This is a genomic window from Mesobacillus jeotgali (assembly GCF_900166585.1).
GTDB classification, from domain to species: domain Bacteria; phylum Bacillota; class Bacilli; order Bacillales; family Cytobacillaceae; genus Mesobacillus; species Mesobacillus jeotgali_A.
Genome location: NZ_FVZC01000009.1, coordinates 1,435,653 through 1,493,323, shown reverse-complemented (window position 1 = coordinate 1,493,323; position 57,671 = coordinate 1,435,653). Strand labels below are relative to the sequence as shown.

General features: G+C 39.3%; 53 protein-coding genes and 1 tRNA gene (1 of these 54 only partly in view). 39 read left to right on the top strand and 15 right to left on the bottom strand.

Features of this window, described 5'->3' with window-relative positions; genetic code table 11:
- Together corA and B5X77_RS17535 are read right to left on the bottom strand one after the other, a co-directional pair.
- Positions 1-674, bottom strand: partial view of a magnesium/cobalt transporter CorA gene (gene corA / locus B5X77_RS17540; protein WP_079509227.1) — the 5' portion only. The gene continues 277 nt to the left of window position 1, outside the view; 674 of the gene's 951 nt are visible here — the first part of the coding sequence; its start codon is at positions 672-674; its stop codon lies beyond the left edge, outside the window.
- Between the two features lie 106 nt (positions 675-780).
- On the bottom strand, positions 781-1,293 hold the full coding sequence (locus B5X77_RS17535; protein WP_079509226.1) for a CBO0543 family protein: 513 nt from the start codon (positions 1,291-1,293) through the stop codon (positions 781-783).
- A gap of 89 nt (positions 1,294-1,382) precedes the next feature.
- Here B5X77_RS17535 and B5X77_RS17530 point away from each other — a divergent pair, with 89 nt between their 5' ends.
- The 8 genes from B5X77_RS17530 to B5X77_RS17495 all read left to right on the top strand — a co-directional run bounded on the left by B5X77_RS17530 (position 1,383) and on the right by B5X77_RS17495 (position 7,500).
- Positions 1,383-1,769 (top strand): VOC family protein, encoded by a 387-nt coding sequence (locus tag B5X77_RS17530; protein ID WP_079509225.1) that lies wholly within the window; start codon positions 1,383-1,385, stop codon positions 1,767-1,769.
- 88 nt (positions 1,770-1,857) lie between these two features.
- On the top strand, positions 1,858-2,589 hold the full coding sequence (locus B5X77_RS17525) for a ZIP family metal transporter (RefSeq protein ID WP_079510285.1): 732 nt from the start codon (positions 1,858-1,860) through the stop codon (positions 2,587-2,589).
- 135 nt (positions 2,590-2,724) lie between these two features.
- A complete protein-coding gene (locus tag B5X77_RS17520) occupies positions 2,725-2,958 on the top strand; it encodes a group-specific protein (RefSeq protein ID WP_079509224.1) in 234 nt (77 codons plus the stop codon).
- Positions 2,959-3,092: 134 nt separating this feature from the next.
- Positions 3,093-4,382, top strand: coding sequence for an MFS transporter (locus B5X77_RS17515; protein ID WP_139378384.1), 1,290 nt, complete (start codon positions 3,093-3,095; stop codon positions 4,380-4,382).
- Positions 4,383-4,680: 298 nt separating this feature from the next.
- Positions 4,681-5,241 carry a glycerol-3-phosphate acyltransferase gene (locus B5X77_RS17510; RefSeq protein WP_079509223.1) on the top strand — a complete coding sequence of 187 codons (561 nt, stop codon included), beginning with the start codon at positions 4,681-4,683 and terminating at the stop codon, positions 5,239-5,241.
- A 152-nt stretch (positions 5,242-5,393) separates the two neighbouring features.
- Positions 5,394-5,579 (top strand): hypothetical protein, encoded by a 186-nt coding sequence (locus B5X77_RS17505; protein ID WP_079509222.1) that lies wholly within the window; start codon positions 5,394-5,396, stop codon positions 5,577-5,579.
- Positions 5,580-5,694: 115 nt separating this feature from the next.
- Entirely contained in the window at positions 5,695-6,693 is a 999-nt protein-coding gene (locus B5X77_RS17500) for an NAD(P)H-dependent flavin oxidoreductase (protein ID WP_079509221.1), read from the top strand.
- A gap of 243 nt (positions 6,694-6,936) precedes the next feature.
- The gene (locus B5X77_RS17495) at positions 6,937-7,500 is read left to right on the top strand and encodes an MEDS domain-containing protein (protein WP_079509220.1); all 564 of its coding nucleotides are present in this window, start codon (positions 6,937-6,939) and stop codon (positions 7,498-7,500) included.
- 81 nt (positions 7,501-7,581) lie between these two features.
- Here the strand turns inward: B5X77_RS17495 and B5X77_RS17490 are convergent, their stop codons facing one another.
- Complete coding sequence (locus B5X77_RS17490) at positions 7,582-8,556, bottom strand: LacI family DNA-binding transcriptional regulator (protein WP_079509219.1); 975 nt, start codon at positions 8,554-8,556, stop codon at positions 7,582-7,584.
- Positions 8,557-8,644: 88 nt separating this feature from the next.
- On the opposite strand from B5X77_RS17490, the gene B5X77_RS23825 reads away from it, so the two are divergent.
- The 6 genes from B5X77_RS23825 to B5X77_RS17465 all read left to right on the top strand — a co-directional run bounded on the left by B5X77_RS23825 (position 8,645) and on the right by B5X77_RS17465 (position 12,129).
- Positions 8,645-8,770 carry a hypothetical protein gene (locus B5X77_RS23825; protein ID WP_257391844.1) on the top strand — a complete coding sequence of 42 codons (126 nt, stop codon included), beginning with the start codon at positions 8,645-8,647 and terminating at the stop codon, positions 8,768-8,770.
- Positions 8,771-9,154: 384 nt separating this feature from the next.
- A complete protein-coding gene (locus B5X77_RS17485) occupies positions 9,155-9,598 on the top strand; it encodes a hypothetical protein (RefSeq protein WP_079509218.1) in 444 nt (147 codons plus the stop codon).
- A 15-nt stretch (positions 9,599-9,613) separates the two neighbouring features.
- A complete protein-coding gene (locus tag B5X77_RS17480; RefSeq protein ID WP_079509217.1) occupies positions 9,614-10,012 on the top strand; it encodes a DUF350 domain-containing protein in 399 nt (132 codons plus the stop codon).
- 15 nt (positions 10,013-10,027) lie between these two features.
- Complete coding sequence (locus B5X77_RS17475) at positions 10,028-10,492, top strand: RNA helicase (protein WP_079509216.1); 465 nt, start codon at positions 10,028-10,030, stop codon at positions 10,490-10,492.
- A gap of 10 nt (positions 10,493-10,502) precedes the next feature.
- On the top strand, positions 10,503-11,738 hold the full coding sequence (locus tag B5X77_RS17470) for a glutathionylspermidine synthase family protein (RefSeq protein WP_079509215.1): 1,236 nt from the start codon (positions 10,503-10,505) through the stop codon (positions 11,736-11,738).
- 190 nt (positions 11,739-11,928) lie between these two features.
- Positions 11,929-12,129: a cold-shock protein gene (locus B5X77_RS17465; RefSeq protein WP_079509214.1), complete on the top strand. Its 201-nt coding sequence runs from the start codon at positions 11,929-11,931 to the stop codon at positions 12,127-12,129.
- An 82-nt stretch (positions 12,130-12,211) separates the two neighbouring features.
- Here B5X77_RS17465 and B5X77_RS17460 read toward each other — a convergent pair whose 3' ends face one another.
- A complete protein-coding gene (locus B5X77_RS17460) occupies positions 12,212-12,733 on the bottom strand; it encodes a MerR family transcriptional regulator (RefSeq protein WP_079509213.1) in 522 nt (173 codons plus the stop codon).
- A 251-nt stretch (positions 12,734-12,984) separates the two neighbouring features.
- On the opposite strand from B5X77_RS17460, the gene B5X77_RS17450 reads away from it, so the two are divergent.
- The 3 genes from B5X77_RS17450 to B5X77_RS17435 all read left to right on the top strand — a co-directional run bounded on the left by B5X77_RS17450 (position 12,985) and on the right by B5X77_RS17435 (position 15,631).
- Positions 12,985-13,569, top strand: coding sequence for a YdcF family protein (locus B5X77_RS17450; RefSeq protein WP_079509211.1), 585 nt, complete (start codon positions 12,985-12,987; stop codon positions 13,567-13,569).
- A 573-nt stretch (positions 13,570-14,142) separates the two neighbouring features.
- Entirely contained in the window at positions 14,143-15,063 is a 921-nt protein-coding gene (locus B5X77_RS17440) for a DUF1002 domain-containing protein (protein WP_079509209.1), read from the top strand.
- A gap of 70 nt (positions 15,064-15,133) precedes the next feature.
- Positions 15,134-15,631 carry a GNAT family N-acetyltransferase gene (locus tag B5X77_RS17435; RefSeq protein WP_079509208.1) on the top strand — a complete coding sequence of 166 codons (498 nt, stop codon included), beginning with the start codon at positions 15,134-15,136 and terminating at the stop codon, positions 15,629-15,631.
- Positions 15,632-15,816: 185 nt separating this feature from the next.
- Here B5X77_RS17435 and B5X77_RS17430 read toward each other — a convergent pair whose 3' ends face one another.
- Positions 15,817-16,377, bottom strand: coding sequence for a GNAT family N-acetyltransferase (locus B5X77_RS17430; protein ID WP_079509207.1), 561 nt, complete (start codon positions 16,375-16,377; stop codon positions 15,817-15,819).
- A 445-nt stretch (positions 16,378-16,822) separates the two neighbouring features.
- Here B5X77_RS17430 and B5X77_RS17425 point away from each other — a divergent pair, with 445 nt between their 5' ends.
- Positions 16,823-17,296: a GNAT family N-acetyltransferase gene (locus B5X77_RS17425; RefSeq protein ID WP_257391843.1), complete on the top strand. Its 474-nt coding sequence runs from the start codon at positions 16,823-16,825 to the stop codon at positions 17,294-17,296.
- A 158-nt stretch (positions 17,297-17,454) separates the two neighbouring features.
- The gene (locus B5X77_RS17420) at positions 17,455-17,955 is read left to right on the top strand and encodes a hypothetical protein (RefSeq protein WP_079509206.1); all 501 of its coding nucleotides are present in this window, start codon (positions 17,455-17,457) and stop codon (positions 17,953-17,955) included.
- A gap of 41 nt (positions 17,956-17,996) precedes the next feature.
- Here the strand turns inward: B5X77_RS17420 and B5X77_RS17415 are convergent, their stop codons facing one another.
- Entirely contained in the window at positions 17,997-20,087 is a 2,091-nt protein-coding gene (locus tag B5X77_RS17415) for a peptidoglycan D,D-transpeptidase FtsI family protein (protein ID WP_079509205.1), read from the bottom strand.
- A 233-nt stretch (positions 20,088-20,320) separates the two neighbouring features.
- Positions 20,321-21,229: a VanW family protein gene (locus B5X77_RS17410; RefSeq protein WP_079509204.1), complete on the bottom strand. Its 909-nt coding sequence runs from the start codon at positions 21,227-21,229 to the stop codon at positions 20,321-20,323.
- Positions 21,230-21,750: 521 nt separating this feature from the next.
- On the opposite strand from B5X77_RS17410, the gene B5X77_RS24030 reads away from it, so the two are divergent.
- The 10 genes from B5X77_RS24030 to B5X77_RS17355 all read left to right on the top strand — a co-directional run bounded on the left by B5X77_RS24030 (position 21,751) and on the right by B5X77_RS17355 (position 30,860).
- On the top strand, positions 21,751-22,086 hold the full coding sequence (locus tag B5X77_RS24030; RefSeq protein WP_079509202.1) for a GNAT family N-acetyltransferase: 336 nt from the start codon (positions 21,751-21,753) through the stop codon (positions 22,084-22,086).
- Between the two features lie 262 nt (positions 22,087-22,348).
- Positions 22,349-22,765, top strand: a complete 417-nt coding sequence (locus B5X77_RS17395; RefSeq protein ID WP_079509201.1) for a GntR family transcriptional regulator — start codon at positions 22,349-22,351, stop codon at positions 22,763-22,765.
- Positions 22,731-23,630, top strand: a complete 900-nt coding sequence (locus tag B5X77_RS17390) for an ABC transporter ATP-binding protein (RefSeq protein WP_079509200.1) — start codon at positions 22,731-22,733, stop codon at positions 23,628-23,630. The genes B5X77_RS17395 and B5X77_RS17390 overlap by 35 nt, the downstream gene beginning before the upstream one ends.
- Positions 23,605-25,566, top strand: a complete 1,962-nt coding sequence (locus tag B5X77_RS17385) for a DUF6449 domain-containing protein (RefSeq protein ID WP_079509199.1) — start codon at positions 23,605-23,607, stop codon at positions 25,564-25,566. Before B5X77_RS17390 ends, B5X77_RS17385 begins: the two co-directional genes overlap by 26 nt.
- 59 nt (positions 25,567-25,625) lie before the next feature.
- Positions 25,626-26,147, top strand: a complete 522-nt coding sequence (locus tag B5X77_RS17380; RefSeq protein ID WP_079509198.1) for an RNA polymerase sigma factor — start codon at positions 25,626-25,628, stop codon at positions 26,145-26,147.
- A gap of 97 nt (positions 26,148-26,244) precedes the next feature.
- Positions 26,245-26,943: an ABC transporter ATP-binding protein gene (locus B5X77_RS17375; protein ID WP_079509197.1), complete on the top strand. Its 699-nt coding sequence runs from the start codon at positions 26,245-26,247 to the stop codon at positions 26,941-26,943.
- Positions 26,933-28,279: an ABC transporter permease gene (locus tag B5X77_RS17370; protein WP_079509196.1), complete on the top strand. Its 1,347-nt coding sequence runs from the start codon at positions 26,933-26,935 to the stop codon at positions 28,277-28,279. The genes B5X77_RS17375 and B5X77_RS17370 overlap by 11 nt, the downstream gene beginning before the upstream one ends.
- Positions 28,280-28,548: 269 nt before the next feature.
- Complete coding sequence (locus B5X77_RS17365) at positions 28,549-28,896, top strand: hypothetical protein (protein WP_079509195.1); 348 nt, start codon at positions 28,549-28,551, stop codon at positions 28,894-28,896.
- 116 nt (positions 28,897-29,012) lie between these two features.
- Positions 29,013-30,368 carry an amino acid permease gene (locus B5X77_RS17360; RefSeq protein ID WP_079509194.1) on the top strand — a complete coding sequence of 452 codons (1,356 nt, stop codon included), beginning with the start codon at positions 29,013-29,015 and terminating at the stop codon, positions 30,366-30,368.
- Positions 30,369-30,407: 39 nt separating this feature from the next.
- Positions 30,408-30,860 (top strand): YndM family protein, encoded by a 453-nt coding sequence (locus B5X77_RS17355; protein WP_079509193.1) that lies wholly within the window; start codon positions 30,408-30,410, stop codon positions 30,858-30,860.
- Positions 30,861-31,026: 166 nt separating this feature from the next.
- On the opposite strand, the gene B5X77_RS17350 is transcribed toward B5X77_RS17355, so the two are convergent.
- The 3 genes from B5X77_RS17350 to B5X77_RS17340 all read right to left on the bottom strand — a co-directional run bounded on the left by B5X77_RS17350 (position 31,027) and on the right by B5X77_RS17340 (position 33,254).
- Positions 31,027-31,671, bottom strand: coding sequence for a phosphatase PAP2 family protein (locus B5X77_RS17350; protein ID WP_079509192.1), 645 nt, complete (start codon positions 31,669-31,671; stop codon positions 31,027-31,029).
- 474 nt (positions 31,672-32,145) lie between these two features.
- A tRNA-Arg gene (locus B5X77_RS17345) sits at positions 32,146-32,219 on the bottom strand.
- A gap of 222 nt (positions 32,220-32,441) precedes the next feature.
- Positions 32,442-33,254, bottom strand: a complete 813-nt coding sequence (locus B5X77_RS17340; RefSeq protein WP_257391842.1) for a YitT family protein — start codon at positions 33,252-33,254, stop codon at positions 32,442-32,444.
- Positions 33,255-33,466: 212 nt separating this feature from the next.
- Between B5X77_RS17340 and B5X77_RS17335 the strand changes: the two genes are divergently transcribed.
- Complete coding sequence (locus tag B5X77_RS17335) at positions 33,467-33,724, top strand: DUF1292 domain-containing protein (protein WP_079509191.1); 258 nt, start codon at positions 33,467-33,469, stop codon at positions 33,722-33,724.
- Between the two features lie 77 nt (positions 33,725-33,801).
- Here the strand turns inward: B5X77_RS17335 and B5X77_RS17330 are convergent, their stop codons facing one another.
- Together B5X77_RS17330 and B5X77_RS17325 are read right to left on the bottom strand one after the other, a co-directional pair.
- Positions 33,802-34,695 carry a YitT family protein gene (locus tag B5X77_RS17330; protein WP_079509190.1) on the bottom strand — a complete coding sequence of 298 codons (894 nt, stop codon included), beginning with the start codon at positions 34,693-34,695 and terminating at the stop codon, positions 33,802-33,804.
- Between the two features lie 395 nt (positions 34,696-35,090).
- Positions 35,091-36,230: an IS110 family RNA-guided transposase gene (locus B5X77_RS17325; protein ID WP_079508792.1), complete on the bottom strand. Its 1,140-nt coding sequence runs from the start codon at positions 36,228-36,230 to the stop codon at positions 35,091-35,093.
- A 263-nt stretch (positions 36,231-36,493) separates the two neighbouring features.
- On the opposite strand from B5X77_RS17325, the gene B5X77_RS17320 reads away from it, so the two are divergent.
- A complete protein-coding gene (locus B5X77_RS17320; protein ID WP_257391894.1) occupies positions 36,494-37,603 on the top strand; it encodes a cation:proton antiporter in 1,110 nt (369 codons plus the stop codon).
- A gap of 64 nt (positions 37,604-37,667) precedes the next feature.
- On the opposite strand, the gene B5X77_RS17315 is transcribed toward B5X77_RS17320, so the two are convergent.
- Positions 37,668-37,874 (bottom strand): YwbE family protein, encoded by a 207-nt coding sequence (locus tag B5X77_RS17315; protein WP_079509189.1) that lies wholly within the window; start codon positions 37,872-37,874, stop codon positions 37,668-37,670.
- Between the two features lie 108 nt (positions 37,875-37,982).
- Here B5X77_RS17315 and B5X77_RS17310 point away from each other — a divergent pair, with 108 nt between their 5' ends.
- The 3 genes from B5X77_RS17310 (at position 37,983) to B5X77_RS17300 (ending at position 40,474) form a co-directional block, all read left to right on the top strand.
- Positions 37,983-38,699 (top strand): hypothetical protein, encoded by a 717-nt coding sequence (locus tag B5X77_RS17310; RefSeq protein ID WP_079509188.1) that lies wholly within the window; start codon positions 37,983-37,985, stop codon positions 38,697-38,699.
- A gap of 181 nt (positions 38,700-38,880) precedes the next feature.
- Positions 38,881-39,705, top strand: a complete 825-nt coding sequence (locus B5X77_RS17305) for an STAS domain-containing protein (RefSeq protein WP_257391841.1) — start codon at positions 38,881-38,883, stop codon at positions 39,703-39,705.
- 16 nt (positions 39,706-39,721) lie between these two features.
- Entirely contained in the window at positions 39,722-40,474 is a 753-nt protein-coding gene (locus tag B5X77_RS17300) for a Cof-type HAD-IIB family hydrolase (protein WP_079509187.1), read from the top strand.
- Between the two features lie 52 nt (positions 40,475-40,526).
- Here the strand turns inward: B5X77_RS17300 and B5X77_RS17295 are convergent, their stop codons facing one another.
- Entirely contained in the window at positions 40,527-42,206 is a 1,680-nt protein-coding gene (locus B5X77_RS17295; RefSeq protein WP_079509186.1) for a glycosyl hydrolase family 28-related protein, read from the bottom strand.
- Positions 42,207-42,387: 181 nt separating this feature from the next.
- Here B5X77_RS17295 and B5X77_RS17290 point away from each other — a divergent pair, with 181 nt between their 5' ends.
- From B5X77_RS17290 to B5X77_RS17275, 4 genes are all read left to right on the top strand, one after another.
- Positions 42,388-43,416 carry an FUSC family protein gene (locus B5X77_RS17290; RefSeq protein ID WP_257391840.1) on the top strand — a complete coding sequence of 343 codons (1,029 nt, stop codon included), beginning with the start codon at positions 42,388-42,390 and terminating at the stop codon, positions 43,414-43,416.
- A gap of 427 nt (positions 43,417-43,843) precedes the next feature.
- The gene (locus B5X77_RS17285; protein WP_373887816.1) at positions 43,844-44,266 is read left to right on the top strand and encodes an RDD family protein; all 423 of its coding nucleotides are present in this window, start codon (positions 43,844-43,846) and stop codon (positions 44,264-44,266) included.
- Between the two features lie 117 nt (positions 44,267-44,383).
- Entirely contained in the window at positions 44,384-45,349 is a 966-nt protein-coding gene (locus tag B5X77_RS17280; protein WP_079509184.1) for a DMT family transporter, read from the top strand.
- A 145-nt stretch (positions 45,350-45,494) separates the two neighbouring features.
- Complete coding sequence (locus B5X77_RS17275; RefSeq protein ID WP_139378382.1) at positions 45,495-46,274, top strand: GNAT family N-acetyltransferase; 780 nt, start codon at positions 45,495-45,497, stop codon at positions 46,272-46,274.
- A 117-nt stretch (positions 46,275-46,391) separates the two neighbouring features.
- Here B5X77_RS17275 and B5X77_RS17270 read toward each other — a convergent pair whose 3' ends face one another.
- Positions 46,392-47,759, bottom strand: coding sequence for a metallophosphoesterase family protein (locus B5X77_RS17270; RefSeq protein ID WP_079509182.1), 1,368 nt, complete (start codon positions 47,757-47,759; stop codon positions 46,392-46,394).
- 321 nt (positions 47,760-48,080) lie between these two features.
- Here B5X77_RS17270 and B5X77_RS17265 point away from each other — a divergent pair, with 321 nt between their 5' ends.
- Positions 48,081-57,185, top strand: a complete 9,105-nt coding sequence (locus tag B5X77_RS17265; protein ID WP_079509181.1) for a carboxypeptidase regulatory-like domain-containing protein — start codon at positions 48,081-48,083, stop codon at positions 57,183-57,185.
- The last annotated feature ends 486 nt before the right edge of the window (positions 57,186-57,671 follow it).

Genomic DNA, 57,671 nt, shown 5'->3' with positions numbered 1-57,671 from the left:
AATCTCAATAAATGGTCATGGATATCTGCAAAATATTCTTTTTGCTCAAGAATTATAGAGAGACGATGGGAGTTAATCATTCTGTATACCAAATCCCTCATTGGTGTAATGGTATGCCTCAGCGAGAGAAGCTCATGCCTTGTATCAAATAGATCCTCGAGCAGTACTTCCATTGAGCGGTCGGCTGAATTCTCATCTATTTCGTTCAATAAATCCTCAATACGATATACATGCGGGAAATAATTATCTACAATTTTATCCAGTACATGATAGAGAACAATTGAAGGATTCCACTGACTAGGTGTTTTGGAAAGCACTAATCTCTTCCAGACTTCTTCAATTTCAGGTGTTTTTTCACTGTGGAAAGTGACTATATAATTGGCTCCCAGAAATAAATCAACTTCTTCCTTCTCCATTGAATCAGAATTCAATGCCTGAAAAACAAAAAAATGAAAGTCATCATAATAATCCAGTTTTGGTCTCTGCAATGTGTGAATACAATCTTCAATCGATAATGGGTGAAAGTTCAGCGGATCTCTCAAAACGTCGATTTCTTCCGCAGTTGGATCACTGAAATCAATCCAATACCAATGATTGTTATCTGAAATTAATGATTGAATCGTTTGGCCAGTTTGAATCTGACCTGATTGGTTAACAGAAATTGTACGTATCATAAAATCTCCCTGAATATATCTTTCATAATACTCACCTAATATTATTATATTAACAAAGACGAACAGGAAGCAAAGCTGAAGGATGAGAACATATAGATTTTCAAAACTATTTCATATCTTGAAATGCTGGGTGGTGGAAATAAAGCAGGATAGCAATTATAGGGATTGCCAGCAGGATGCCGGCTAAAGGGCGCTTGAAGTGAATCCCCAGTACGGTGATCATAATGATATTAAAGATAGCTGAACTCATGATTTCCCATCCATTATCATAAATAAATAAGCCTGTTTTCTGAAAAAGGTATTCAATCACAGTAAAAAGTATGATCCAGCCTGTTCCATAAAGTATTTTTAATTTAAAAGATGCGGGAATATGGTCAAGATATATCATGATAACAATAGGAATGATGATAAAACTGAAAACCAGGTCGATATAAGTATGATTCAACCAGGAAGTTCTTGGGCTATAAGCCCACAATGTATGGTTGAAGAATATAATGTTATACATTAAATTGCAAATAATATAAAATTGGATCGTTGGATAAAAGTCCTTCCACTTTTCCCAATCGATGCAAAAATAACCGATAGTAATAAACGCAGCCGCGGAAATAACCAGATACATAACATGACTTCCTTTATTATTTTATGATATTGTTACCAAATATAAGTTTATCGATACGGAAGAAGGCATAGAAAGAGGGAATTCAGCTCATGCTTCATCATGTTGAAATCAATGTGACTGACATTAATAAAACAATAGAGTTTTGGGATTGGTTTTTGAGCGAACTCAATTATGAAATTTTTCAGAAGTGGAATAAAGGTATGAGCTGGAGATACCAGTCAACCTATCTTGTCTTTGTACAGGCAGATGAACAGTTTGTGAAAGACGGTTACCATCGTTCTAAGGTTGGTCTTAATCATCTTGCTTTCCATGCTAATTCCCGAAACCAAGTTGATGGGATAACTGAAAAACTGATAGAAAAGAACATACCGATTCTATATCATGATAGGCACCCATATGCAGGGGGCAGAAGTCACTATGCAGTATTTTTCGAAGATCCAGATCGTATAAAAGTAGAATTAGTTGCTCCCTCATAGCAAAGGATAAATTTTTTCCAAGTGTAATTTCCCTGTTTTAGGGAAATAGTATTTTACTTTTGTAAAATAGGAGGCAATGGAAAAAATTATGACAGGAGCATTTTTGGGCATTGTCATCTCTGCGATGGCAACAGGTTTGGGAGCAATCCCAGTCTTATTTTTAAATAATGTGTCATCCAGGCTGAAGTCACTGCTTCTTGGTTATGCATCAGGAATCATGATGGCGGCTACAACTTTTAGCCTGATACCGGAATCATTAAAATCATCAAATATCTGGGTGTTAAGTTTTGGAATGTTATTAGGTACGTTTGTCCTCAATATCATCAATTCAAAAACTGAAAATCTGGATACCAGTGACTTTAAATTCTTATCAGGTGTTGATCGAAAAACATTAGTGATTGTTACAGCGATAACGCTTCATAACTTGCCGGAAGGTCTGTCAGTCGGCGTCAGTTACGGGACCGGTGAGGATAATCTTGGGGCAATCATCGCTTTTGCTATCGGTCTGCAAAATGCACCTGAAGGCTTCCTTGTTGCTATTTATTTAATACACCAGAAATTGTCCAAGATGAAATCTCTTTTGATAGCATCATTCACAGGGGCAGTGGAAATAGTGACTGCGGCAATTGGTTACTTCCTTGCATCAGAAGTGGAAGGCTTAGTACCGTTTGGATTAAGTTTTGCAGCAGGAGCCATGCTGTTCGTTATTTACAAAGAACTTATACCAGAAAGCCAGGAAGACAATCATGTCAAGTTTCCCACTTATTCTTTCATTCTGGGCTTGCTTTCCATGCTTTATCTAACAATACAGTTTGGATAGATCTAAAGTGCAACGGACAATGGGTTGTATCCTATTATTTTATCGTCAAAAATATAAATAAAAATGAAATAAAGAAAAGGGTAAAGCTTTTGTGAGTCTGGTATGCTAAAAGTATACAAAGTAAGGAGGGATATTATGGGAGAATGCAATATCAATCACAGCAAGGAAGATGTCAAAAAGAAGTACGAGGCACAAAGGGAATACCTGCCTGAGGATATACAAAGTTTATTCAGCAGTTTTTTTATGGAAGAACATACCCAGGATATTTTGAATGAAGTTTTTCATTTGCTTAAGAAATATGACCTTGCTGCTGAAGAAGAAAGAAATGAACGGGACAACAGGTTGAAATTGGTTTTGTATAATGTTTAATTCAAAAGGAGCCTTGTGCTCCTTTTTTTGTGCCTGAGGATAAAAAATTTACAGAATAATCTTTGTTTATTCATACAAAAAATACTTGTTGCCAGTAAAAAACAGAAGGAGTAAAATTAGGTGGATATTTCGATATGCAAAATAATTTGAATCGTTTGAAAGAAGAGGAATGTATGCAAAATCCTTCTGAAATAACAATGAGGAATGAAAAGAATAGCATTATCAATGGTATAGCTTCGACGATTGTAATGAGCATGAGCAATAATTATTTTGCCCTGTTTGCGATTGGCGTCCTTGGAGCTACGAATTATCAAGTGGGGTTAATAAGTTCTCTTCCGCAAATAGTTGGCATGTTCGCAATGATTCTTGGAACAGCAATCATGAGCAGGCTCCAGGAGAAGAAAAGATTCACAGGAATGTCAATCATGTTTACTCGCTTCTTTTTGATTGGGATGTTTCTTGTCATTTACCTGCCTCAGGAGTACAGGGCCTGGACATTTGTTTTATTGATTGGATTAATGAATCTTCCTGGATCCTTCGCCATGCTTAGCTGGCAGTCATTTATAGGAGACCTTGTGTCTGACAGCAGAAGAAGCAGCTTTTTCAGTGAAAGGAACAGAATACTGACCATTGCAGGTATGTTCACCACATTAATTATTGGTATTGGTCTTCAATGGTTCGATAAAACTGATCCACTACCATATCAGATACTTTTTATTCTGGCATTCATCTTCGGAATTGCAGAAGTTTTTTACTTGAATAGGCATATCGAGCCAAAAAAAGAAGTGAAAAAAGAACAGAAACGTTTCAATTTCGGCTGGGACGCGTATAAACATAAACCATTCATTTATTTTTTGATTTGCGGCTTATTTTTTAACTTTGCATGGCAGCTGGCTTGGCCGCTGTTCAATATTTATAACATAAAAATTGCTCATATGACAGGCTTTTGGATCAGCATTATAACAGTGGCGAACCAGGTAGGACAAATCATCAGCTTTAAATGGTGGGGGAGAATGGCAGATAAGCACAGCAATGCAAAAATGCTGGCAATTACAGCAACAGGGATGGCGACAGCTCCATTTTTAACAATTCTTTCAACCAATATGTACTATTTGACATTCGTTAACTTCACTTCAGGACTATTTGTCTCAGGAACTGTCCTCTTATTATTCAATCAGCTGCTGGAAGTTACTTTGGAGGACAATCGAGGAAGCTTTATTGCTCAATATAATATTATTTTAGCTATTATTGGCTTTGTCGCACCGCAAGTTGGTGTTATTTTGCTGCAGATGAGTTCAATAAATACTGCTATGAATCTCGCCAGTGGTCTGCGCTTAGTCAGCGGTGTTGTATTTTTAGTATTCTATTATTATATGAGAAAACAATATTTCAGAAATCCTAAAGTTTCTGTCCAAAGAACATAGAAAGGAGCCGGTCGCTGGCTCCTTTTCTAATGGAGAAACATTTGAAGGAATCTAGGGCTTTTTAACAGAATAAACTTTAATAATAAAGGCTGTTTTCATAAAGATTGTTGTAAAAACCTAAAGCCGTTTATTTCGTGACAAAAGCGATTTTGTATTATCGGTACTAAGTTTGCAAGCTCTTTTCTCATCATAATGGTGGATTTTTTGTACAAACTTAGGTAATCCATCTTATTTAGTAGTGGTTAGCAACAAAGTTTGAGAAAAACGCCTTAATAAATAAAGACAGGTTGTGTCTAACATGGCTATTATCGGTTATTACCTATTTTCATATTTACTGGGAAGCTTGATGGCCGGCTTCCTCGTAGTGAAGCTGCTGGGAAATAAAGATATAAGGGTTGAAGGCAGCGGAAATGTAGGGGCACGCAATGCCGGCCGGGTTAATGGGAAGGTATCTTTCATCCTTACGTTTATTGGTGATGCCCTTAAAGGGGCAGTTGTCATTATGGCTGGAAAGTACTTCGGTTTTTCAGAAGAAATTATTCTGGGTGGTTTGGGACTGGCCATTTTAGGTCATGTCAAGCCAGTCACCCTGAAATTCAAAGGCGGAATGGGAATCTCTACATTTATAGGCGGGATGCTCGCTTTTGAACCGATTACTGCCCTGGTCATCATTTCAGGCTTTCTTATACTCTATCCGTTTCTGAAAAGTTTTACATTCGCTGGACTTGGTTCTTTCCTTTTGATTCCGGTTAGTTTTTATTTTCTCGGTGCAGAGCCCAAAGTAACCATCATTACAGGTTTTCTGGTGCTTGTAATCATTTTTATTCACCGCGAAGATATCATGGATAGAATGAAATGAGGAATAAAGCTTTTTAAGGGTCAAACTTGTGAGAACTATAATTGCAAATCCTTTTGCCGAATAATGACTAAAATCGTAAATGTTTAGCTATCGCTCATGATGAGGTAAAGAGTTGAATAGGATAATATATCTGTTCGAAAGGAGCCTGAGACATGTGGGACTGGATATGGTATTTCCTTTTGCCAATCATTTTGCTGGTTATTATTGAAGAGGTAAGCCAATTCATCTGGCGAAGTTATTTGAAGGATTCGCAGGAAGAGGAGGATTCGATTATTGTTAGAATGAAGAACACCATGAATGACATTCTCAGAAAATACCGGAGGAATCCTTCACATTAATCTGTGGGATTCTTTTTTAATATAATTTAACCTTCGTCTTTGTTGAATTATTCAGTGAATTAAACTAAGATAAAGATATTCAGAAAATTTTGACATGTGGAGAAAGGATGATAATATGAGTAATGCAGTCCCTGAAAGCTGGTGGAGCCAATTAACAGTACCTGCAATAGCAGCTCCTATGTTCCTTGTTTCAGGTCCGGATCTAGTAAGTGCATGCTGTAAGAATGGTGTAATAGGATCATTTCCGGCTCCGAATGCAAGGCCGATTGAGGTACTTGATGAATGGATGGGAAGACTGAACGATGAGTTGGCACAAGCGAGAGTTGAAGAGCCGGAACGAAAAACAGCACCATGGGCCATGAATATGGTGGTGCACAGTACATACAGCCGTCTAGATGAAGAACTTGCGCTAATAAAAAAGCATAAGCCGCAGTTGGTCATTACCTCTCTTGGAAGCCCAAGGAAAGTGGTGGAAATTGTACATGAATATGGGGGACTGGTGTTTTCTGATGTAAGTGATGTGAAATTTGCCAGGAAAGCCGCTGACACTGGAGTAGACGGTCTTATTCTGGTTGCAAATGGAGCCGGAGGGCATGCTGGAGAATTGAATGGCTTTGCTTTCGTTGATTCTGTCCGTACCTTCTGGGATGGTATCATTGTGCTGGCAGGTTCAATCACTACTGGAAAATCGATTCTTGCCGCTCAGTCGGCAGGAGCTGACCTTGCCTATATGGGAACACGTTTCATTGTCGCTGAAGAGAGCTTGGCAAATGAGGACTATAAGCAGATGGTGGTTGAAGCTTCACAAGATGACCTGATTCTCACCGATGCTTTTTCAGGAGTAAAGGCTAATATGCTTAAGCCAAGCATTGTACGGGCCGGCCTGGACCCTGAAGCCCTTAAGAAAAAAGAAACGGTCAATTTTGATACTATGCAGAGGGAGACAAATGCTAAAGCCTGGAAAGACATCTGGTCAGCTGGCCAGGGAGTCGGGGCTATCAATAAAGTTCAGTCTGTATCTGATATTATCGGTCAATTAGAAACGGAGTATAAGGAGGCATTATCCGCTTTAAATGAGAAAGCAGGGAAACTAAATACGTATACTTTAAAATGATCTAATCCTCACCGGGCGCTCTTTTGTTCGGTGATTTTTTAAAAAAGGCAGAAGAATCATCACAAATTTTAGGCTGAACAAATTGTTCAAAGCAGATCAATTCACCATGGGAAATGCTTTGTCATTAAAGTGAAAAACAAGTTTAATATTTTAACGTCACAAATTATGTTAATATTAAGGTTAGATTTTTAATATGAGAATTCATTGTTTGTTTTCCTTGGATTCCGGAGGAGACTGATAACAATGCACAGCAAAATTCAAAACCTGATTTCGACTGTAAAAGAATCTGGTGCGCACATCTTCTATGATTTCGATGATGAACAAAAGTATATTGATAATCTTATCATGTATATAACTGCCGCTATCGGACTTGGCAACCATGTCATGATCATTGAAAATGATCGTATAATGCCAGAAATCCAGAATAGGATTAAAACTCTGTTTAATGAGAAAGAGCAAGAAATGATCCATACGATTAACAATTACGACTTCTATTGCTATCGCGGGAATTTCCATAAAGAAACGATTTTAAGTTATTTACAAAATATGATTTCTCCTTTTTTACAGAATAATATCCCCATCCAGACCTGGGCCCATGTAGAATGGAGAGAACAGGAAGAAATCTTCCAGAGTCTTGGGGAATATGAGATGGAAGCAGACTTGATCATTCAGGCTTCAAATCTGATCACGATTTGCGGATACGATTCAAACAGGGTGCCTGATTCCTTGAAAAAAATCTTGATGGATTGCCATGATTATCACATGACCGATGATAACATCAGGATAATAGAACGCAAAACAGTTTAACTGCAAATTACCTGCCTTGAAATTAGGCGGGTTTTTTTACTGTCAGTAATTTTTGATTATCCGAATGGTGATAGTTGGTTGTTATACCGTGTCCCTTTCAATTAATTTATATGGAAGAATAAATTTTTGTGCATATCCTTTTTCTTCTGTGCGCTTAAGCAACGCTTTAAAGGCCGAGATGCCTAAGTGCTTCGTAGGTATGTCTATTGTCGTAATCCTTAGTATTTCTGAAATAGGATGGTTATCAAAGCTGAGTAACGCTAAATCACCAGGGATATCAAGTCCATAGTTTTTTGCCTCTGTAACCATCCCCGCAGTGACCTGGTCGTTCCCTACAATAAAGGCAGTCGGCTTTTCTTCCATCTTCATAAATTGATCAATGACTTGCTTGCCATCTTGTATCATTAAACATTGACCAATTATCCACTCTGATCGCAGCTTCATTTGAATGCTTTTCATTTTGTTCTCGTAGGCATCTTTTCGTTTCTGGCTATTTGTTCCTTCAAGTCTTCCCAGGCATATTCCAATTTTTTCATGGCCTTTCGAAATTAAATAATCCAGGCCGATATTGAATGCTTCGACGTGTTTTATAGATATTGAAGGAAATTCTTCTTGGTCAGAGTCTTCACATAATACAATGGGTCCATCATCGGAATAGTTTAATAGTGAATCAAATGCCATTGCCCGTGATGCGAAGATGACCCCATCAATGAGTTGCCCTCTCAACTGCTGTAACGCTTCAAATTCTTTTTCTTCATGGTACCCAGTTTGAAAAAGCACCAGCTGGATATTATGCTTCATTGCCTCTTCAGCAATGCCTTCCAAAAGTTCTGAAAAATATGGATGATTGATCGTAGGCAATACGACTCCAATCATATTTGTCCTGCCGCGTGATAAATGGACAGCATTAATATTAGGCCTGTAATCCAGCCTTTCCATAGTTTTCAAAACTGTATCCCTCTTATCGGACCTTACATATGGGTGGTTATTCAATACTCGAGAGACAGTTGAAACCGATACACCTGCCAGTCGGGCAATTTCTCGTATATTAGCCATTTAAATAACCTCGCAAAAAATATTCTTGACCTGAAACGCGTTCCATAAATTATTGTATAGGCAAACAGAATTTAAAGGAGATGTCATAATGATGACAGGAATTACTTTGTTAGCTGGATTATGCCTATTTGAAATTATTTTAGCAAAAATAGCATTGGGAAACACAGAATTAAAAGAATTTAATTTTGAGGATTTTTTTTATGGGGAATATTGACCGATAAGGAAAAGGGCAGCAATTTTTCACGAATTGATAAGATATACTTTTGAGGAATGAAGGCTTATTTATAAGGGTATAAAGGAGGAACAATGTTTCCCTTAAAAAGAGGGAGGGAAGCCATAAGGGAATTAAGCGGCCATACTACATCCTTTTGGCTTAGGTACAACATTGGGAATTTATCTGGACTGAATGTTTTTCCTGGTTATAATGGTACTCTTTTGTTGAATAATCTCTGTGGAAAGGCTTAATTATACAAAGAAGCATTATAAAGAAGTTAAGTGTTAGAATAAAAGGAAGAGCTTTTAAGAGGATGACTCAATTTTTGAAACTTTTCAATGAGTCTTCCGTAAATAAACATGGTAATAAAAAGGGGTGAGAAACATGAAAAAAACAAAGAAGGTTATGGCTGGAATTTCAGCAACAGCTCTTATGATGGGGTTTACGGCATGCAGCAGTAATTCACAGGCCATTCCAGACAGGAATTGGAATGACGATGCCTCTGGAGGTGAAGGAGAGGAATGGGGTTCCGCTGAGGATCAGGATATTCCTCCTGTACCTGAAGGTACAGATTGTTCAGACTGGGAATGGGATGCTGAGGATGGTGTCTGGTCATGTGACGATCGCCGTTCTTCATATTTTGGCCATTACTTTTTCGCGGGAATGTTCTTTGCAAACCGGTCATTGCTTTATAAAAGCAATGATTATACGAAATATAGAAACAGCTCATCATTTAAGGGAGCCAGACTGGACAGCAACTATAAAAACACTTCGCCTAAGGGAAGCTCGGGATTCGGCAGTGGATCGAGAAGCACGACTGGCGGTTAAGGGAGAGAATTAATAATGAATTTATACTTAAATTTTGCCGCTTATTTAGGACTGGGAATCCTTCTGCTAACCGCCGGGATTGGCTTGTTCGTGCTGGCAACTCCTAAAATTAAGGAGTTTGAACTGATAGGCAGGAGGAACATGGCAGCTGCTCTTTCTCTTGGCGGGAAAATGCTTGGCCTAGCCATTGTACTAGGTGCTGCTGCTGAATATTCGGTTTCTTTGCTTGATATGGCAATTTGGGGATCTATCGGAATTCTTACTCAAATCGTTGTATTTTTTATCGCTGAGGTTGTAACAGTAAGATACAGCCTCCAAAAAGCAATCGAAGAAGATAATCGTTCTGTTGGAGTCATTCTCTTCTCACTTTCACTCGCTGTCGGCTGGATTGTTGCAAAGAGTCTTTCGTATTAAGGGAGAAAAGAATATATGAAAAAACTGACATATTTTATTCATGATGGCAAAGGCGGATATGATCCCTTATTTGAATATTCCGCAGGCGATGTAGGCTTAGATGAATTCTATGCCCGCCAGTTATGTACCTACTTCGTAATCAAAGGAAGCCAGTATGAGTTAGTTTCCAATGAAATGGATGGGGAAGAAGAAATCCTCGTCCTCGAGAACAGGGGAAGGAACAATTCAGTTCTAGACGAGAAAAGCTATAGGGGATCAGGAATCCACGTTGAATTCCGCAGGTATCTTGAAAGTGAGAACTACAGGTTGATTTCCACTGTCCCTTGCCGGACTCATCTAGATGTTATCCGCTATCTCTTAAAAGATATTACAGATGTCCCCAATATTGGTCAAATGGCTGTAACCTCAACAGAAATTGATGAAGATCGCGGAGTATATGTTTTGTATGTAAAAGACCTGCACGAAAGCCATATCGAATAGGGGGCTTTCCATGGAATGCCACAAATTAAGGCGTAAAAATTTTTTTAAAGAAATCAGCAGTTTTTGGCCAGATTTATATGGAGAAGAGTACGCTTTATATGATATAGCTGAGATTGAGCAGCAAGAAGTTGATAAAATCCGGCTCTGTACCTTCAGGATTGGCAAAGTGCTGTTTAAAGTGTGTGAACTGTTGAGAGAACTGGACGAAGTGATATTAAAGGATTTAGGGTTTCCAAGTGAAACCATCAAATTTATACGACTTAATACCTTATTACCTGAAAGTGTGATTGCAAGGCTGGACCTTGTTGCGATTAATAATACATATAAATGTCTTGAAATTAATTCCGATACGCCAACTTTCATTAAAGAGTTATTTCACGTGAACGGGCTTGTCGCGAAAGAGTTCGGGCTTGCAAATCCAAATGGCTCAAATGAAGAACAGCTTGCTGTAGCAGTAAGGAAGGCAATCCAGGCATCAGCCAAATGGCTGAATCAAGTGGATCCATATGTTGTTTTCACCTCTCATGACGACAATATTGAGGACAAGAATACCGTTTTATATTTAAAAGAATTGTACGGTTTGCCCTCAAAGTTCATTCCTTTAAATAAACTAATAATACTGCCTGGAGAAGGACTGTTTGATGAACGTGGGCGCAAAATCGACATACTATACAGGCAAACCTTCCCGATAGAAAGCCTGATCCAGGATGAAGATACTCTGGGTAATAAAATTGGTTTGTGGATGCTAAACCTTATCGAAACAAAGAAATTGGCTGTAGTGAACCCGCCATCTGCTTTCTTATTGCAAAACAAAGCAGTACTGGCGGTTATATGGGGTTTACATGAAAATGACAATTCTTTCTTCAACAAAGAAGAGCACCAGTGGATTGAGGAATATTTTCTGCCAACCTATTTTGAAGCTGATTACTTCCTGGATAAAGGAATCCCTTATGTAAAAAAGCCTGTTTTTGGGAGGGAAGGAGACTCAGTTCGTGTATTTGATGGCAATGGTGATTTGGTATTAGAAGAAAAACATCAAAGTTATGATAGTGTACCCTCAATTTATCAGCAGTTCGTCAAGCTCCCATCTGCAAATTTTGTATCCGAAAAAGGGATACAAAACGGTCATGTATTGACCGGGAGTTTTATAGTGAATGGAGAACCCTCTGCTTTGGGTTACAGGATAGGAAGCGAAATTACTAATAACCTTTCCTGCTTTTTTCCTGTTGGTATTTCTATGACCTGATATTTGAATTACAAATCAATGATAATAGACGTTCTGAACGGAAATTTCCAGCCTATTTCTATTATGAATTACAGCTTCCAAAGAGTGTTATCAAAAATTATCCTTTTTGAGTTTAAAATACAGCTGGATGGTTATAATAAACACGCAAGGTTAAATTGCAATTTTCTTAAATCGCTAGGAGGCAACAATCGTGGAACGTGGCAAGGTAAAATGGTTTAACAGTGAAAAAGGCTTTGGATTTATTGAGCGTGAAGGCGGCGAGGATGTATTCGTACATTTTTCGGCAATCCAGGGTGAAGGTTACAAATCTTTAGATGAAGGACAAGAAGTATCGTTTGATGTTGAACAAGGTCAGCGTGGCCCACAGGCAACAAACGTACAGAAGCTCTAACTAAGGATATCCACAAAACAGACTCAATAACTTTGGGTCTGTTTTTTTATGCAAAAAAAGAACACATCATTGATGTGCATACTTAAAATCCAAAAAAGGAACTTATAAAGTTTTTCTTTTTGAATTTTCTCAGAGAAGAAACTGGCGATAATAAGGCTGGATTATCCTCGACCGATTCTTTTTCTTTCTGAGCGGCGGTCTCAAGCATACTGGTGATTAAAATTTTTAAATTTGCTACCTCATTTTGCAGCTCATCTATTTCCCTTCTATGCTGAAGAATCTGATAGGCAACCACTTCATCTGCTTTGCTGCCCAGCTTGTTTTCAAACCCATCCATCCGCTTTACCAGCTGTTCAAGTGCTAAATTACTATTAACACTTTTTATTGTTGCTTTTCTCTGCTGCCTGCCGTTAACTTTCAAATCCTGAAGAAGCACGCCATTATTGAGCTGCTCCTTAATGCTTTTCAAGACTTCAATACTTTCATCGGAAAATTGGTAATGTCCAAGTTCGGTACGTTCCATTTGAAGGTTAGCCTGCTTCACCCAACGTTGTATTGTGCTCGGAGACACTCCGAGCAATTTCGCGACTGCACTAGTGTTCATCCTTATCCCCCCTTATGGAGAGAATTTCGCTGTCCCAATTAGTTATTCCTTTGTCTTTGACAAAACTAGTTGCTTTTCGGCAAAGGTAGTGGAGAAGCTACAAGGAATTACAGGAGGAACAAAATTCATACAATTTCCCCGACTATTTTCGAGGCTCGCGGGTTTTTTTATGAATTATTTTCCAAAAACCAAACTATTACAAATCAAGGATGGTAATATGGAAGTAATCAATAGAAAGTCAGGTAAATAAAATGAAGAGTAAAATGGTTTTAAAAAAATGGCTCATTGCCGGCATGTCTCTTTCTCTTTTATATGGAACTTTTCTGCATTACCAAATCATCCGCCATGCTAATGAAGAGGTACCAAGAGGTGGAGATTACATGATTATCCTTGGAGCTCGTGTGAAAGGGAGCCGTCCATCACTTGCACTCCAATTTCGGATAGACTACGCAGCAGAATATTTAAAGGACAATCCACAAACAATCGCAATTGCATCAGGTGGCAAGGGTCCAGGGGAGGATTTTTCTGAGGCTGAAGCAATTAAGAAAAAGTTGGTTGAATATGGAATTGAGGAATCAAGGATTTTATTAGAAGATAAATCAACAAATACATATGAAAATATAGGATTCTCTAAGAAATTAATACCGAAAGAAGCAAAGACAGGACTTCTTGTTACGAATGATTTCCATATATATCGTGCGCAGATGATTGCTGAGAATGAGGGACTGATGATTAGCGGACTTCCCGCAAAAACACCCATTCAGGCAGTATTCAAATCGTATTTAAGAGAATACCTTGCATTGACAAAGTACTTTATCATCACTGCATTCCGCTAGCGAAATATCATCACAGAGAGAGGTGAGCAAATGAACGCGACTATAATCATTTTGGCCATATTGGCATGGCTGCTGATTATATTTTCCGCCCTTCCCATCAAACTCTCATGGGTTTGGGAATGGAGATAGTTCTATAGAAAATCTAAGATATTTAAATAAGGAAGAAATATATCAGTAGCTTATGATAATCTCAATTTTATTTTTTTGATGAGATGGTATATTTCAAATGGACTTTAATTGAAACTTTTATTTAATTATTATCGTACATATATATGTATCGAAAAGGGAATGAGAAAATGGATAATTGGCTGTTTATTTTCATAGCAAATATTATTGGAGGAACTTTAGTATTTTACCTGTTAATGTTCTTATTTTACGGTTTTGAGATTGATTCTGCTTTTTTCGTGGGCATCTTTCTGTTCCTCCAATTAAGCTTTATGACAGCCTTGATCTTCAATTTGTTGTACAGAGTCAAAAGGATGGAAAAACGCGTTGGAATGTCAGAAAGGGAGGGATTAGACGAAGAATGACTTCGGCATCCCGCAAAATAGGTAAGAAAAGGAGAAACTTAACATGAAACTGAAACACATTTTGAAAATATCTGCATTATTCAGTCTGCTATTTTTTGCGGTGGGCATGATCGCTGGTCCAGCATTCGCATCAAATGATAATGAGGAGGAAGCGATTAATGAAAAGTTTGGTCCGCCAATAGTTGTATACGGTGAAGCCCTTTCTGAAAAACAAAAGGATGAAGTCAGAGAGCTGCTTGGAGTGAAGGATCCTTCAAAAGTTAAAGAAATCATTGTTACAGGAAAAGACCTTATTAACTATATAGATGGTGATGAACATTCTAACATGTATTCCTCAGCAAAAATCACCAGGAAAGATACAGGAGAGGGATTGGTCATTAAACAGGTCACTCCTGAAAACATAACCGAAGTTACGGATGAAATGTATGCCAACGCGCTGCTGACGGCAGGAATCGAGGATGCGGTTGTTGATGTTGCGTCCCCGGTAAAGGTTACGGGCCACTCTGCCTTAGTAGGGATATATAAAGCATATGACGAAGGGGACGGAACAGCCCTCAATAAGGATCGGACAGAAGTGGCGAATGAGGAATTGAACCTGGCAACAAAGCTTGCTAAAAAAGAAGGACTCGACCAGGATAAAGTTAGTGAACTCCTGACTGAAATCAAAAAGGAAATTGCTGAGCAAAATCCTGCAACAAAGGAGGACATTGAAAAAATCATTGATGAAAAATTAAGCACCCTTGAAATTCAGTTAAGCCCTGAAGACAGACAACTGCTTATTGACCTGTTTAATAAGATGCGTGACTTGAATATCAACTTTGATAACGTAAAAACTCAATTAGAGACCCTCTCGAATGATATTCAGAAAAGGATTGAGGAGGCCGTTGGCGATAAAGGGTTCCTGGAATCAGTTTCAAACTTCTTCAAGGAACTGATTGAAAGTATTAAAGGCATATTTTCATGATACAGAGGATACTTCCTCTGTTTTTCTTTTTAGCAGATTAAATCCAATTCAATAAATGAGGTGTATTCAGATGATCATTAGAACAGCAGAGGAACAGGATGCAGAGTTGTTTGCCAGACTAATACAGGAAGTGGAAAGTACTTCAAATTATATGATGTTTGGCCCGGGCGAGAGGCAGTTCAACCCGGAAGCTCAACGGAAAATGATAAATGTACTTACGGCAGAAACCAACTCAAACATTTTCCTGGCGGTAACTGGTTCAGAATTTGCAGGATATCTAATTGCCAAAGGCGGTAATGCTAAAAGAAATAAACATGCAGCATACCTGGTAATTGGGGTAAAAGAAGCATTTCGAGGAGAAGGAGTAGGAACAAAACTCTTTAGTGAATTATTTGAATGGGTAAGCCTTATAGGGCTTCATAGGCTTGAACTGACAGTCATAACACAGAATCAGGCTGGTTTAGCTTTATACAAGAATATGGGCTTTGAAATAGAAGGAACGAAAAAGCATTCATTATGTATAGATGGTCAATATCATGATGAATATTATATGTCCAAAATTATTTAGGCTAAAAGCTTTGTTTCTGCTTGAATAGTTGATACATATGGATCCCCCATTAGGAGGGTTTATTTGCGTGTCCATGGACCAGCTCTTTATACATACGAGGTACTTACAATTATAAAACGCCTGCAAATGTGCAAGGCGTTTTTCATGTTGAGGGCTTTCAAAAGGGTGGGCAATCCCTACACTAATTAATGTTGACGCGCTTCCCATTCTTCCCTTAATAATCCCATTTTTATCGAATCATAATACTTCCCGTTGTAAAGTCTGCATTTCCTGATCCTTGCTTCTTCAACCATTCCGAGCTTTTTCCCGACAGTGAGCATCCTGGAATTTCCCGACCAAGTCGTAAAACCTATCCGCGGAATCGGGAAGGTGTCGAAAAGGTGATTAATCCATACTTCCAGAGCATCTGTCCCGAATCCGCCATTCCAGAATTCAGGAAGATAGATGACGATTCCGAATTCGAGCCATTGTGAGGATTCGTGCTCCCAATAATAAGTGACCATTCCTATGATTTCGTTATCGACTTTAATAAGGTATTTTCGATCATAGCCCTGGTGTATCAAGTTAATCATCTGTTCTTTAAATTTTTCATACTCAATAAACTTTAGCGGATAGTAAGGAGAATCCCACTTTTTCCACTCTGGATGTTCATCATTATGGATCAGGCTCCACCAATTCTCCAAGTCCTCTTCTTTAACCTTGCACAATACGACCTGTTTACCCGGCAATACTTCAGGGGTTTGCATCGATCCCGTACCTCCTTATTTGAACATGAGGCTAGAAACTCTATGCTAAGTATTTCTCTTTAAGTCTATTATTTCCTGCGCTATCTAAAAAATACACTAAAAGTTCAAAAATTTCACAGAAAAAGAGACGCTGATATCAGCGCCTCTTTAGTTGATTGCTTCGTCATCTATAAAATCATTTCCATCATTAACTGCAAAGAAGTTCAATCCAGCGGCGATTGCGAAAGCTCCTCCAAGTAAAGCAAATGTAGTGATCATTATGTAATCGCTCCTGTCATCAATTATTTTTGTTACTATAAATATTCCCAAATACGAAACTATTAAACTTCATATTACAAAAAAATTACACAATATCATAAAAAGTTATTATGGCAGGAGGAATTTCATTCTACAAGAATGAATTATTTAATCTTGTTAATGAATTTTATGCAGGAGGACTAAAAAATTGGAACTAGAAAGCAAAAGGATGACTAGGGATCTGGCAGTAAAAATCCTTGGCTGGAAATATGAATCGCCATTTGAGTTGTACAACAATGATGTAAGTGAGGAATCCATAAAGGAACTTATCGATCAAGGTTATTTTGCAGTGGAGGACCAAAATGATGGATCATTAATTGGATTTTATTGTACAGGTTCTTCCGCTCAAGTGCCGGCAGGAAAGAAATTTGGAGCATATTCAGAGCCGGCAATAGATATAGGGATAGGCATGGAACCCAATCTTACAGGAAAAGGTCATGGCTTTAATTTTTTTTCTTTTGTCATAAAGGAATTGAATGGTGATAAACCACCCAAATCCTTGAGATTGACAGTAGCAAAGTTCAATAAAAGGGCCATTAGATTGTATGAAAAAAGCGGGTTTAAATATAAATCAGAATTTAAAACAGAAACCAATGAATTTATTACTATGGTAAAGTGCTGAATACTTAATGCATTGCTGCTTTATAGTAAATGGGGACTTTTTTCATTAAAACTTTACAAATTATTTGAGTTTGTTAAATAATCATTTTATAATGAAAAAGCTGTGTGAATTTATGGGTTCACAACAAGCATATATAGAGATTGAAGGGGAGTATTAGAATGAAAAAGTTTTTTGTTTTACTGGCAGCAATTTCTTTTGCAATCGGGTTGACTGCATGTTCAGCTGAGAAAGAAGCTGAGCCGGAAAAGACTAAATCAGAAGAAGCATCAAAGCCAGCGGTAAATCCTAAAAGCGCTATGTACAAATTCTATATGAGCATCGTTAACACAATTAATGAGGCAGATGCTGACCTTAATGCATATGAAGGAGCAGAAGAGCCAACACCTGAAGACAAAACTGCAGCAAGTGAATCAGCAGCAGCAGTTGCTAGTAAAGTCGAAGGCCTGGAAGTCCCTGCCGAACTGAAGGATCAAAAATCAGATCTTGAAGCGGCTCTAAAAGATCTTGCAGAATCTTATAAAATCAAATCAGAAGAGCTAAAAAAGGATGCCCCATCTCTGGAAGCATCAGATGAAAAATTCGCACAGGCAGAAGAAAAAATTGGGGCGGCATTTGAAAGCGTCGAAATGAAGAAGCCTTCACTTGCGAAAGAATTATAATGATCATTAAAAGCTGTGCCATATGATATGGCACAGCTTTTTTACTCTTGATTATTCGGCTGCCGGGAAGCTTTCTTGAGGTCGAAATAAGCATCCATCACTGCGCGGCCAATCTTTTTATTTGCACCGTGGTCAACACTCCCCTGGTAAGCCCAGGGAACCATTACAGCCATCGCAATCTCCGGATTGTCTGATGGGGCATAGCCGACCAGGCTAAGATTCATCGTTTGGACCAGCGGGTCACCTTTTATCCTATATTGACCATCATAGAAGGCCTCTGCTGTGCCGGTTTTTCCAGCAGGCGAATAAGCTGCATTGCCAAAATAACGATAAGCTGTACCACCTGGTTCCTGCATGACTTTCTTAAATCCAGTGTGGACACGAGCAAGCCATTGATCATCCATGCCTATATCATTTAAAACCTTTGGAGCAAAAGACTTATAAACGGCTCCGATTTCCTCCCCGTTCATTGCTGGTTCATGGATTTCCCTCACAACCCTTGGCTGCATTCGTTGCCCGCCATTAGCAATCGTAGAGATATACTGGGCAAGCTGCATATTGGTATAGGTATCATACTGGCCAATAACTAAATCGAGTACTTTACCGATTGGATATTTTCCGCCTTTGGCCCCGCTTTGTTCGTTTGGCAGATCGATGCCTGTGCGGATACCTAATCCGAATGAGGCGAATGAATTACGGATTGTATCCCAAACCTGCGGGTTGAGATCCAATGGCTGCTGATAGCGGTATACACCATTCCCAATTCGAATTGCCGTATGGAACATATAAACATTAGAGGATTTTTTTAATGCTTCAATATCATTCAGGACACCTAAGTAGCTATAGGATTTTTTTATCGGTGTACCTTTAATATCGAGTGCTCTGTCATCAAATTGGGTTACGGAGCTGATTGCCTCTGTTTTATAGCCAGTCAAAACTGTTGCCCCTTTGACAACAGAGCCGACATTGTAGGTGTTTAATATGTTTCCTAATGCATCATCTTCCATATATAGTTCTCTCGTTTTTTTATCCTTTTTTATTTTCTTTCCGGCCATTGTTAATACTTCCCCTGTTTTAGGGTCAATCAGTACCACATAGGCGCTGTCCAGAAGCCCGGTTCCCGGCGAGTTTTTGGCAGCCCATAACTCCTTTTCAATGATTCTTTCTACGGTTTCCTGCAGATCCATGTCAATGCTGAGAATTAAATCTTTTCCGCGCTGGCCTTCGGAAATTAATTCTTTTTCGAGCAGCTCTCCAGCCTTATCCGTAATATTAACTATCTTTTCTTTTTTTCCCTGCAGCACATCTTCATATTCTAATTCCAGGTAGCTTTTACCGACCCTGTCATTACGTGTATAACCTCGAGAAATGTAATAATCAAGCCTGTCAGCGGGAAGACCCTCACTGTTAGTAGTGACTCTGCCTAATACTGGCTTGAAAGTGTCATTATACTTATATTCGCGCTCCCAATCTGTCGTGGCATTTACACCAGGCAGGTGAGCCAGATTTTCATTGACCATTGCAAACTCTTCTCGTGTGACATCTTTATTTTTGATAATTTGCGGAACAAACTTATATCCGCTGTTCATAATGCTGAAAATCGCCAGTTCTTCTAGTTCCTGGCTTGTTAGCTGATCAAGATGATTTCTTGTAATCCTTTTGATCTGCAGCTTATATAAATCCTTATCTTTAAGCTTTTTACTTCTGAATAATGCCATCTCTTTTTCAGTTATCAGGCTTTTCGCTTCCTCTGGATGCTTGATCATCCAAAAATCCTTCATATCTCTTTCACGGACTTTCCCGGTATCTTTGTTAATGATCCTGGCAAGCTTTGCTGCTGTTTGGAGCATTTCTTTCTGGGAAGCTCCTTCATTTGTATATGTAATAGCATTTAGTGGTTTATTGTCTACAATAATCTTATGGTTTCTATCGAGCATTCTTCCTCGTGGTACAGGGTTATTGACTGTAACATCCTCTTTGCGGTTAATTTCCCGTTTAAAATCCTCGCCATGGACGATCTGTACAATTCCAAGACGAAGGACAAGCAATGAAAATAGGATAAAAACGGAAAAGAATAAGATATTGACTCTGATAGGTGTTGTATTTTTCTTTTTTGGCAAGCGTTCCCACATCCTTTGAAATGATCATTCTATAAAACTATCACTTAACATTTTCAGCTTAGGCTAAGCACTCCAATGTGCTGCATGGTCAAAGGCCAGTTAGGCTGGCTATAGTTAAAGATGAAAAGTAATATTTTAGTTCGGAAATAAACCAACTATTACCATTATTTTACGTAATTTTTGGTATATATGTAAAGGTATTCCTATAAAATAAAAGAATCCCCTGACAGAGGATTCCTTTTTAGTTATATCGGTTCTTCAGGAATAATGGCGTCACTATCTGTACTTGGTACTTTCCTCTTATCTATATTGATTTCATCCGAAGAATAAATTAGAACGATCATTTTGCCAGGATAGGTTTTAGCCCTGATCAGTACTGGCTGGTTATGTTGGTTTTTAAACGTAAAGTCAGGTCCATACCAGCTGACAGTTGCGTCTCTCCCGGGAGGAACATAAGGGACCTGCTTACTGTGAGAATATCGCTCGATTATCTTCATGCCAGAGCGATCTGCAGCATTAAAAAGGGTGGATGACACCTGGCATATCCCTCCGCCAATTCCTTCCGATAATTCTCCTCTTACAATGATTGGTGCTGGTTGATAGCCACGTGATGCGGTTCTTTTTCCGACAACATTATTAAAAGAAAATACTTCGCCGGGAAAAACAACATGATTATTAATTGCCTCCGCAGCGAGTGAAATATTATGGGTTCTTTCTTTATTTGCACTGTTGTAATAGGTTATGTAATGACCTATGAGTTTTGTACGGATATTGGCTATTATTTCACTGTCGACCTTGGGATAAACTCGGAGCGTAGGAACCTCGAATTTGGAATGATCGTTTTGAAAAAAACTCCCATAAAATTTTTCCTTGAATTTTTTTTCATCAAGCATATACCCAACATCTTCAGGAATAATATTTCCATAATCATCTAGACCTGCATTTTTTGGTTCTTTTTTGAATTGGATGGATAGCTGTTTAATCAGCGTATCAAGCATTGTATGATTAAGAATTGGATACCCAAACCATGGTATCGAAAAATCTGAGCGGTGGACTTCAACTGCTGGTTCATTTTCCCACATGATTGTTATTTCATTTGTATGATTGGCGGTACTGCTTGATAATATGAGACCAAAGGCCAGCAACCATTTCATTCAAATTCACCTCCCACTATATTATGGATAAATATTTTAGGTTTAATGTATTTAGGGTTTGGTGGTGTTTAATGGAAGAAGAAAAAGGAGTTGGCCATATATCGCCGAATTAGAACTAAGTCGCCGGAAAAAAGTTGCATAAAAATAACCATGCGCAACTGCGTTGGTACAAAAGGAGCAGGGCAATGAATCTAAATTCATCATTATTAACAATGCATGACGCTAAACCATTATTCGAGTTTGAAAGAGAAAAAAATTTTTTTCGAGAAGTTTGTTCCAGCAAGGCCGGCTTCATATTTCCAATACGATGAATTTTTGAATATCCTGCAAGGATTTCTTGAGGAGCAGAAAAATAAGCAATGTATTTTTTATTTAATAAAGGCTCTTTTCTCAAACTTTGTTGCTATTGATGACAAAATAGGATGGAATTGCCTAAGTTTCTGCACAAAATGAACGCTTCTGAAGAGAAAAGAGCTTGCTAACTTAGGACCGACCTACAAAATGGCTATAATCACGTTAAAATCGGCTTTAGGATTTTAACAACAATCTTTACGAAAACAGCCTTAATAAAAGACACAGAGGGTGAGATAATCGGTCGGATAAATTTAATCGATCTTGATTGGATCACTCATACCGGTGCTGTAGGTTATCGGGTCGGTGAAAAATTTACCGGGAAAGGAATTGCTCTTAAGGCACTTGAAATGCTGCAGTCAGAGGCAAAGCTTTTGGGGATAAAAGAATTACATGCAAAAACAGCGATTGATAATATTCCTTCTCAAAAAGTATTAGAAAAAAGATTCTTTCAGAAAGTTTTTGTTGATAAGGATAAATTCATTCATTATTCTTTAACACTTTAGTCCTAGGCTAGGTGTTTTTTTATTTCAAAAATATATTATTCCAGTATTTTCTAAAAAGTTATTGAGTTGACGGTTATTAATAGTGTAAAATTACACCGATAGAAGGCTTTGATTCCATATTCAATAATTATACTTTCACTTCATTTCTTAATTTTTCTTAAGAAATATTTAAGAATATTCCTCCTATCTTTTTGGAAGAGTCTGGCATATAATTAAACTGTATTAATAATAATAGTACACTTAGTACAGATAGGGGGTCATTATGTTTGAGCTTGACCTTAGGAGCAGAAAACCAATATATGAACAGCTGGTAGATAAAATGAAAGAGCTGATTATTAATGAAGTGCTCAAACCTGATGAACAATTGCCTTCCGTACGACAGATGGCACAGCAATTGACCATAAATCCGAATACAATCCAGAAGGCATATCGAGAGTTAGAGACGCAGGGGTTCATCTATTCATTAAAAGGTAAGGGGAGTTTTGTGAACCCGATGGAAAGCGGTAAAGATCTAGATAAAATCCTGCAAGTGAGGCAGGAACTGGAAAAACTTCTGCAGGAGGCATTATACCTGGGTGTTTCTGCCGTTGAACTTCATGAAATGGTCAGAAACGTGGATGCTATGAAAGGGGGAAGCGGGCAGGATGATCGAAATGATCGAAATAAACAAAGCTTTTGAAAAACAAGAAGCAGTTAAAAATGTCAATATGACGATTAATAAAGGCTCAATCTATGGGTTGATCGGTTCAAATGGTGCTGGAAAAACAACGATCATAAAATTGCTTGCAGGCATATACAGACAGGATTCAGGCGAAGTAAGACTAGAGGGAAACTGCATTTATGAAAATCAGGCAATAAAGCAAAAGATTTTTTACATATCAGACCAGCCTTATTTCTTTCCTCAATACACCGTCAGGCAGATGGCCAATTTTTATAAAAGTATTTATCCTTTGTGGAATGAATCGAGATTCTCAAAATTAGCGGAAGTTTTTGATTTTAGCATGAATAAAAAATTGCATTCTTTTTCTAAGGGAATTCAAAGACAGGCCGCATTCTGGCTGGCTTTATCAACCATGCCGGAGGTACTGATCCTCGATGAACCTATGGATGGGCTGGATCCTGTAGCAAGGAGAAAAGTTAAAAACCTTCTGATACAGGATGTGGCGGACAGGGAAATGACGATATTGATTTCTTCCCACAACCTTCGGGAAATCGAAGACATTTGTGACCACATAGGAATATTACATCAAGGATCTATTCTATTGGAAAAAGACCTTGATGACCTAAAATCGGATATCCATAAGGTTCAGTTAGCCTATAGGGGAGAGACACCAGTGCATCTTGGACAACAGCTGCCCATGCTTCATTGCGAAAGACGGGGAAGTGTATTGGTATGTATCATCCGTGGGAAAGAGGATGAAATCATAAACGCCATCAAACAAACCAGACCTGTTATTTTCGATCTTCTTCCATTGACACTAGAGGAAATTTTCATATATGAGATGGGGGATATCGGTTATGCCATCAAAAATATCATTGTTTAACAAGGAGATGCTCCTTCAGGTTGCAAGAAGTATCGGCTGGATTTCAGCAATTTATTTCCTTGTGCTATTTTTCGCCGTACCCTTAAGGATAATGATGGTTTATTCAGGGGACGACTACCAAAATTTCATGCCAGTTAAGAGATTATTCGAATTCGAGTTTGGTATACAGTTCATTATGTTCATTACCGTGCCTGTTGTACTGGCAATCTTCCTTTTTCGCTTTCTGCACGTTAAGCAGGCAGCAGATTTAATGCACAGTCTGCCATTGAAACGGGAGCATATATTTAATTTTTATACAATGACGGGATTTATCTTTTTGGTTATCCCTGTCCTGATCACTGCGCTCATTACAATCATTGTACACAGTGTTTATGGTTTGAATTTCTATTTCCAGCTTGAAGACATACTAAGGTGGACCGGAATCGTCATCCTATATAATGCTGTCTTCTTCCTATCAGGGGTATTTGTTGCAATGGTTACAGGAATATCGGTGGTTCAGGGTGTTTTGACGTATATTATGCTGCTGTTCCCCGCTGGATTTACATTGCTGATCAACTATAACCTTGGAATAATGTTGTATGGTTTTCCTAATGATTATTATCAAATCAGGAATATTGAATATCTTTCTCCTATTTCACATCTAGCATTGATGGAGGGCAGATCAATTTCTGCAAAAGCAGTTATTCTATACCTGGTAATTGTTTTTGTCGCCTATTTACTATCTCTATTTATCTATAAAAAAAGGAATATTGAAACAGCATCAGAAGCAATTGCTTTTAATTGGTTAAGAATCGTTTTTAAATATGGGGTTGCATTCTGCATGTCCCTCCTCGGCGCCATGTATTTCGATGCGATGCAGAATAAATTTGCCTGGCTGATATTCGGGTATGCTGCAGGCGGAACAGTGGGTTATTTCACAGCCGAGATGGTTCTTCAGAAAACATGGAGGGTTTTTAGGAGCATCAAAGGGCTTGTTTACTTTGCTGCTGTGCTGACAGTCTTAATTATGATTACACAGGCATTTTCCCCTTTTGAAAAGAGGGTACCTGCCTTGAATGAAATCCAAAGTGTTACATATGCAAATTATATGTATTTGCAATCAGACGACCCATACGCTCCAAAACCATTGCTGCAGCAAGAAAATATAGAGAATGTAGTGGATTTTCATAAACGGATTATTCAAAATGAAAAATTGAATGAACAAGAAATGAAAGCTCAAGAGTTTGCTTTCTTTGTTTATCAATTAAAAAGTGGAAAGAAGATGGTCCGCCAGTATACCATCAATCGTCATGACTATGAACCTGAAATGAGAAAAATATATGAATCAATAGAGTATAAACATGCAAATGAACTAGTGTTTAAAATTAAAACAGATGAAGTTACGTCAATCAGAATAAACAAGCATGTTTTGGATAATCCATTGGTAATTGTTGATAAAGAAAAGATCACGCAGGCGATGTCCCTTCTGAAAAAAGAAATTGAACAAGAACCATTTACTGCAGATTATTATCCTGTCGGAATCTGGTCAACAATTGAAATCAAGGCCGGTACGGATCAGTACGACCCTGTAGAATTGAAACTTACCTACTCCAGTTTTATTGACTGGCTTGAAAAGAATGGCTTGCTTAAGGACGCCATCGTAACTCCGGAGGATTTAGAGTATATAGCGGTAACTGATGAATCCATTAAATACAATCAATTCCGTGAAAATCCGCAAGAAGAATTGTTAAAACGTATAATCGACGATCAAAACACACTTAAGATAACTGATCGGGACCAGCTGCAGTCAGCAATAGAGAAAGCAGGTTATGACGACTGGAGTAATGAAGAACCTTATACCGCTATTTTTGTCTATAAAAATCAGGATCAAAAAGAAATCCGAACCTTTAGCACTAAACATGTTCCAGGATTCATAAAACAGTATTTTAAAAAATAGAAAAAGAGAGAGTTTAAGCATTGAAGCTAATGCTAGCTTTAATGGCAAGGGGGATCGATATGGCTAAGATTGATTTTGAAGAGCTTTATAGAATACATAGTAAAAAGCTCATTCAAATTGCTTACAGTATAACTAAAGATAGACATTTAGCAGAAGATGTAGTCCAGGAGACATTTATAAAAGCTTATAAAAAGGTTGATACCATTGTTGATGAACATAAAATTGGTTCCTGGCTGTCAGCAATAGCAGCCCGTACAGCAATCGATTATTTGCGTGCAGAGAAACGGAGAAAATGGCTCCCTTCAGACCAAAGTATCATGGAACAAATTTTTAGCGATGATCACTCTGACCAATCGATAGAGAAAGAAGTGGAAATGCTCCTGTTCAAGGAACAGCTCCAGCATATGCTCTATATGCTTACGAAGGAATATCAGCAAGTACTGATACTTAAACTTCAATATGGGTTAAAGGAAAATGAGATTGCCAGTAAGTTAAATATAAAATCAGGAACTGTCAAAACCAGACTTCATAGAGCACGTAAGCAGTTAAAAAAAGTCATGTCAGAGAAATACCCGGCCTAAGACAACGTTTGGGCGATTGATAAAATCGCCTTTTTTTATTCTTAATTACTGGGTAAAAATTCAATTTATTCAATAAAATGGATAAGGGGTGAGGGTTTTGATAACAATTAATCATTTAAGCCATGAATTTGAAATCGGAAAAAATGGCAGAAAAACAATTTTTCCCGTTTTAAAAGGTGTTTCACTCCAGGTTCGAAAAGGTGAGATCGTCACAATTGTTGGCAGAAGCGGTTCCGGAAAATCAACACTCCTGAATCTTGTCAGTGGATTCATAAGGCCAAAACAAGGTGAAATAATAATCAATGGGGTTCAAACATCGACGCTGAATGAGGCAAAATTCGCTGATTTTCGGATTCAACAGCTCGGATTTATCTTTCAAAGCTTTCAGTTAATACCGAGTATGACTGCCTGTCAAAATATTGAGCTCCCCTTGATTTTAAAAGGAGTGAATGAAGGAGAAAGAAGGGTCCGGACAAAAGAAATTCTTGATATGGTTGGTTTAGCTGACTATCAGGACCATTATCCTGGTGAACTATCTGGTGGACAACAGCAAAGAGTAAGCATTGCCAGAGCACTTATCGGCAGGCCGCCAATCATATTGGCTGATGAACCAACTGGAAGTCTTGATTCTGATACAGAAGAGGAACTGCTGACGTTTATCAAAAAATTAAACAAAGATTTCGGTCTAACATTTTTAATCATTACTCATGATGACAAGGTTGCCAATATTGGTCACCGAACCATTGAATTAATAGATGGAAGAGTTGTTGAGGGGGCAGTTGCATATGAGGCTTAGAGACCAATTTCGATTTGTCAGACAAAACATGAGAAAGAACAGGACAAGGCTTTTCATGACAATTCTAGCCACTGCCATGAGTGTGGCATTCCTGATTGTTCTAGCCTCTGTAGGATTTGGACTCCATAAATCTATTGTGAAAGAAACTCTGGAAAGAAGGATTGTTACAGAGATCGAAGTGCCGGGAAAGGAAGACCCTAAAAAAGGATTCAGACAGTTGACTGAGGAGGATATTATTTATTTTGAAAAAATCAGGGATGTTAAAGCCGTAACTAGACGGAAAAATCTCCAGGATTATAATTTTGAAATCGGTGAGCATCAAACTTATGCAAGGGCCGTCGTTGCCGATATGTCTTCTGAAATGGAGGCTGGGCTTGAATTGTCATCAGGGAGGCTTCCGAATTCAAATAACGAAGTGCTTGTAGGATACCATTTTTTAGCAGATCTCCGGCCAAAGGGAAATGAAACCGAAGAGATGTACGATGAGAAGGGACAGATAAAAGATGAGTATCGATATAAAGGTGATCTGGTTGGCAAGAAAATTAGTATGAATGTCATTAAGTTTGAAGATGGCAAAGAAGTAATGGAAACATTGGATGTTACAGTTTCAGGAATACGTAAAAAACCAACAAAGGAATGGGTTTATGACAATGTTGTATTTGTATCGGATGGAGTTTTAAGGCAGGTTGAGGAGTTTACAAAGACACCTCGAGGAATGATCAATGACCCCAACAATCCTGACGCGATACTGCCAGCCATCCAAGCTGACCAATATGATGAGGTAAAAATATATGCAAATGATATGGAAGCAGTAAATGACATCACGAACCTGCTTGAAGAAAATAATTATCCATCCTATTCAGTAATAAATGAATTGAAGGATGTGAATGTTATATTCACAATCGTAAAGATTGGCCTTATTTTCATCGGAACGATTGCAATCATTATCGCATCAATAGGTATATATAACACAATGACTATGGCTGTGACTGAAAGGGCTCCAGATATAGGGATTATGAAAGCGATCGGTGCCAATCCGAAGACGATCAAAAGAATTTTTCTCCTTGAAAGCAGTTATATAGGCTTGATTGGGGCCGCAGTTGGAACTCTGATCGCCTATGCCATTAGCTGCATCGTGAATTTTGGGCTGCCGATCATTATTAAACAGGCTTTTGGTGAGAATCCTCCTGAAGGTTTGGTATTTAGCCATATTCCATATACATTGCCAATCATCAGCTTCATCATTTGTTATCTTGTCACTATCCTATCAGGCCTGCGCCCAGCTCAGAGGGCCACGAAAGTAGATGTGCTACAGGCGATGAGAAGAGAAGTTTAAAAAAGATTATGAAAAAGTGAATCATTAATGCATTTGTCGAAAGGTCTTAAAACAAAATTCTAGTGAAAAGGTCATTAGATAAAGTGAAGATAAGTGTATTTCCTAGTTAGATCCTGTTCCATCTCTTTTATTTGTATCGATTCTAAATATTATCTTTTTTATTTTCATACCACTCATCTGTCTTATTGGTCAATATAAAAAAGGATATGTATAGATTGTATGACAATGGAAAAATCTAATCCTATCAATTGGTAACAGGGGGATATAATATGTCAGTCATTGTTATTCAAACTTTTGAACTGAAACAGGATAAGTTTCCGGATGGAATCAAAAATCTGCGCTTAATACAAAACTTCCGGAATGAACAGTATGACCACAGGGTTGAACTTTTGTCCCCGATATCAGGAGAGGATCATACTTATGCTTTAGTTTCCACATATGAAGGGTTGGCGGAAATGGAGCTGCAAAACAAAAAAATGTTTGAAGATGAAGAGTTTAAGGAACTGGTTGGTGAATTCTTTTTGGAAAACATTGTGCAAGGCAGTATGTACACGCAAATGTACCGCACTATGACTGGACTAAGCAAGGACTCAGAATCAGATAACAGCAAGAAATGAATTATTGAAAAGTCGATCCTCCGGGACTCGGCTTTTTCTTTTTTCCTAGCTCAATCCGTACATAAAATACAGCAAATTTTCGAATGATAATACCTATTGGGAAAGGGGGTAAAGAAATGGATTTTTTTATGCCGTCTGCAAAATCAGGAGGGGGTAAATCAAAAGAAGGTGATTTATCCTGGTGGCAGTTATCCCTTATTGGGGTGGGATGTACCATTGGAACAGGATTTTTCCTCGGTTCTGCCATTGGCATCAAAATCACAGGACCATCGATTGTAATATCATTTATTCTTGCCGCCATTGGAACTTATCTAGTTTACAATTTATTAGCTAAAATGACTGCCATGGATCCTCAGGATGGTTCATTTTGCTATTATGCCAATAAGGCCTATGGGAAATGGGCAGGTTTCAGCTGCGGCTGGAATTATTGGAGTTCTAATATCCTTATAATGGGAAGCCAGCTCACCGCACTTTCTATTTTGTCACAATTCTGGTTTCCTGATATTCCTTTATGGATTTTCGCAACTGGTTATGCCGTTCTCTCGATCGGTGTTGTCCTGACAGGAAATAAGGGGTTTGACAAAGTTGAAGATTTACTCGCTGTTATTAAAACTGCAGCCATAATAATGTTCATTCTGATTGCTGCAGCAGCCATTTTTGGGATGTTTAATTTTGAAACGCAAAAAATTCATGTACCGAACTCCTCTCAAAAACTCTTTCCTGAGGGATTAAAAGGTTTTTGGTCATCCTTAATTTACGCCTTCTATGCCTATGGAGGAATTGAGGTAATCGGTTTGATGGCAACAAGGTTGAAGAATAAAGAAGATGCCCCTAAAGCGGGGGTGATCATGCTGATTTTACTAGTAGTGGTATATGTGCTTTCATTAGGGCTCGCTGTTTTATTGGCTGCCCATGGAGCTTTTAGTGATAAAGAAAGTCCATTTGTTACTGCTCTGAAACCATATGGCTTGGATTTCTTTCCGCATGTATTTAATGCTGCAATCATAATGGCAGGCTTTTCAACCATGACGGCATCGTTGTTCGGTGTGACAACTTTACTGGTTACACTCGCAGAGGATGGTGACGCTCCTAAAGTCTTCTCCAAAAAAATCAAAAAATGGAAACAGTTGCCGCTGCCATCACTGGGACTTGCAGTAGCAGGTTTGATTGCTTCCATTATTACTGCTTTGCTGCTTCCGGGAAAAATTTATGAGTACATTACCACCGCTGCAGGAATCCTGATCTTATTTAACTGGGCATTCATCATCCTTTCAGGGCTTAAATTAGTTGAGTTAAAGGCATGGGGAAAAACGACCTCCATTTTCGGCATAATCCTTATCCTTGCTGCTGTTACCGGTACTTTGGCAGAAAAAAGCATAAGAATGGGTTTCTTTATCAGCATTATCGTCGTTTTCATGATTGGATTGATATCAATTGTTTTGCAGAAAAAAGTATGGAATAAAGCGAATTGAGTAAAATAATACAAACCTTAACACTTGGAGGAAATGGATATGAAACATCTTAGAGCAATTGCAATTAAATTCATCGCCAGCCTGGCAGTTTTGTATATCATCCTTGGTGGGATGTATGACATGTCATTTACTAACGTTTTTCTCATTTCCCTGGTTCTTGGTATCGCTTCTTACGTAATAGGTGACTTATTTCTTCTGCCAAAAACAAATAATACAATTGCAACTCTTGCAGATTTTGGACTTGCATTCATGATCATTTGGATTGTGGGTGAAAGCTTGACCTACGGAGAGAGCTTATTGCTGCCATCTCTTATCTCAGCAGCTGGAATTGCTGTATTTGAATACTTCTTCCATAAATATGTATCAAGCAATGTAATGGAAGAAGGTGGAGAACAGTACCAAAAGGCAAATTATCGATACCAAACTGAAGCTTCTGAAGAATTATATCCAGTCAAACCAGATGTAAGAAGTGATGAAAATACGGAAAAATAAAGGCAATACAAAGAGAGCTGCAAATTTGCAGCTCTTTTTGTATTGCATACGAAATTATAAAATTAACATAATTATATATTGTTTTCTTAATCCAGCTGCAGCGCCCTGCCCCTCGAGTCTCGGCGCTTGTCGGGGATCACCAAGGCACTTTCTTCCTCGCTAGAATTTAATCTTTCAGATAAACAGTTTCCGACTTTTTAAAGAGCTTAAATTCCAATACCTCAAAGACAATCCCATATATAAATGAAATCATGAAGACAGAGGCGAACATATCAAGGATATAATGCTGTTTTACGAACAATGTCGAGATTATAATCAATGATCCCAGTACAGGTACCAGGATTCTGTGGATGATGTGCTTATTTTGAATATGGATATTGCCAAGGATGATTGCAAATGTTGTCAAAACATGAATGCTTGGGAAAGCGTTGTAAGGTTGATCATGACTATAAATCATTTCAACCAGGTCAATGAAAATTCCCTGTCCGGCAAGCTCTGGTCTCGGCACGGTTGTTTGGAAGAAGAAATAGATAGCGAAACAAATTAATTCTCCTACGACAATCATTGACAATGTCTTTAAGTAAATGCCGACATCCTTATACCAAAAATAAATTAGGTAGCCGAAAATAAAAGCATACCAGATAATATATGGGATGATAAAAATCGGGAGGAAGGGTATTAGTCTGTCCAAATCAGTTGAAAGGATAACTGCTTCCCTGGGGTTATTATTTAAAATCTTGTAAATCAATCCTAATATCGGCATAACCAGTAAGAATAATAAGTAGGGCAATTCCTTCTTTCTATTTTTCATATAATTTCCCCTTTTGCTATATTGCTTTAGAGTATAAATACCACAAACAATAGTATTTTAATCCCCAATCTGTTGTAGCTATTATTGATGTCACTTATTTAGACGGATTCAAAGGGGCTTTAGTTCCTTATTACTAATAAAAACTGCCCTAATTATTGGCGCTCCTAAGATAGGATCCCAGATATGAAAATTTTGGTGTCTCTATTACGGTGGACACAAGAAAAGGGACCGTTTTTGTATTAGGCTCTTTTCTCAAACTTTGGAGCTATTCACAACAAAATAGGATGGAATTACCAAATATTCTTCACAAAATTATCGCTTACTAAGAGAAAAGAGCTTGCCAACTTAATACCGACCTGCAAAATGGCTTTTAACACGTTAAAATCGGCTTTAGGATTTTAACAACAATCTTTACGAAAACAGCCTTGTATTTTGACAATAAAAAAAGCCTTGATGAAAATCAAGGCTTTTTAGCGTCCCAGAAGAGATTCGAACTCCCGACCTACAGTTTAGGAAACTGTTGCTCTATCCTGCTGAGCTACTGGGACATAATAGAATAATGTTGAGATTTGAGAAAGTTACCAGATTGAGTAATACCGTCCTCGTCTCAGAAAGAAAATCAAGAAGCGGCTCGATGAGTATCTGAAGCAATTTTCGTATGATAGCGACTTAACTATTATAAGATGAAACTAAAAAAATTTCAAGATGAATTTTCCTGTAAATTTAAAAGAGACATCAAGAAGCAGGAAATCCTTGCTTCTTGATAGTTTTTAATGTTGTTTCCGATGAAAAAGACCCATGACTTCAAGGGTTTCGGTTATATTCACAAAGGCTTCAGGGTCGATTTCTTCTATTAGTGTTTTAACTTCTGTGAGCTCATATCGGGATATAACGGTTATGATGACATTGCTTTTTTCATTGGAGTATCCCCCAACAGAGTCTATTACCGTTACACCCCGATAGACATTTTGGAGCAAGTGCTGCTTTACTTCTTCTCCTTTCCTGGTAATGATCATCAAAGTAAGCTTTACGTGATGTGTATGTACTTTATCAATCACCTTGCCCAGAACGAAAATAGAAACAAGTGTATTTAATGCGGCATCCCAGCTAAACAAAAAGCCTGATAACAAAATCACGATAGAATTCATAGCAAACAAGAGAGTTCCCATAGGGAAATCCTTCCTTCTAGCAAGGAGCATGCCAATAATATCAAAGCCGCCAGATGATCCTGATGAACGAAAGATAATCCCTATTCCCAGTCCGACAATAGCCCCGCCAAAGATGGATGAAAGAATAGGATCTGCTGCAAGCTTAAATACCGGAATAAAATAAAGTGCAATTGAGATGGTAATGACTGAAAGGATAGTATAGATAATAAATTTTCTGCCTAATTTTAAATAACCTATTATCAATAAGGGGAAATTCAGAATAAAATTGTATATTCCCGCATTGATGGATGTAATCATTGATAAAATGATTGATAGTCCGCTGATTCCGCTGCTCATGATTCCATGTGGTATAAGGAAAAGATTGAATGCAAACGAAACGATAATTGATCCAATGATAATACCTGCTGCCTTCAAGAATGACGCCTCCAAATAACAGTGTGTGAGAATATTATATAGATGAAAATAAAGAATGGCATTTAAAAGTTTATTTTAAATTCATTAAGTATTTTGATTTAGTGTTTTCTGCAGCTTCGCTGTTTATTAGCATAAAAGATAATTAATAAATATTCATATCTGGTTTTAGGAAAGGGGAAAATAAAATGATCTTTAAGCGGAGGTGAGCAATTATGGAAAACGATTCAATCAGGGATCTGGTAACGGTAAGGGACGAACATGGAAATGAAAGACAGTTCCAGGTGGAAGCGTTATTTGAAATGAATGGGCAATCTTATGCGATGTTGAGGGATGGAGAGGACACACTAGTAATGAAGGTGGAAGACAAGGGTGGAGATCAATTTTTAGTAGGGCTAGAAAATGATACAGAAAAGTCACATTTGCTCGATGCCTATCAAATCGCTGTCGAAGCAGCACCAGCAGAAGAGTGATGGAAAGATTTTTTAACGGATAAACCTAAAGCCCAGATTTGTTCTGGGCTTTCAATGTTTTTATCTTTTCGGGATAACTAATGGATATTTCGTTTCTTGAACCTTCCGCCCCGTACTTCAGCAATGTTGCCAACAGCAAGGAAAGCAGTTTCATCCAATTCCTCGACAATAGATTTAAGTTTCGCTTCTTCCAGACGGGTAATAACACAGAATATCACTTTTTTGTCATCCCCCGTATATGCTCCTTCACCCTTTAAATAAGTTACACCACGGCCGAGACGGGCGAGGATTGCTTCACCAATTTCGTTATGCTGATCACTGATGATCCACGCTGCTTTTGATTCATCCAGTCCAGCAATGACAACATCGATGGTTTTAAAAGCGATGAAATAGGCGAGAATGGAATACATCGCACGATCCCAACCAAACACAAATCCTGCTGTTCCAAAAATAAAAATATTAAAAAACATGATGACTTCACCAACTGAAAAGGGCAATCTTCTATTCGCGAGGATTGCGAGTATCTCTGTTCCGTCTAATGAGCCTCCGTAACGGATGACTATCCCCACGCCAGCCCCAAGAACGATTCCTCCAAATACAGTCGCAAGGAGCAAATCCTCTGTAAAAACTGGCACTTCATGAAGAAAGGTAGTTGTAATTGACAAAACAGTGATACCCAATAAGGTGGACAGTGCGAATGTTTTACCTATTTGTTTATAACCGATGAAAAAGAAAGGGATGTTCAATACAAAAATAAAGAGGCCGAGGCGCCAGCCTGTTAAATGCGAGAGGATAATTGATATGCCGACGATGCCGCCGTCGAGAATTTTGTTTGGGACGAGAAATTCCTCAATTCCCACTCCCATTAGGACGGCTCCTAAAATGATGAAAAAAATTCTTTTAGCTAGTTTTGTTTTTGTTATGCCCTTATGCTGATGCTGTATAAGAGCTGATCCTTGGCTGCTGTTCATTTTTTCCCCCTTAGTAAAAATCAACAATAAGATTATATAGTTTATTTTAGCATAAAGAATTGAAGTGTACTTATTGAAAGAACCCCTACATATAATGTGTGTTTCTTAAAAGGTTCTTATTAGTCGGTGAGTAGTTCAAATTTCCAGTGTTGAAATGGATTGAATTGGGTAGAAAATAGAAAAGTGAACGCTTTATAAAAAAACAAAAGGTGTTGTTGGGGATTGAATTTGACTTTAGTCATCGGGCTATTTTCTGTGAAAATAAATAATTCTGGCTGCTTGGAATAATAGTGATCCTATTCGGCAATCCTTAAAGTAACCTAAAAAAGCCAATAAGAAAGCGGGGCTACCTGTCGGAGGGTAACCGTGTATACATCTATTTGGTTTTGGTTATACTAAATAACTTGTCTTTCTTTAAATGGCTCCTTGTTTATAAGCATGGAGTAGATGATTCGAAGCATTCGATGCGATGTCGCAACGAGTGCTTTTTTCTTTCCTCTCCTAGCGGCAGTAGACCAGTATTTCGTGGCTAACCACCTATTTCGACTTCTTGAAACGGCCCAGGCTGCTTCACACATGGCTGATTTAATGTGCGGATTTCCTTTTGTTGTCCGAGTACTCTTTCGTTTTCCTGCACTTTCATGATTGCCAGGAGATACACCTGCCCACGAAGCTAAGTGTTGAGAGGTTGGGAATTGGTTCATATCCACTCCAATCTCGGCAATAATGATGGCTGCAGTATCTTTCTTTATTCCAGGAATGGTCAGAAGTAAATGAAGTTCTTCTTTATATTCCTCTAGAAGATGGTCAATTCTTTTTTCCACCTCTACAATATGTCCCTCCAGCTGTTGAATATGAAGCCAAGACTGTTTGATTAGAAATCTTTGGTGGTCATTGATCGTGCCGAAGAGCGAGTCAGTAATTAATTGTTTTTTAGATGACATCTTTCCGTGTATCCGGCTTTCGACATCAACGGCATCTACATATCCCTGTTCCACCAGTCTCTCAAGCAGCTTTCTCCCTGAAACCCCAAAGACATCGGATATAACCGAACTCAGCTTTACATTTGAGCACTCCAGAACCTTCTGAATCCGGTTCTTCTCGGAAGTTAAATGACCTATCCACTTTTTTCGAAGACGTGTAAGGTCCCGTAGCTCCCGGATATCGGACGGAGGCACGAAACTCTTTTCGATGAGTCCGTGTCGCAATAATTTGGCAATCCACTCGGCATCGGAAACATCTGTTTTTCTTCCAGGGACGTTCTTGATCCTTTGGGCATTCGCAAGAGTAATATCAAAAAAGTCTTCAAGGATATTAAACACAGGCTTCCAATATACTCCCGTGCTTTCCATCGCAATATGGGTAACCCCATGGTCTTCCAGCCATTTTAAGAGACGGAAGAGATCTTTCGTCAAGGTTGGAAAGGTTTCAGTTACCCTAATCAAATCTTCGTCCTGTTTGCCCGTCAGAACACAGGCAACGATTGTCTCCGAATGAACGTCAAGACCAGCACAACGTTCAATAAATACATCCATAATACCAATCCTCCGCGTGTTAGATCACAAACAGCGAGTGGATTTGAAAATAGGCATTTTTCTGTACGTGGTCATCCTTCCCATAGGGAATGAGCCAACAAAGGGTTGATCACCAAATCCACTCAAACAGTTTTTGTTACAGGGTCTTAGCCACCATAAAGAGCCACGTCCTCTAAACCGTTTGTGTCCTCAACATTATAGACATATGAGATTTATTTTCATGCATGGGTTGGGAGTCAAAGGAATCATGATAGTTTTTGTTGGTGCTTTTTTTAATTGGAATGATCGGCATCAAGTTGATCAAGATTCCAGATATATTATTATATATTTTACTTGGACTGGTTTTATCCTTTGTTATTAAAGAATCTAAAGTGATTGAGGTAGCGGGGGAAATTGGTTTAGTGCTGTTGTTCTTTATTCTCGGCATGAAATTTCCGATAGACAGGTTAGTTTCAAATAGTGCCAGGGTATGGAAAGGCGGAGTGCTGGATGCAGCCCTTGGGATTTTAGTTACTGCAGTTATTAGCTTTTTGTTTGGCCTGGATTGGATTTCATCATTGATTGTTGGCGGGATAGTCTATGCTACGAGTTCTTCAATCACGGCAAAGTTGCTCGATGACAAGAACAGGACCGGAAATACAGAATCCGAATTCATGCTGCTTATCCTTGTTTTTGAAGATTTAATTGCTCCTATCCTTGTAACTGTATTGATTGGGCTTTCTGGGAAGGGGATGTCAGTCGGGGATTTTTTATTCATCCTCTTAAAAATTTTCCTTCTCGCTGGGGTCGCCGTGTTCTTTGCAAAAATTGTATTTAAGAAGGCAGAATCCATTCTCAAAGAGATTAACCAGGATGATATTTTTATCGTTTTGATTACCGGTATTGCACTCACATTCGGAGGCATTGCCATGATGCTGGGACTATCAGAAGTAATCGGTGCATTCCTTGCTGGAATGATGCTCTCTGAGTTGACGATAAAGGATAAGGTCGAAAAAGCGGTATTGCCAGTAAGGAATATTTTCCTCCCATTTTTCTTCCTGAATTTCGGTCTTCACATTAAATTGACAAACGATATACCATATTTAGGATTATTAATAGTACTCGTATTGTGGTCATTGATCCATAAGTTGATTGTTGGATATGTTGGAGGGCAGTGGTATGGCCTGTCAAGAAGCGATTCATTAAAAGCAGGATTGTCACTGACCCAGCGCGGCGAGTTTTCTGTAATCATAGCAGCACTTGCAACTGGTGAATTAAAGGTGTTTGCCAGCATTTACATTTTAGTGATTGCTTTTATTGGTACGATCCTTTTCCAGCTGGCGCCAAGATTGAATTCATTTATCGTTGAGAAAGTGAAAGAAAAAACTAGTTAAGCATTAAAGGGCTGTCCCTTTAATGCTTTTTTGTATTTCCGTTATAGGGGAATAAAGTAACCCGCTACTCCAGAATTTCTTTTACACGCCCGACCTGGCCGTCCTCCAGCCTAACTTTGATTCCGTGGGGATGTGTGCCTGAATTGGTAAGGATATCTTTAACGATCCCCTGAGTAAGTTTCCCTATTCTCTGGTCAGCTTTAAGGACAATATTTACGTTCAGACCAGGCTTGATATCATTTCTGTTTTTGCCATCTTTATTGTGTGACACTAATCTTCCTCCTCAATATAAATTCGATGAAACCTAGAAGCTTTAAATGAGTATTTAATTCTACCATTTTTTACATTATTATAAAGAAAAAAGCAAAGAGGGATTGCCTTGAAGTTTGGGAGAATCGCATTGATCATTTTATGCGTTTTACTTATCGTCATCATAATAAACTATTTTCAACAAATACAGGAGGAAAAATACGAAGGTCTTGAGATAATCCCTGAACATACGGAGGACATTCCTGTTTATATAGGACTTGAGGCCGAAAGCCCCGTTTATAAAATAAAGGGTGATCATTGGGCAGACATCATGCGGTTTTATAATCTGGAACTCCCTGACAATGGGTGGAGTTTAAACATGCAGCAATCGTCTCCTGATTCCTCCGAGGATGGAGCTGGCTTCATATCAAGCTGGGAAAAAGAGGGGAAAGATTGGATACTGACAATTAGAGGAGCATACTACAAAAATACGGACCAGACAGAAGTCACCTACGATAGAACAGAGCCATTAAAAGCTGCTCCCTGGATTGAGACGGAAGTATCAGAAATTTGTATAAATGAACAGCCGGACAGAAGCCAGGACTGTTTTATGATGACTGACAAGAATACAATTGATCGAATTACAGAAATGATCAATTCAGCAACAGAAGCTGATAATCAGCAGATTGACTATAAAGAAAAAAGCGCCATCCAATTTAATACAATGAAAATTACTGTCTATTATGACCTCGAAAAGGGGATATATTTCCTTTCTGAAAAAGGAACAAAATGGATGAAGCCGGAAAAAGAATTCTTTGAATTGACCCGCATTTCAAAGGAGTATTGAATGGTGTCATAAGGATGTGCCAGACGTTATGCTGAGCGGGTACTAAATAACTAGGTCTACTGAGTTATTTTCTGATATCAAAAGGAATTAGAAGATTAAAAAGAGATTATTTTATTCTTTAAGTGTATTCTATTGTTAGTAAGTATTAGCCTTTGATTATCATGAAAAGGAAGTGACCTTTGTGGATCCAACAGCTGTGGTAGCAAGTGAATTACAACAAAATGCCAAAACCATCGCAAAGGAAATGGTAGGTTCGATACTTGAAATAATTAGTGTCGAGATACCGAAACAGGAAGTTGACCAGGCAATTATTGTTTATACTGAATATCTCAGATTTCTTGGAGACTCTATTAGGAATGGTGATGAAACTCCGTCACAAGGATTGATTGAATGGAGCAAGGAAAATGGAGAGCGGGAAGCTGCTAGAGGCGGAATGATTTCTGACATCCTGCTCCGGTACCCTCCCACAAGATTAGTGTTCATTGATAAGATGGCGGAGATCAGTCTTAAAAATGGCGTGGATACAAAAGATTTAATCAGGATCAATAAAAAAGTAAACAATATGCTTGATATCAGCATAAATGAAACGGTGTTTGCTTTTGAAAGACAAGCGTCGAAACTGATGAAGGAAGTTCAGGATGAAGTCGATATTTTATCGGCACCAGTTGTTCCGGTTCAGGAAAACGTGGCGGTATTGCCATTAGTTGGAAAAATGGACCATGATCGAGCAAGGCTGATTATGGAACGTGCAATCCCTCTTGTTGCACAGCAGAAGGTTCAATCATTAATCATTGACTTTTCAGGAATCGTATCAATCGATGCTGCGATTGCCAGGCATATTTTCGATATTCATAATGTTTTGCGCCTGTTGGGAGTGGACTCATTTGCTACCGGCATGAGGCCTGAACTTGCACAGGCTGCTGTGGAAGGTGGAGTGGACTTTTCGAGAATCAATACCTTCGCTACAGTGAAACAGGCAATTGATACAATCAATGGCAAAAATTAATGCACATTTTAGGAGGATGGGTTTGAAAAGAAAAGAACTGGATATCAAACTAATTGCACTCGATATGGACGGAACGCTCCTGAATGGGCAACACGAGGTTTCAGAAAAAAACAGACGGGCAATTAAGGAAGCAGAAAAAAAAGGCTTGGCTGTGGTTCTCAGTACAGGCAGGAGTCTTAAAACAGCAAGGGATTATGTCTTATCCCTGGAGTTGTCTTCATATCTCGTGACTGTAAACGGCGGGGAAATCTGGGGGCCAAACGGTGAGCTGATTGATATTAATCCCGTGGAAACGAACCATATACAGTGGATGTATGATCTTTCCAGGAAACATAAGACTGGATATTGGGCTACTAGCAGTGAAGACGTTTGGCGAAATAAAATGCCTGAGGATTTGTCTTCACAAAAATGGCTGAAATTTGGTTTTTATATCGAAGAGGATGATATTAGAGAAAGTATATTGAAAGAGTTAAGAAATAAAGGTTTATTTGAAATAAGCAATTCCAGTCTGAAAAATATTGAAGTCAATGCCTTAGGGATTAATAAGGCAAAAGGCTTGCAAAAAGTGTGCAGCCTGCTGGGGATTTCAATGGAAAACGTGATGGCTGTTGGGGACAGCCTGAATGATATTGCCATGATTACTGAGGCAGGATTGGGAATCGCAATGGGAAATGCACAGGAGACTGTCAAGGAAGCGGCAGACGATATTACAGGTACGAACGATGAAAGTGGAGTGGCACAGGCCATTCAAAAATGGGTGCTATCTTGAAAAAGGAAGCAGATTTTTTCTGCTTCCTTTCCTGTATTTTTAAGACAAAAAGTCATACAAAGTTCTTGGTTATGGGGTGGCTTGATATATTTTGCTTAAAACCCTTTGATTGAATGTCCTTCACGATGGCTTTACTATCCGCGATCTTTACGACCGTCTTGCCATTTATTCCTTCGGCAAAAACCTTTTCCACTGCCGATTTTTCCACACCATTCCCAATTTCTATTGCTTTAGGAGCCGAATGTGTTGCCACCACATTTCGAATTTTAATATTATCAGCGTGGTTGTTCCCTCCGAAAACTTTGATGTCCACACCTGCGGTTGTAAAGCCTCTTAGTTCTACATTTTTGAATATGACATTACGGGCACGGTACTGGATTGCTATTGCGGGTTCGCCGTTATATTCATATGATGGGTCACCGATTGCCGTAAAATTGTTAACGGCTACGTTTTTATAGGCAGACACAACCATTGCTCTGGGTGAGGAGTTGGCATATAGTTCTGAATGGACAGGGTAAATAGAGATTATATTGGCTGCCATTATATTGATGGCTGTTTTCGATTCCGGATCATTCTCCTTGTGATGGCCTATATGCCGAAAATTATACGACCGATTGTCGTTAACCGAAAGATGCCCTATTATGACAACATTATTAGCTGCTGAAGAAGTGTGGTGAGCCTTGATTTCAACGCCGCCAAAACATCTTGCAGATGAGTTGTTCAATAACCATACATTCCGTGAACCATCATCTATTTCGATTCCGTTGGAGTTAGAAAAACCTTTTTTATGGGCTCGTCCACTTGGATCACTCATATGGCAGTTTGAAATGAATATATTATCGCTATGATGAGTGGTAATACCGTCATCCCCGAAACCATATCCAATGAGATTATCCAGCCAGATATATTGACTGCCTCCGCGAGCACGGTAACCATCTCCATAGTAATTATATAGAGGTGACGATATATCAAAGCAATGAAGCCCCGGGTTGATACCCTCTACATTTTTTACCCAGCCGTATTTTACATTAGCATACAACAGGCAGCTGGAATGATTACCCCAGGTGCTTGTTTTTTCCACATTTCCCAACCGGCCAACGTTCCAGTCCAGCGTCATTCCGCTAACATAAATATTACGGTTTCCCGTTCGGTGATTTTTATTGGTTATAATCCTTTTTCCTTTAGGGGCAGAATCATGGAGCTTGATGATCGTTTTGCCTTTTCCCGCGCCTAGCAGGCTGGTGAAGGAAGGAAGTTTTATCTCTCTCACGATAAATATCCCTTCCGGAACATGAACTTTTACACGTCCATGACGAAGAGCCATTCTGAAAGCTTCGGTACAATCTGTCTTTCCATCTCCTATAGCTCCGAAATCTTCAATATTGACTTCTCGATTCAGCTCTCTTATAAGATGTTTATACTCCTCATTCAATTTCCCCATCCATTCTGGATATACATTTCCATTTTTATCAACGATGGTATCATATTGAACTTGGTTATCGAAAGCAGATTTAGTTTGAAAAATTCTCCGTAAATTGGCTCCAAAATTATTAAAAAAAGAAGATATACCTTGGTTTGAATTATTTATAATCTCGCCGTAATCCTCGCTCGCTTCTCTGAATAACTCATTAGTTTCTCTGACCATTTCATCTATTTTTAGGTTTTTTTTCGATATTTGTGAAATAAGCTCAGCATTTTTCCTCGGGTCATGATTTCGATTTAATGTGATCATTATAGTTCCCACCTTTTTAAAAGCTGCTAGAATATTATTTCCCGCAAAAGGGAAGGATAACCTTTTTCATGCTAAAATATGATTGTTTTAAGAGAGTGTCAAACCTGAAAAAGGTTTTATTCTACCTATGAAGGTTATGATAGAATAGATGGATTTTCCTGCGAGAGAGAGTGGATTAAAGATGATTACCCTTGGTCCAAGAGTATTAAAAACAGGTGTCGCAGTAGCGCTCGCCTTATACATAACAACATGGCTGGGATTAGAGCCGCCAGTCTTTGCTGCAATCGCAGCCACCTTTACGATACAGCCGTCGATTTATAGGTCCTGGAAACAAGTATTAGAACAGTTTCAGGCCAATTCGCTCGGTGCTATCATTGCCGTAGCCTCTATTTATTTATTTGGGAATAATCCTATTGTCATCGGTCTCGTGACAGTTGTCGTGATTATCATTGGCCTGAAGCTTAAAATGGAAAGTTCCATATCCTTAACTCTTATTACGGTGTTGGTCATGATGAGTTCCCAAGAATTCGAGGGGATTATTGCAGCTGCCAACAAGTTTGTAATCGTCCTTGTAGGAATGGGTTCTGCTTTTCTAGTAAACCTTGCTGTGTCACCGCCAAATTTCAATAAAAATTTCAATGAGAAAATGGATAGCAGTTTTAAAACATTATCATTGCTTATGCGGACTGCTATATCCAATGAACTTACCGAAAAAACCTTTCAAACTCAATGGAATCAACTGCGGAAAGATATTGTCAAGTTAGAAGAGCTTTACAAAATACTCGATGAGGAAAGAGAGAAAATATCAAAAGTGAAACCCCTGGATGTCAGGGAGCTGGTAGTGTTTAAACAAATGCTTTCCTGTCTGCGCCATGGATTAAGGCTGCTGGATATCGTCGAGGACCATTTCTTCCAGAGCCGGCCGCAGCAGGAAGAAACCAATCAATTTGATGACCAATTAGAGGAACTGATTCAATATCATGAAATGATATTGCTGAAATATTCAGGCAAAGTTAAGGAACTTCAAGTGGAACGTATTGTCCATTCCAGCGGTGTTTTTCTTGAGTCAATCATGGAGGATAAGTCAATGGAACGTAGCGACAGGCTGCGCCTTGCGATCATAGGAGCAGCTATATATGACTACGCGTTTCATCTGGACAGGCTGAATGACTTAGTCGAACAGTATCTTAAAAGAAAACAAGACATTTAAATTAACACGGGAGATGCAAGAAACTGAGTTGTTTAAGCTGCCCGGATAGGGATATTTGATGCAGTGCATATAAAATTTGTGTTCCAATAATGTATTTTATTATCGTGGTGTAACCACCCCTTTAAGGAAAGCCTTGTATGGATCTTAGGCTTTGCGAATCATTCGCACATGGATTTTGAAAGTGAATAAAAAAGGATAAATTTACTAAATTTCCTCTTCCATTCATAAAGATTTTCCTTTATTCTAGAAAGAGTACCAAAAAAGCAGACAGATTTTCGTTGTAAATGCGGGCAGGGCAAAAAAAACAAAATTAAGAATAAATAAGCCTTGTTTGGATTAAGTATAATTAGGTATGCCTGCGAGAATGCCGAAGACATTTCAGCAGGATGGAAGTTACAGATTTATTTACATCCAGGAGGGGATTTTTTTGAACAGACCAGCAGGATTTTGGGTAAGATTTGGTGCTGCAATTTTGGACGCATTAATCATCGGGGTACCACTCTCGGTCATCAGCTACTTTATAACAGGTAATGCAGAAGATAACACATTTACTTCGACATTGAATCTGTTATACACAGTACTTGTTCCTGTTTTATGGTCAGGTTATACCATAGGAAAGAAAATTGTCGGTGTGAGAATTGCCAAGGTCAACGGGGAAAAACTTGGCTATGGAACAATGCTCATGCGTACAATTGTCGCTGGACTTGTTTATATTTTGACATTAGGGATTGGTATTATCGTCAGCGCGTTCATGGTGGGACTGCGTCAGGATAAGCGAGCGATTCATGATTTTATTGCAGGAACGTATGTAACATATGATAAACCAAATCAAATAAACTATGAACAGTAAAACCAATGGCAAGCTAGACACCTGGATACCAGGTGTCTTTTTGAATATGGAAGAACCTGGCGTTTAATAGTATGATATATTGACAAGGAACTCGAACAATAAATGGGAAGTGAAAGAATGGGTCCAATCTTATTAGGAGTTTTAGCTTCTTTCTTTTTTGCATTTACTTTTGTCTTGAATCAGTCAATGGAATTATCAGGCGGAAGCTGGATATGGAGTGCGTCATTAAGGTATATATTCATGGTCCCGTTTCTAGTGGCAATAGTTGCGATTAGGAAGAACTTAAAACCTTTAATCCACACACTATTTCGTAATCCATACCCATGGCTGCTATGGAGTTTTGTTGGTTTTGTCCTCTTTTACGCACCGCTTACTTATGCTGCTGCTTTTTCACCCGGATGGCTCATTGCAGGAACATGGCAAATAACGATTATTTCCGGTGCTTTTCTTAGTCCCTTGTTTTTTGAGACCAAACAGACTAATGAGGGCACAGTATCTGTTCGAGGAAAAATACCTTTTAAGGGACTTGGAATGTCGGTTGTCATATTATTGGGCATCATGCTTATGCAATTTGAACATGCAAGGCACATATCAGTCGGCATGGTTTTGCTTGGAGTCATCCCGGTCTTGATTGCATCATTTGCTTATCCATTAGGAAATAGAAAAATGATGGAGATAACGAATGGCAGTCTTGATGTCTTTCAGCGTGTTCTAGGCATGACACTGGCCAGCCTGCCATTTTGGATCATTCTGGCTTTATATGGTTATGTGACAGAGGGTGCTCCATCAATGAGCCAAAGTATTCAATCTCTTTTGGTAGCTATTACTTCAGGTGTGATCGCAACTTTATTGTTTTTCAAGGCGACGGATTTAGTCAGGGGGAACATGACTAGGCTTGCTGCGGTTGAGGCAACCCAGTCAATGGAGGTCCTCTTCGCTTTAGCAGGCGAATTTTTCATCTTATCCATGCCCTTTCCAGCACCCTTATCATGGCTCGGCATCATAGCCATCATGGTTGGAATGGCACTTCACAGTTACTCAACTATTAGAAGCAGGGATGAGGAATTTAAGGCAAGTGCATAGGGTTACCACTAGACATAGGGATTATGAGGCTAATAGCTAAATTTAAGTAATTCCACAAGACTTCAACGATTAGGGGGAGAGGCTCTTGGACTTTAAGAATATCAAGCTTACAAAACAAATGTCCAGGGCATGGGATATTGCTTTGATGGAACGTGACAAAACAAAATGCTTGTCTTTAATGCCGGAACACTTGTTAATTGGCTGTATGGACGATGGCTCATTTCCTGTCAAAGAGGCAAGGGTAAAAAGCGGAATAGAAGTCGCTTCTTTACGTAATTCAATAAATCCCGAAAAGGAGACTTCCTGTGGAGTTGTTAGTGAACCCTTCCATACCCATGTGACCTGCTCGACGAAAAGAGTGCTGGATGTCTCTGTCAGTTATATGCACTCTTATAAGCAAGTTTATTTGAATGAGGGACATGTTATAAAGGCATTAATCAAAACGGGGATGACTTCCGGGCTTTTGACGCAGGAGCAAAATAAAGCCCTGATGGACATTGCAGTTGTATCTAGAGATATGTTGATGGACCTTTCAGCTTATTTTACCCCTGATTTACCCTTCAGAAATATTAGGAAAGTTGTTAAGAAGGATACTGAAAATTTAATCCGGTTTATTGAAGGAGAATTCAAGGGGAATTGGACTGATTCTATTAAAATTTCCTTATCAAAAACTCTTATCCCTATCTTTATAGCTACAGATTCATCCGGGAGTATAGTTGGATTTGCAGCCTATAATCCGAATGGACACTTCGGGCCGATGGGTGTCGCACTTAATAGAAGATCCGAGGGGATAGGGCAATCACTGCTCCATTCCTGCCTTGGTGAAATGAAGGTGAAGGGGTATAGAGAAGTAATAATTGACAGTGCAGGACCAATAGAATTCTACGAGAGAACTTGTAATGCGGAAGTGGTACCTGTTGATTAATTGTTTGCTTGAATCATCAATAACGAGATAATTAAGCTTTTAATTCTCGTGACCAGCTGATAAAAACGAAAGACCGTTTTAATGGTCTTAATTAAAAGATTTAGTATATCAAATATCTTATTTATTGATCGTACCCGTCCAGTATTCGAATACAGGATTCTTTACAGGGCTGCCAGCGAATATTTCCCCCTGCTTATATATGATTGTATAAGTAAGGTTATTCCACTTTGAAAAACCCGTTTCTGATAGGGATTGTTGATAACCGGGCCTCCATGTTCCTGTATTTAAATAGGTTCTTTCTTTTTGGCTTGATTGTTTTCGCCCATTAATAATGTCGATAGTTTGTTTATATGGATCATGAGTATGGCCATAGAGTACATATTGAATATTTAGAGGCAATGCTTGCAAATCTTTTTTTGCTCCAGCCACATATCTATTGTCGGTCCATTGTTCCTTGAGTGAATCCCATAGGTCAAAAAGTTTTAGCTTCCATTCGGCGTTTGTTATATCAAATGTTTTGAGCAAGCTTCCAAGCAGTTGAACCTTATCCCCATTGTCGAGAGGATTCCAGAACCTGTCATGTTTCTTAATCCAGCCCTTAACAAAGGGAATATCCATAAATTCTTCTCCAACTTGCCTGAAAGCCGCATTGATAGCGTTCTGAACAATGATTCCATATTGATCGTACCTTTTTACTTGGTATGACAGCCATGGGACAATTGCAGACATTGGACGGACATCAAATAAATTCCTGAAATTATTGCATATTTGATTGATATCTTCCTCTGGCAGGTTTATTTCTTTTAGCTTCTTTTCAACTACAATAGGAAGTTTTGATGCAATCTCCGCTGCAATCACATCTCCTATTGGAATCTGGTTGTAACTCTGTACGTTTAGGTGGTCCCCTTCAAAATTAAACGGGTCCCATTCGTGACCATGGCGGGCAAATAGACCATGCTCTAAGTTCAAATAATAGTTTTGAAACGGATAATGATAAGCGGAACCTTTTATATCGAGTTCTTCACTTACCAATTTTCTCATAGAGGGATAAACGTTACATAAACGATCGTGGTTGCCAGGTATATAGATGACTTCTGGCTTCTTAGGAAAACCGAGATTTTGCCACTCCCGTCCCGATAGGATAGAAAGTATTTCTTTATTTTTTTTGATGATATTACCTAGAATATCCAAAGCAATTAATTCTGTCTTTTTATCTCCAGAATTACCCCATGGCCGCTCTTTCAATGGACCCTTGATTTGTTTATTTTTATTCTTTTCAAGAAACCATCTTTCCGTCCGGATCACATCAAAAATATCTCCTAAAAGAACAATTTTAATATCCTGGTCTTTTTCAGGTAAGTGACTGATAGCAGCATATGCTTGCCTGCCAAGCTCCTCAAAAGTATCCTTGAAAAGTTCGACTTCAAGCTGATGCTTCCCCGCAGTACCATCCATCAGATGTAAATCACTGACAAAAATAATCATTTTATCACAACCTTTTTCCCATGGCCTTAATTAAAGAGTGAAATGGCCGAAAATTTTTTTATATGTATATGCGTGTAAGGGTAAAAAGGATTGGACAGGTATATCAGAATAAAGAGATAGTATAGCCCTTTTACAGGATCTGCGACTAAATAGCCAGCAGAATTATTCTCTATCAGCTGAAAGTAATAAAGAGAAATACAGTCTAGTAATGCTTAAGAGGTATTTTTATCAGAATTGTAAAAATATTCTATAAATTTAAAGGTTTTTACAAAATTTTGCAGTATTTCTTCGTTAATCTAATTTACTGGGGGTGCAAGAAAATTGCGAAGAAGAACGAAGAAAATTGTAAAACAGACTTCGGCCGTGTTACTTGCAATGTTAATGATTTTTTCATCCTTTTCATCTTCAATGTCATCTGCCGCCGAACAGAAGCCAAAGAGTTTTTCGGAAGAAGAGCTAGTTGTTGAGAAAAAGCGGGAGCAGAAATATGCTTCCGGAGAAACAGAAGTTCAAGAAACAACCGAAGGAAATGAAGGGTTGACAAACCTTTTGTATGGATTGGGAATTAAACCTCCACCTTTGAAGGGAAAAGAAGAACCAACAGCTGAAGTGAAAGAAGAAGCAGCTCTCCTTAATGCCTTTGAGAAGGAAAAAGAAGTAGATGTCATAATCAGGATGAAAGACGAGCCAAACCTCCAAGAGATATTTCCACAGGTAAAAGCAATGAAAAACCGCGCTGCAAAAATCAATACCATCCAGGACCACCTCATAGAAAAAGCGAATAACTCTCAAAAAGGAATCAAAAAAGCACTTGATGTTTTAGAAACAAAGGGAGAAGCCAAAAAAAAGGATTCACTCTGGATTATTAATGGAATCAGTGCTTCCTTAACAAAGGAAGCACTGAATGAATTGAAGAAGCGTGATGATATTGCACAAATCACTCTTGATAAAACTCTCAGTCTCCCAGAGGTGACCGAGGAAGAGGCTCCTCCTCGATTGCCAGAATGGGGACTGGAAAAAATCTTTGCTCCAAAAGTTTGGGGACAGTATGGGTTGAAAGGGGAGGGCATAGTTGTCGGCATTATGGACTCCGGCGTGGATGGAAACCACGAAACCCTCAGGCAGAACTACCGCGGTCGTGATGGCAATCATCAATATTCTTGGATTGACCTATCGGGACAGGGCTATAAAACGCCAAATGATGGGAATGGTCATGGGACCCATGTTGCGGGAACAGCGGTTGGCGGTGGTGCCGGAGAGCCGATTGGGGTAGCTCCTGAAGCAGAATGGATTGCAGCCAAAATCTTTAACGATGGCGGGTCTACAAGCTTATCAGCAATCCACCAGGCATTTCAATGGTTCCTGGCTCCAGGAGGGGATCCTTCAAAGGCCCCGCACGTAGTCAATAATTCATGGGGAAATTCCAATACGTATAATCTGGAATTCTATGAAGATGTAAAAGCATGGGTTTCTGCTGGGATATTCCCTGCTTTCGCTGCTGGAAACGATGGTCCTGGTTCACAAACAATTGGTTCCCCGGGAAGCTTCCCAGAAACATTTGCAGTAGGGGCAACAGATATCTATGACCAAACAGCCTATTTTTCAAGTCGTGGGCCTGTTTTCTGGAAAGATCAAACTGGAAATGAGCAACGTCTGATTAAACCTGATATCTCTGCACCTGGCCACAGGATTTATTCAGCATGGCCAGCCAAAAAGAATCAAGGAAAATATAATACAATCAGTGGCACTTCAATGGCAACTCCCCATGTCACAGGCGCGGTAGCACTATTGTTGCAGGCGAATCCCAGCCTGACAGTGGAGGAGATTAAAGAAACACTTAAGCAGACCAGCAGAAAAGAGCCACATATGGGGAAATTGCCTAATGATTCCTATGGCAGCGGAATCATGAACATATACCAGGCAGTCACAGAAGCTGCATTCGCCGGGGAACTGGCCGGCAGAGTGACAAATAAAGATGGAAAGCCACTTGCAGGAAAACTTGAAATAAGAGAAGAAGGCCTATCATATGACATTAGCAAAGAAGGGGATTTTAAATTCAAGATCAGGGAAGGCAGCCACAGGATTAAAATGACTTCCTTTGGATATAAGGATTTTGAGTCCACAATAGTAGTGAAAAAGGGCGAAACACAAACAGTGAACTGGGTATTGGAAGATGCTCATATGTTTACTTTAATAGGCAGTGTAAAGGATGAATCCGGAAAGGGTATTCCTTTTGCTTTTATAAGGGTAAAAGGGACACCTCTATCCTCATATCGCACAGATTCCGAAGGCAAATTTGAAATAAGAAATCTGCCTTTGGGAGAATATGTTCTGCAAGTGTCCGGAGAAGGAATAACCGGTTTGGCAAAAGAAATAAATGTCAGTAAGGATACCAACCTTGAAATGGTGGTAAAAGCGAATTCTTCACAGCCAAATAAAGGCTGGGAGTTGGCGAACGGGAATATACACCGGAATGCTGTATCAGGAAATGCTATAGACGTGGATTTATTAGAAGAGGGATGGAATTATAATACAACAGGTAAAGGGAAAATCTTATTTTCCACACCTGCCGCTTCAAACGGGATAATGATTCTGGTTACTGAGAGCGGATATGTCATTTCGGTGAGCACTGTAACAGGAAAAGAGCAATGGGCCGTAAAAGTTGGAAGCACTAATAGGTCTTCACCAACGATCGAAGGAGACAAAATCTATCTTTCGGGTGGGCAAGACGGTAAGGTTTATGCCCTTGATTTAAAATCTGGCAGCATTGTATGGACGGTACATACCGGGGCACTAGGAGTCTATGAATCTCCACTATACATTAATGGGACAGTATTCATAGGATCCGATCTATCTGAAAATGCAAAGCTGATTGCATTGAATGCAGACACTGGTGAGAAGAAATGGAGTGTTGAACTTGGTGGCCCTGCCTATTTTGGACCAACTGCTGGCGAAGGAATGTTATTTATAGGAAGCTATGACAACCAGAAATTGAGAGGGCTCAGTATCGAAGACGGAACCGAGGTATGGAGTAAAACTTTAGATAATGAAGGTATTGCTTCCAAACCGGTGTACGACAAGGGGACACTTTATGTGACTGGCACCAATTTCAATACAGAAGCCGGTACTCTCTATGCTTTCGACGCGAAAACGGGTAAAGAAAAATGGAAAGCTGCTGAAATCGGCGATACTCAGGCAGGGTCTCCTGTCATTTATGAAAATATAGTTGTAATCGGGTCAGCTGTTCAGCCAGCCTTGCGCGCATTCAATGCGAAGACTGGCCAGGAACTCTGGAATAATCGCTCTGTAGGAACTACGATGAACAATGGAACTGTTTCAGCAAACGGACTTTTATTCTTTGCGGGAACAAGCGGGAACCTATCAATTTTGGATGTATATACCGGTGAAAGGTTAAAGGATTTCAGCTTGCCAGTTTACAGTAATTCTGGTATTCCGATTCTTCCGGGACAGGTTTTAGTACCTTACCAGACCGGTGTGCAAAGCTATCAATCTCCTGGCCTTTTCCAGGGCAGACTAAAAGATACGAGTGGAAATACGGTTAAGGGTTCTGTAAGCGTGGTCCGCACTGGGGATTCAGTTGAGACTGACGATAACGGGAGCTTTTTACTTAAAAATACACCAGGCGATTATAAAGTCCGGGTTGCATCCTATGGTAAAAAACAAATTACCGAACAGCTTACGTTTTCATCAGGCTATGTTTTTACGAAAAACTATGTCCTTGAAGATGCAGCTAAAGGTTCTTTCTCCATTCTGGTTAAAGATCAGCGGACAGGAAGGCCAGTAGAAGGGGCCGAGATTGAACTGAGAGAATCACCAGTGAAGGGTAAAACAGACAGCAGAGGTGTATTTTCAGGAGAAGAGTTGTTTGAAGGGACCTATTTTGCAACAATCTCAGTAAAAGGATATAAAGCTGAAAGCAGGGAAATCATTGTTCAAGCCAATGGAAAAACAGATCTAACCATCGATCTGAAGCCAATGGATATTGCGGTCTTAAATGATTATAAAAGTGAAATCACGACTTTGCTCAATGTAAATGGCTATACCGCGGAAGAACGGGAATGGGATTTGGCTGAAGATATTGGCCGTTATCAAGTACTCTACTTAAATGGCGGCTATGGGTCAGATGGTGCCAAACCTTCTGAAAACCAGTTTAAAGAGTTGGTAGAAAAAGCTAAAACCAATAATGTCAGCATCATATTTACTGACCAGTGGGGCTCAAACTATGGGTCCATTCACCATTTGAAAGATTACTTCAACAATCCAAAAGAGCTTGGCCATGATTACGATGGAGGAGAGGTCAGAGTACAGGTGGAGGCTGAACATCCGATCTTCAAGGGGTATCAGCGTGGTGACAGAATCAATGTATTGGAAAATAACGCGGATTTTGCCTGGATTAATCAGTATACGGGCAGAACAATCGGTAAAATTGGCACCACTGACCTGGGGTTTGCAGGCTCAGGTATAGCCTACAACGCAGTCTCGGAGGCAAGTGCGCATTTATTATTATCAAGCCATGCAACAGTGCCATGGGAATCTTCAAAAGGCTGGCTGCGTGGACAGCAGCAGATTTTGTTCAACAGCATTGACTATTTATATAACGCCAAATATGGAAAAATCACTGGTAAAGTAGTTAATTCAGCAGGAGATCCAGTCGCAGCGTCCATTGAAGTCTTAGAGACAGGAGTCAAAGCGGAAGCTGATGCAAATGGAAGCTTTACCTTTTACCATGATGAAGGAACCTTTAAGCTAGAGGTGCGTGGGAACGGTTTGGGATCCAGGACAGAGACAGTCGAAGTGGAAAAAGGGCTGCCGGCATCCATTCAAATTACACTTGGTGAATCAGAGAAAGGCACTCTTACAGGTATTGTCAAAGATAATATTTCTGGAACGGAGCTTTCAGATGTCAATATTGCAGTGAAAAATAAAGCAGGAGAAATGGTAGCTGATGTAAAAACCGCAGCGAATGGACGATATGAGATTTCCGGCCTCGAGGAAGAAAACCATGTAATTACTTTTAGCAAGGAAGGATACATCACCAGTAAGCAAAGTATTGATATAGCACGCCATACTGGAGAGCTGGATCTTAAGCTAAATCCTATGCCTTCTGTTGGGGTTGTAGGTGATTATTATTCCTCAGAGAAAAACTTTAAGGCTCTATTTAAAGACATCGGGGTAGGCGTCAAAGATGTGCAGCCAGTTGATCTAGTGAAGAGAATGGCTGAGTTTGACGTAATTTTCTTCAACGACCCAAGTACATCTGTAATCAATGATGAGGTGCTCGCTGCTGCTGACAAAGCACAGACCAGCCTGATTTTTGGAGATGCCGTCTGGGGTGGAGGAATAAAACAGCTTGTGAATTACAGGAATGACCCAAAAGAATTGAAAACGATCAGGAAAACAACAGAAGCCGCGCAATATAAGATTCTCGAAGAACATCCAATCTTTAATGGAGTAAAGGCAGGGGAACATGTAGAAATCCTGTCTCCAGCTGCCAGCTATATTGGATACTTTAAAGACTACAGCGGCTATCCGCTTGCGGAAATCAAACACGAAGGATCGGATGCGATCCATGGTCTAGGTATCGCTTACAAGCCTAGAACAGCCGGAAGCGTTGAATTGTTGATGAGTGGCCATGGCTTTGGCTATTACCATGGCTCAAAGGATTATACAGAGGAAGGCAAACAGCTTCTCATCAACTCGGTAATATGGGCAGCAAACGTCAAATACCCGGTGATCAGCGGAACAGTTGTCGATGAACAAGGCAATCCCCTAAGGGCAGATATCAAGGTAAAGGGACAACCGTTCCAAACACAGTCGAGCAGTGAGGATGGCAGCTTTTCAATCGCGCTGTTAACTGGTGAGTACGATATAGAAATTACTGCGTATGGATATGCATCCAAAACGATAAAAGCGGATGCTGAGGTTGATGGTGAACCGAAAAATATACAACTTGCAGTTTCTGACGTTGCCGGGACAATTTCCGGAACTGTTGAAAATTCGCAGGATGGAAATGCGATTGAGGATGCCAAAATCAACCTTCTTGGAAAACCAAGAGAAGCGATGACAAACATACAAGGGCAGTATACACTTCCAAAAATCGAGCCGGGTGAATATACAGCAAGGATTGAAAAGGAAGGGTATGTACGTCAGGATGTCACCGTGAAAGTTTCAAATAATCAAAAAGTCTCCTTGAATGTAAAATTACGACCATCGCCCACAGTTGGAGTAATCGGAGATCTTACCGCCTCAGGAACAACATATAAACAATATCTTGAGGAAAGAGGCTACAAGGTTTTATACCTTAATTATCAAGATATAGACAAGTTGGATAAACTCGATGTTATTTTTGCCAACTCAGATTATGCACCAAGCCTTGTACCTTCCCAGGAAGATTTTCTGGCATTCCAAAAAGCTTTGGATGAAAAACGAATATCAGTGATCTGGACCGGGCAGGCAGGCGGTCGTGGTTCAATTCGTTATTTGAACGAGTTCAATCAAGATCCTAAAACGATTTTTGAACATAATAACAAAGCGGGAGCACAAGGAAAGATTCTCGGTGAACATCCTTTGACAAAAGGATTCAAACCTGGAGATACAATTGAAATTCCTGGCAAGTCAGGCTACTACTATGGATTTGATGGCTATTCAGGAAAGACTGTTGTGGATTTCTCACATAATGTAACAGGTGAGAAAGGCAGTATGGTCGCGTACAAGGGCAGAACAACCGATTCAGTCGAAATCCTGCTCGCAAATATGACAATCAGCCATGTTTTCAAGCCTAATGATTCTTTTGATCGTGCCAGGGAGCAGCTATTGGATAATGCACTGAATTGGGCATTGGATGAAAAAGAGGCTCTTGTAGGCGAACTCCATGGATCTGTCAGTAATGAAAACGGACCTATTATAGCTGCGGTCAAGGTGAAAGAAACAGGCAAAACCTATCAAACCGATGACAAGGGAAAATTCTTTGCCGCTCTTGACGAAGGAACTTATACCCTTACAGTTCAAGCCTATGGGCACGAAGCAGAAGATTTTAAAGTCACGATAAATAAAGGCAAAGCGCTGGCAGAAGAATTTACTGTCAAATCAGTCGACTCAGGTATACTTGCTGGGAAAGTTATCGATTCTTCAACGAAAGATACGATTGAAGGGGCAAGTGTTGAAGTAGTTGGCACTCCTGTAACAGTGAAGTCAAATGAGGAAGGAAGTTTCAAGGCGACACTTCCTCAAGGAAGCTATGAAATAAGAGTCATAGCTTCAGGCTACAAGCCAATATACCAGTCAGTCGAAATTACTGCGGGGCAGAAGTCATATCTTAATATCCCAATGGTTGTTTCTGAAAAAATAGCGGTTCTTGCCAACCCTTATCAGAAGGATAGGATTTTGCCATTCCTTGAGGCTAATGGATATGATTTTGATTTCTATCCATATGCGGAATATGAAAGTCTGATAGAACAGCTGCAAAATTACAAACTAGTCATTGTGAATGACACTTCTTATTCCATGAAAGAAGATACCTTTAAGGCAATGGTTGAAAAAGCAAATGAAAATGAAGTCAGCATGATTTTTACGGCAAATTACGGGGGGACAATAGAAGATTTGAGTGAAGCCTATGGTGATCCGGAAGCCCTTGTGAAAAGTTATGCGGATAAACAAATCAATTTAAAAGTAAACGAAAACCACCCGATCTTGAAAGGATTCAACAAAGGAGAAGAAGTTCCATTCCTCTTGAATTCAAAAGGGGCTGTACAGTATTCAGTCTATAAAAATTATAGCGGAACCACGCTGGCATCATTGACAAATCCTGAAAAAGGAGAACTGGGAAGCACTATTGGTTATAGGTTCAGTTCTTCGAATAGTGTCCACATCCTTCTGTCCGCCCTCCATATCGGTTCTTATGGAAATCCAAATGATCGTTGGACGGATAGTGCAAAAAAAGTGTACTTGAATTCGATTGATTATGCATTGACCGCAAGTCAAGGGGAAATCAAGGGAGAAGTCAGAGACAGTCAAGGCAAGCCGATTGCAGGTGCTTTCGTTTCCATTGAGGGAACAAGCTATAAAACAACAACCAATCCCGCTGGACAGTATAAGTTTGGGATTGGCGTAGGTGAGTATAACTTGAAGGTACTGGCAAGAGGATTTATAGAACAAACAAAGCCAGCACGAATCCAGGAACTTGGAAACAGTGTCGAAGTCAGTTTTACACTAGAAGCGATTGAGGGATCGAATCTAAGAGGAATCATCACCGACAAGAAAGGTAAAGGTACAGTAGCTGGTGCAAAATTAATTTTGGTTCCAAAGGACGAGCCGGAATTCAGATTGGAAAGCTCCAGTAATGATAAAGGTGAGTATCTCTTTGAAGACCTATTGCCAGGTGGCTATACACTTGAGGTTATTGCAGAGGGTTATCTTAAAGAAAAAATAGAAATAGAAATTGGAAATGAAGATTTGGAATTGAACCCGGAAATCAATGCATTTGAAGCGGCTGTCCTTGGCGATGTTAATGGTTCGTTGACAGAGTTGTTAAACGCTCAAAAGCTCTTTACAGAAGAAAAAGGCTGGGACATCCTCGGCCATGTCGGAAAATACGATGACATTCTAGTTAATACGAACAAAGGAACCAGGGAGCAGTTTGAACAGTTGATCAAGGAAAGCGATGAGCATAAAACTAGCTTGGTTTTCACTGGGACGTGGGGCATTGCTGATGGTTCTATTTCAGTGCTAGGGGATGTGCTGGGAAGTCCTGAAAGGAACCAGCAGGGATATAATGAAGGTGCGGTTTATATCGACGGAGCGGAAAACCATCCAATATTCGCCGGCATCAAGTTTGGCGAAAATGGCATGGTCAAAGTTCATACCGCTAAGAGTCCATATTCGACGTTTAAAAATTATACAGGTATTCCTGTATCAAGCTTATTTGTCGACAATGAGAAAAAAGGAGATTCAATCGAGTTTGATTTCAGGAGCAAACAGCATATGCACCTGCTTATGTCATCCTTTGCTGTTACCAATATGTCAGGACCGGCATATGGCTGGACAGAGGATGGCAGACGAATATTCGTAAATGCGCTGCGGTGGTCTAAAGATGCAGAGCAGGATATACCTGAAGCACCAATTTGGGAGCTAGAAGAAATGATAGTTAAAGGTGAGCCGGCATTAATAGCAGGGACAGCAGCTGCAGGAACCACCGTCAATATTTACGAACAGCGCGGAAACCAAGTTACACTGATTAACGCGGTTAAAACTGGACGGGAAGGCACCTTCAGGACTGAACTGAAATTGGATAATGGGACGCATACCCTGATTGCGGTCGCTGAGAACTTCGCTGGAAAAACAAAAGCATTAAAGCCAATGAAATTAATTGTAACAGGAAAACCACAGACAAAAGACAAAGCAAGCTGACCCAATTAATTTAATGCCTTCACTGATTTTATCGAGGCTGACTCAAAGGTTGAATCATTTGGACCTGTGAGTCGCCTCTTTTTTTCTTTATTGGGTCCCGCGGGGTGTTTGATGAAGACAATCGGGCTGAAGATACCTGGCGCATATAAGGCAGTAGGCCAACACATAAAGATGTCCATCAACACCAAACACACCCGTGTTGGCTTGCGCATAAAGGTGTCGATCGTCCCTAAACGCACCCTTATAACCGTGTTGGTCACCACATAAGGGTACCGATCTTCCTAAACGCACCCTTATAACCGTGTTGGTCACCGCATAAGGGTGCCGATCGTCCCTAAACGCACCCTTATAACCGTGTTGGTCATCACATAAGGGTGCCAATCGCCTCTAAACGCGCCCTTATAACCGCGTTGGTCATCACATAAGGGTGCCGATCGTCCCTAAACGCACCCTTATAACCGTGTTGGTCAGCACATAAGGGTGCCG

What these genes read in the sequence shown, in the direction of transcription:
- B5X77_RS17280 (WP_079509184.1), top strand. Translation starts at nt 44,384, where the DNA reads ATGGGTCCAATCTTATTAGGAGTTTTAGCTTCTTTCTTTTTTGCATTT.
- B5X77_RS17450 (WP_079509211.1), top strand. Translation starts at nt 12,985, where the DNA reads ATGAAGAGTAAAATGGTTTTAAAAAAATGGCTCATTGCCGGCATGTCT.
- B5X77_RS17380 (WP_079509198.1), top strand. Translation starts at nt 25,626, where the DNA reads ATGGCTAAGATTGATTTTGAAGAGCTTTATAGAATACATAGTAAAAAG.
- B5X77_RS17430 (WP_079509207.1), bottom strand. Translation starts at nt 16,377, where the DNA reads ATGCAAACCCCTGAAGTATTGCCGGGTAAACAGGTCGTATTGTGCAAG.
- B5X77_RS17470 (WP_079509215.1), top strand. Translation starts at nt 10,503, where the DNA reads ATGGAATGCCACAAATTAAGGCGTAAAAATTTTTTTAAAGAAATCAGC.
- B5X77_RS17535 (WP_079509226.1), bottom strand. Translation starts at nt 1,293, where the DNA reads ATGTATCTGGTTATTTCCGCGGCTGCGTTTATTACTATCGGTTATTTT.
- B5X77_RS17300 (WP_079509187.1), top strand. Translation starts at nt 39,722, where the DNA reads ATGGGTTTGAAAAGAAAAGAACTGGATATCAAACTAATTGCACTCGAT.
- B5X77_RS17420 (WP_079509206.1), top strand. Translation starts at nt 17,455, where the DNA reads ATGAAAAAGTTTTTTGTTTTACTGGCAGCAATTTCTTTTGCAATCGGG.
- B5X77_RS17330 (WP_079509190.1), bottom strand. Translation starts at nt 34,695, where the DNA reads ATGAACAGCAGCCAAGGATCAGCTCTTATACAGCATCAGCATAAGGGC.
- B5X77_RS17325 (WP_079508792.1), bottom strand. Translation starts at nt 36,230, where the DNA reads ATGGATGTATTTATTGAACGTTGTGCTGGTCTTGACGTTCATTCGGAG.
- B5X77_RS17495 (WP_079509220.1), top strand. Translation starts at nt 6,937, where the DNA reads ATGCACAGCAAAATTCAAAACCTGATTTCGACTGTAAAAGAATCTGGT.
- B5X77_RS17355 (WP_079509193.1), top strand. Translation starts at nt 30,408, where the DNA reads ATGAAACATCTTAGAGCAATTGCAATTAAATTCATCGCCAGCCTGGCA.
- B5X77_RS23825 (WP_257391844.1), top strand. Translation starts at nt 8,645, where the DNA reads ATGATGACAGGAATTACTTTGTTAGCTGGATTATGCCTATTTGAAATT.
- B5X77_RS17525 (WP_079510285.1), top strand. Translation starts at nt 1,858, where the DNA reads ATGACAGGAGCATTTTTGGGCATTGTCATCTCTGCGATGGCAACAGGT.
- B5X77_RS17485 (WP_079509218.1), top strand. Translation starts at nt 9,155, where the DNA reads ATGAAAAAAACAAAGAAGGTTATGGCTGGAATTTCAGCAACAGCTCTT.
- B5X77_RS17475 (WP_079509216.1), top strand. Translation starts at nt 10,028, where the DNA reads ATGAAAAAACTGACATATTTTATTCATGATGGCAAAGGCGGATATGAT.
- B5X77_RS17390 (WP_079509200.1), top strand. Translation starts at nt 22,731, where the DNA reads ATGATCGAAATGATCGAAATAAACAAAGCTTTTGAAAAACAAGAAGCA.
- B5X77_RS17505 (WP_079509222.1), top strand. Translation starts at nt 5,394, where the DNA reads ATGTGGGACTGGATATGGTATTTCCTTTTGCCAATCATTTTGCTGGTT.
- B5X77_RS17510 (WP_079509223.1), top strand. Translation starts at nt 4,681, where the DNA reads ATGGCTATTATCGGTTATTACCTATTTTCATATTTACTGGGAAGCTTG.
- B5X77_RS17440 (WP_079509209.1), top strand. Translation starts at nt 14,143, where the DNA reads ATGAAACTGAAACACATTTTGAAAATATCTGCATTATTCAGTCTGCTA.
- B5X77_RS17490 (WP_079509219.1), bottom strand. Translation starts at nt 8,556, where the DNA reads ATGGCTAATATACGAGAAATTGCCCGACTGGCAGGTGTATCGGTTTCA.
- B5X77_RS17295 (WP_079509186.1), bottom strand. Translation starts at nt 42,206, where the DNA reads ATGATCACATTAAATCGAAATCATGACCCGAGGAAAAATGCTGAGCTT.
- B5X77_RS17415 (WP_079509205.1), bottom strand. Translation starts at nt 20,087, where the DNA reads ATGTGGGAACGCTTGCCAAAAAAGAAAAATACAACACCTATCAGAGTC.
- B5X77_RS17270 (WP_079509182.1), bottom strand. Translation starts at nt 47,759, where the DNA reads ATGATTATTTTTGTCAGTGATTTACATCTGATGGATGGTACTGCGGGG.
- B5X77_RS17365 (WP_079509195.1), top strand. Translation starts at nt 28,549, where the DNA reads ATGTCAGTCATTGTTATTCAAACTTTTGAACTGAAACAGGATAAGTTT.
- B5X77_RS17370 (WP_079509196.1), top strand. Translation starts at nt 26,933, where the DNA reads ATGAGGCTTAGAGACCAATTTCGATTTGTCAGACAAAACATGAGAAAG.
- B5X77_RS17530 (WP_079509225.1), top strand. Translation starts at nt 1,383, where the DNA reads ATGCTTCATCATGTTGAAATCAATGTGACTGACATTAATAAAACAATA.
- B5X77_RS17435 (WP_079509208.1), top strand. Translation starts at nt 15,134, where the DNA reads ATGATCATTAGAACAGCAGAGGAACAGGATGCAGAGTTGTTTGCCAGA.
- B5X77_RS17410 (WP_079509204.1), bottom strand. Translation starts at nt 21,229, where the DNA reads ATGAAATGGTTGCTGGCCTTTGGTCTCATATTATCAAGCAGTACCGCC.
- B5X77_RS17275 (WP_139378382.1), top strand. Translation starts at nt 45,495, where the DNA reads ATGGAACGTGACAAAACAAAATGCTTGTCTTTAATGCCGGAACACTTG.
- B5X77_RS17335 (WP_079509191.1), top strand. Translation starts at nt 33,467, where the DNA reads ATGGAAAACGATTCAATCAGGGATCTGGTAACGGTAAGGGACGAACAT.
- B5X77_RS17290 (WP_257391840.1), top strand. Translation starts at nt 42,388, where the DNA reads ATGATTACCCTTGGTCCAAGAGTATTAAAAACAGGTGTCGCAGTAGCG.
- B5X77_RS17515 (WP_139378384.1), top strand. Translation starts at nt 3,093, where the DNA reads ATGCAAAATAATTTGAATCGTTTGAAAGAAGAGGAATGTATGCAAAAT.
- B5X77_RS17385 (WP_079509199.1), top strand. Translation starts at nt 23,605, where the DNA reads ATGCCATCAAAAATATCATTGTTTAACAAGGAGATGCTCCTTCAGGTT.
- B5X77_RS17480 (WP_079509217.1), top strand. Translation starts at nt 9,614, where the DNA reads ATGAATTTATACTTAAATTTTGCCGCTTATTTAGGACTGGGAATCCTT.
- B5X77_RS17520 (WP_079509224.1), top strand. Translation starts at nt 2,725, where the DNA reads ATGGGAGAATGCAATATCAATCACAGCAAGGAAGATGTCAAAAAGAAG.
- B5X77_RS17500 (WP_079509221.1), top strand. Translation starts at nt 5,695, where the DNA reads ATGAGTAATGCAGTCCCTGAAAGCTGGTGGAGCCAATTAACAGTACCT.
- B5X77_RS17395 (WP_079509201.1), top strand. Translation starts at nt 22,349, where the DNA reads ATGTTTGAGCTTGACCTTAGGAGCAGAAAACCAATATATGAACAGCTG.
- B5X77_RS17350 (WP_079509192.1), bottom strand. Translation starts at nt 31,671, where the DNA reads ATGAAAAATAGAAAGAAGGAATTGCCCTACTTATTATTCTTACTGGTT.
- B5X77_RS17360 (WP_079509194.1), top strand. Translation starts at nt 29,013, where the DNA reads ATGGATTTTTTTATGCCGTCTGCAAAATCAGGAGGGGGTAAATCAAAA.
- B5X77_RS17460 (WP_079509213.1), bottom strand. Translation starts at nt 12,733, where the DNA reads ATGAACACTAGTGCAGTCGCGAAATTGCTCGGAGTGTCTCCGAGCACA.